The following is a 45745-nucleotide window of genomic DNA, read 5'->3' on the forward strand; positions in this document are numbered from 1 at the left end:
GGCACCCTGGAGGACGCCCGCGCGCGCCCGGTCCTGAACGAGGCCCTGGCCCACCCGGCTCTGGCGGAGGCGGCGGTACGGGCCCTGTCCCGCATCCCGAAACAGCGCTGACAGCGCTGACAGCGCGTCAGGCGCGGAACGCCCCGACGTACAGGATCCGTTGACCTCTCAGGCGCTCACGATCGCGAACGCCTCGATCTCCATCAGGAACTCGGGGCGGACCAGGGAGGCCACCTGGATCGCCGAGGCGGCGGGGAGGCGGTCGTCCGGTATGTGTGCGGCGCGGGCCTCGCGAATCGCGGGCATGTGTGCCATGTCCGTGACGAAGAAGGTGAGTTTGACGACGTCGTCGAAGGTCGCGCCTACCGCCGCCAGGCAGCGGCGGAGGTTGTCGAAGACCTGGCGGGCCTGGGCCCCGGCGTCGCCCTCGCCGACGAGCTTGCCGTTCTCGTCCAGGGCCAGCTGGCCGGCGATCGCGACGAAACGGCCCGTGCCCATGACGACGTGGCTGTACTGGGCGGCGGGGAAGACCCCGTCGGGGGCGGTGATCCTGGTCAGCTCACTCATGCGTCCATGGTGGACCACGGGTCTGACAACGACCGCCCCCGAGCAGGACGTGGACCGGTCAGCCGCGGAAGCCGACCAGGCCGTGCAGTGTCGAGCCGCGGGCGGACGTCGACGCCGCCTTCGCGGTCAGCGGCTTGGGATCGGGCAGCTTCGGGCAGACCGCGTCGATCTCCCGTCCGCTGCGCGGCACCGTACCGCTCGACAGGTAGTTCGCGAGGTACTTGTCCAGGCAGGCGTTCCCGCTCAGCGTGATGCCGTGGTTGCCGCCGCCCTGCTCGACCACGAAGCTCGAGCCGGCCAGCAGCCGGTGGACCGTCAGACCGCCCACGTACGGCGTCGCCGCGTCGTTGGTCGCCTGGAACAGCAGCACCGGGGGCAGCTTGCCGTTGGCGACGTTGACGGGCCGCAGCGAGTCCGTCGGCCAGAACGCGCACGGCGCGTTGTACCAGGCGTTGTTCCAGGCCATGAACGGCGCCCGCTCGTAGACCCGCCAGTTGTCCTTGCGCCACTGGTTCCAGTCCCGCGGCCAGGAGGCGTCACGGCACTGCACCGAGGTGTAGATGCTGTAGCCGTTGTCCCCGGACGCGTCCACGGCGGCGAAGTTCTCGTACGCCTCCACCAGCGGATCGGCGTTCTTGTCGTTCACATAGGCCGCGAACGCCTGCGCCAGGTAGGGCCAGTAGCCGTTGTAGTAGCCGCCGGGAATGAAGGTGTCCTCCAGTTCCGAGGCGCCCACCTTGCCGTCGGCCGGCTTCTTCGCGAGCGCCCTGCGCATCGCGTACCACTTGGCCTCGATCTTCTCCGGGTCGGTGCCCAGCTTGTACGTCGCGTTGTACTTGGCGATCCAGGACATCAGCGCCCGGTGCCGGTCGTTGAAGGCGTAGTCCTGCCCGATGTTGTCCTCGTACCAGACGCCGGTCGGGTCGACGATCGAGTCCAGGACCAGGCGCTTGACGCGCTGCGGGAACAGCTTGGCGTAGACCGCGCCGAGGTAGGTGCCGTACGAGTAGCCGAAGTAGCTGGTCTTCCGGGCGCCCAGCGCCGCGCGGATGGAGTCCATGTCCCGCACGGCCTGGATGGTGTTGATGTACGGCAGCAGGTCCGCGTACTTCTTTCCGCAGGACGCCGCGAAGGACTTGGCGCGCTGCAGGTTGGCCTTCTCCAGGACCGGGGTGCTCGGCACCGAGTCCGGGCGCACCGGGTTGAAGTAGCCGGGCTCGCAGTCGAGGGCGGGCTTGCTCTTGCCCACCCCGCGCGGGTCGAAGCCGATGACGTCGTACTGGGCGGCGACCGCCTTGGGCAGCGAGGTCGCGACGAACCCGGCGAGCGTGAGGCCGCTGCCGCCGGGGCCGCCGGGGTTGACCAGCAGCGGGCCCTGGCTCGTCCTGGCGGTGTGCCGCACGCGGGAGAGGGCGAGCGTGATCTGCCGTCCGTAGGGATCGCGGTGGTCGAGCGGCACCTTGAGGGACGCGCACTGGAGCGTCGGATAGTCGGGGGTGCCGCAGTTCTTCCAGGTGAGCTTCGCCGCCGGAGCGGTGTCGGCGGTTCTGGCCGCGCTGGCGTCGGCGGGGACGGCCGTGACGGTCCCGGCCACGACGACCGCGGCGCCGCACAGCACGGCTGCGCGTTTTCTCATGGGGTCCTCCCAGGACGGAGGGTTTCGGGCCGCGCGTCTCACGGTCCTCGCCGCATCGTCCCGGAAAGCAGTCCCGGAAGAACTCGTTCTGGCAATACTTGACCCGATCGGGTCGGCGGATGCGCTCGAATGCTCTCAGATCAGCGTGAGTTGGGTCGGTTCGGACATCCCCGGTTCGGGCATCTCCGGTGCGGCGGGCTCGGGCGGACGGATCCGCCGCGGCATCCCCGCCCGCGCGGGTCCGATCCCGTACTCCTGGGCCAGCTCGTGCACCTGACGGGTGATCCGGCGCTGGTACCACTTCGGCGCGTAGGCGCCGTCGGCGTACAGGCGCTCGTAGCGGCGCACCAGCTGCGGGTGATGGTGGGTCAGCCAGGCCATGAACCACTCCCGCGCGCCGGGGCGCAAGTGCAGTACCAGGGGCGTGACGGAGGTGGCGCCGGAGGCCGCGATCGCACGCACGGTGGCGCGCAGCTGGGCTGGGTGGTCGCTCAGGAACGGGATCACCGGGGCCATCAGGACACCGCAGCCGATGCCGTGCTCGGCGAGCGTGCGCACGACGTCCAGGCGGCGCTCCGGTGCCGGCGTGCCGGGCTCCACCGTCCGCCACAGCACGGGGTCGGTGAAGCCGACCGAGACGGAGATGCCGACGTCCGTCACCTGGGAGGCCTGCACCAGCAGATCCAGGTCGCGCAGGATCAGCGTGCCCTTCGTCAGGATCGAGAAGGGGTTGGCGTGGTCGCGCAGGGCGGACAGGATGCCCGGCATCAGACGGTAGCGGCCCTCGGCGCGCTGGTAGCAGTCGACGTTGGTGCCCATCGCGATGTGCTCGCCGTGCCAGCGGGGCGAGGCCAGCTGGCGGCGCAGCAGCTCCGGGGCGTTGACCTTGACCACGATCTGCGAGTCGAAGTCCAGGCCCGAGTCGAGGTCCAGGTAGGTGTGCGTCTTGCGGGCGAAGCAGTACACGCACGCGTGCGAGCAGCCGCGATAGGGGTTGATCGTCCACTCGAAGGGCATGCGCGAGGCGCCCGGCACCCGGTTGATGATCGAACGGGCCCGCACCTCGTGGAAGGTGATCCCGCGGAACTCGGGCGTGTCGAAGGTACGGCTGACCACGGCGTCCGCGCCGAACAGCGCGGCGTCGGCCGCCCGGCTGTGGCCGCCGGACTCCACGGTGAGGTTCTCCCAGCGCATGACGCCTCCTCGGTAGCACCTGCCCCAGCAGTGAAACACCTGTTCGATTTCCAGTGCAAGTGCTGTTTTCCGATCGCTTCGCACGCCCGGGAGATCGCTTCGTACACCTCTGCGGCACCCCGATTTGGGGGGCCGTGGGCGGGGGTGGTTGGCTTGCCCCAACCCCGAGAGAGCAAGTCCTGGAGGAAACCGATGGCGCAGGTCGAGGCCACTACGGAGCGGGTCGTCGCGGCGGACGCGGAGAAGGTGTTCGACGCCCTCGCCGACTACCGCGACACGCGCGCGAAGCTGCTGCCCGAGCACTTCAGCGAGTACGAGGTGCGCGAGGGCGGCGACGGTGAGGGCACCCTCGTCCACTGGAAGCTCCAGGCGACCAGCAAGCGGGTGCGCGACTGCCTCCTGGACGTCAGCGAGCCCACCGACGGTCAGCTGGTGGAGAAGGACCGCAACTCCTCCATGGTCACCACCTGGACGGTCACCCCGGCCGGCGAGGGCACGTCCCGCGTGGTCGTCACCTCCGTCTGGAACGGCGCCGGCGGCATCGGCGGCTTCTTCGAGAGGACCTTCGCGCCCAAGGGCCTCGGCCGGATCTACGACGCCGTGCTCGCCCGGCTGGCCACCGAGACCGAGAAGTAAGTCCCGCGGAATCCGCGGGCGTTGACCGCCCTCACCGGTTCGAGTGGATCTCGGTGTGCCAGGCCGGCCTGCCGTAACTCGTCGCGCCTGCCCGTAGTTGTCGCCCCAGGCGGCAATGGTGCGGCAGGCGCGACGAGGGGAGCGGCACGTGGGCGGGACGACTCTGGTGCAGGACGGACCCGACGTGGTTCCCGCCGAGAGCCACGTCCCCGCACCCGTCGCCGGCGTCCACCTCACCCCGCGCCGGGTGCGGCTGGTCTTCCTCGGGCTGATGCCGGCGCTGCTCCTCGCCGCGCCGGAGCAGATGATCGTCGCCACCGCGCTCCCGAAGATCGTCGGCGAGCTGCACGGCCTGGACCGGATGTCCTGGGCGATCACCGCCTATCTGCTGACGGCCACGGTCGGACTGCCGGTCTACGGCAAGCTCGGCGACCTGCTGGGCCGCAAGGGCGTCTTCCAGTTCGCCATCGTCGTCTTCGTGATCGGCGCCGCCCTCGCGGGACGGGCGCGGACGATGGACCAGCTGATCGCCTTCCGCGCCGTCCAGGGCGTCGGCGCGGGCGGGCTCATGACCGGCGTCCAGGCGATCATCGCCGACATCGTGCCGCCCCGGCGGCACGGCCGGTTCATGGGGCTGATCGGCGCGGCTCGCGCGAGGGCGGCTATGTGATCACCGAGCTGGTGGCCGGGGAGTACACGCTCGCCGCGAGCGCCCCCGCCTTCCGCCCGGCGGCGCGCCCCGTCACCGTCCAGGCCGCCCGGGAGACCCGCCAGGACATCGAACTCGCGGGGGGCGCCGTGCTCAGGGGGACCGTGCGCGCGGGCGGTGGAAGGCCGGTCGAGGACGCGCGGGTGACGCTGCTCGACGCGGCGGGCAACGTCGTCGACACCCTCACCACCGGACCCGACGGAACGTTTCGGTTCGTGGATCTGTCCTCCGGCGAGTACACCGTCATCGCCGCGGGTTACCCGCCGGTCGCCACCGTGCTCCAGGTGGCCGGCGGCGGACGGACCGAGCGTGACCTGCAACTGGGGCACGAGGACTGACGGCAGCCCGGCGTGCGCCCGGCGCGCGGAGACGGTCGCGGAAGACCAATTCCCGCGTTGGCGCACATCACCACCAGGCGGAGCCGTACGGTGGAGTAGGCGGCAGATCTTGCGGAGCCGTGGGGAGAGAGGGCCTGGGCCATGGAACATGGCAGCGACCGTGGCACCGAGAGGGACACGCCTCCCAGCCACGGAGCGGGGAACGGCGCGGTGGCGGAGCACGCCCCGGCCGGCCGCATCCCGCTGGCCGTGGTCGTGGTGGACCGCTCCGGACTGGTCTCCCACTGGAGCACGGGCGCACGGCGGCTGTTCGGCGTCCCCAAGGAGGAGGCGATCGGCCGCCCGGCGGTCGATCTGCTGCCCGTGTCCGGAGTGCTGCCCGAGGAGGACGAGGTCCTGTCCTACGGGGCGTACTCGGCCTACGACGGCCTCGGTCCCGGCCTGGAGTCCTCCCTCGACGGCGGGCTGTCCTACCCGGCGGCCGGCCGCGCGCGGCTGACCGTCCCCGAGCGAAGCGAGAGGGGGGCACCCCCGCCCGGAGGGTGGGGGAGTGACCGCGTCGACGTGCTGTGGTGGGCGTACCCCCTGGTGGGGCCGGGGGAGGAGCGGCTGCTGGTGCTGGCCGCCGACACCGCCGGTCTGCGCCCGGATGAGTCCGACGGTACCGACGGGGCCGACGACGACATGGCCTTCGAGCGGATCGCCCCCGCCTTCGCCCTGCACACCGACTTCCCCGGCGCGGAGGAACTGGCCCGCAGGCTGCCCGAGATCCTGCCCAGCATGAGCGTCGACGAAGGCGCCCGCATCGTCGCGCAGGTGCTCGAACTGGGCTACCCCGTCCTGGAGTTCAGCCAGAACGACCGGGTTCCCGTCACCCCCGACTGGGGCGTGCCCCGGCGCGCCGAGCGCAGGGCCCGCCGCGAGCGGGCCGCACAGGCCGCCGCCGAGGGCCTGCCGGTACCGCGGGAACTCACCGACGAGGGCGAGGACCTGGAGTACGCGGCCGTCCGCGAGCACCTGGAGTTCCTCAACGAGGTCAGCGGACGCATCGGCACCTCCCTCGACCTGTCGCACACCATCATCGAGGTCAGCAAGGCCGTCGTCCCCCGCTTCACGGATGTCGCCGGCACCTATCTGCGCGAACAGGTCGTCGCGGGCGAGGGTTTCCCCGAGGGCGTGCCCGACACCACCACCATGTGGCACCGGGTGGCCGTCGAGCACACCGACGAACCCGGCCGCTGGGACGACGTCGTCCCCGTCGGCGAGGCCATGCCCTTCCCCGCGCACACGCCGTTCTTCCAGTGCATGACCACCGGCGAGCCCGTCCTGGTGCCCCGCATCAGCGAGGCGATGGGCCACGCCATCGCCTCCCAGTTCGAGAAGCGCGACATCCGGCCGCTGATCAACAACCGCTCCATGCTGGTCGTCCCGCTGAAGGCGCGCAACGTCGTCCTCGGCTTCATGATCCTGCTGCGCCACCCGGAGCGCGCCGAGTTCAACGACATGGACCGGGTCACCGGCGCCGAACTCGCCGCCCGCGCGGGCCTCGTGCTCGACAACGCGCGCATGTACACCTACCAGGAGAGCGTCGCCGAGACCCTCCAGGACAGCATGCTGCCGCACATCCCGCCGCGCATGGCGGGCTGCGACATCGCCACCCGCTATCTGCCCGGCACGCTCCTCGGGCGCGTCGGCGGCGACTGGTTCGACTCGGTCAAGCTGCCCGGCGCCCGCACCGCCCTGGTCGTCGGCGACGTCATGGGTCACGGGCTCAACTCGGCCGCCATGATGGGCCAGTTGCGCACGGCCGTACAGACCATGGCCGCCCTCGACCTGCCGCCCGCCCAACTGCTGCGCAACCTCGACGACCTCGCCCAGCGCCTCGGCGACTCCTACCTCGCGACCTGTCTCTACGCCGTCTACGACCCGATCGCCGGCGAGCTGCACATCGCCAACGCGGGCCACATCCCGCCCGTGCTGGTCCGCGCCGAGGACGGCCGCAGTGAGCTGCTCGACCTGCCGACCGGCGCGCCCATCGGCGTCGGCGGGGTGCCCTTCGAGGCGGTACGCGTGCGCGTGGAGCCCGGCGACCGGATCGTGATGTGCACCGACGGACTGGTCGAGGTGCGCGGCGAGGACATCGGTGTCGGCCTGGCGACGCTCAGCGAGTCCGCCGCCCACCCGGCCGCCTCCATGGACGACGCCTGCGACGCGATCATCCGCGCCCTCAACACACGCGGCGGGCGCAAGGACGACGTCGCCCTGCTGATGGCGCGGCTCAACGGCATCGACGAGGACGACGTGGCCGAGTGGCGCTTCGCCCTCGACCCGGCCGAGGTGGCACGCGCGCGTGCCGCGGTCCGGGAGCGACTGCACGAGTGGGGGCTGCCGAAACTCGCCGACAACGCCGAGCTGATGGTCAGCGAGCTGGTCACCAACGCCGTACGGCACTCCCACAGCAGGCCCGTCGAGCTGCGGCTGGTGCGGGGCGACACCCTGCTGTGCGAGGTGGACGACGACGACCACGAGCTGCCGACCCTGCTGAGCGCGGGCGCCACCGAAGCGCTCGGGCGCGGACTGCGGGTGGTCACCACCCTGGCCCGGGAGTGGGGCACCAGCCGGACGAAGGACGGCAAGACCGTCTGGTTCGAACTCGGCCTGCCGCGGCGCTGAGTCCCGAGCGCGCGCGAGGGGCGCGCGAGGCGCGCGGGGGCGTACGCATATCGAATGCGGCGTGAAGGTGTGCGCCACGCGCTTGTAGCGCCGATCCGGGCGCGATAGACCGTACTGGCCCGTCACTTGAGGCGGTTCGGCGTCGTACCCTGGGGAGTTCGGCATGAGCGTGACGAGTCGGTACCGGGAGGCCTGGGAGGGCTTCTGGAGAGAGGCCCCCGACGAACAGGGGGCCGTGTTCTGGGACGCGGATCCGGCCGTGACGGCCGGTGTCCATGTGACCCTTTTCGAACCGCACCTGGCCGATCCCGGCCTTGCGCTGGTGGACCTCGGCTGTGGCAACGGCACCCAGACCCGGTTCCTCGCCGGGCGTTTCCCGCGGGTCGTGGGCGCCGACCTGTCCGAGGCCGCCGTCGAGCACGCCCGGCGCGCCGACCCCGCCGGACAGGCGAGCTACCGGGTGCTCGACATTGTCGAGAAGAGCGAGACGCAGGCCCTGCACGCCGAACTCGGCGACGTCAACGTCTACCTGCGGGGCGTCCTCCACCAGGCCGATCCGGACGACCGGCAGTCGATGGCGGACGGCATAGCCACGCTCCTCGGCGAGCGGGGCCGGCTCTTCCTGGTCGAACTCTCCGAGGAGGCCAAGCCCGTTCTGCTGGGTCTCGCACAGGGCCCGTCCGGGCCGCCGCCCAAGCTCGCGCCCATCTTCCGGCACGGCATCGCCCCAGGCGAGGTCGCCGACGACGCCGTGCCCGAGTACCTGCGCGCGGCCGGCCTCACGGTCCTGGCCGCCGGTCAACTCCCGCTGACCACCACGGAGTCGGCCCCGGACGGCACCCGTATCGAACTGCCGTCGAAGTGGCTGGTGGCGGGCCGCACGAGCTGACGGTACGAGAGGCAGGGGCGGGCAGCGAGGTCGGCGCGCCCGCCCCACGCCGCCGTGACCCGCTGACCCAGCGCCGCGAACGGCTTCGTCCAACAGGGCCGCCAGATCGAGGCCGCGGTTCAGGGCGACGTCCGGACAGTCCAGGGCGGCGGTCGCCCGCACCGACTGGGCGAGCGTCGGCCGCCCGTTCCCCGCCCGCCTCGGCCGGCGCCGGGCGGCAGCTGTATTGCTGCTCCGGGTGCCGTGCGCACCGCGGGCACCCACCCGGACCGGATCGCCGCCGCGGCCGGCTTCCACGGCGCGTACCTCGCGACTGGCGGACGCCGGCGGCGGTGCGGGCCTTGGATTGGCGGTCGATCTGTTCGGCGGGGTTGGTGGCGTCCTGGTCGGCGTGGCCGAAGCAGAGGTCCGCGGTGACGCGGTCGGCGAGCAGGTGGGGACTGTCCGGGGCCTCGGTTTCGCCCAGGCCGACACGGCGATGTACGGCGCCGAGGCCACACAGCGGCACTGGGCCGCTGCCGGAGCTGTTCGACCGCGCCCCGTGACCGGGTTCATGGCCTCGCCCGCTCCCGGCGCGTAACGTGGCCCTTCATGAAGATCCTGATCAGCGCCGACATGGAGGGTGCCACGGGAGTGACGTGGCCCGACGACGTGATGCCGGGGGCGTCCCAGTGGGAGCGGTGCCGTTCGCTGTTCACCTCGGACGTCAATGCCGCGGTGCTGGGCTTCTTCGACGGCGGCGCGGACGAGGTGCTCATCAACGAGGCGCACTCGACGATGCGCAACCTGCTGCTCGAACACCTCGACGAGCGGGCCGAGATGCTCACCGGGCGGCACAAGTCGCTGTCCATGGTGGAGGGTGTGCAGCACGGGGACGTCGACGGGATCGCCTTCGTGGGCTACCACGCCGGAGCGGGGATGGAGGGGGTGCTCGCGCACACCTATCTCGCCAACTCCGTCACCGGCGTCTGGCTGAACGACGTCCGGGCCAGCGAGGGGCTGCTGAACGCGCACGTCGTCGCCGAGTACGGCGTGCCGGTCGTCCTCGTCACCGGTGACGACGTGGCCTGCGAGGACGCCCTCGGGTACGCGCCGGAGGCGTTGAAGGTCGCCGTGAAGGACCATGTCTCGCGGTACGCGGCGGTGTGCCGTACCCCGGCCAGGACCGCCGCGGACATCCGGGCCGCCGCCAAGGAGGCCGCACGGCTGGCGGTGCGTCAGGAACCCGTGCAGGCAGGGCCTTTCACGATCGCGGTCGAGTTCGACGCCGAGCATCTCGCGATGGCCGCCACCGTCGTGCCGGGAGTGGACCGGATCGGGGAGCGGAAGGTGGCGTACACCAGCGCGACGATGTATGAGGGCATCCGTACCTTCAAGGCGGTCACCACGATCGTCTCGGCCGCCGTGGAGGAGCAGTATGGCTGACGAACGGGCACTGGACGAGGTCGTGCGGTTCACCTCCGACCTCATCCGCGTCGACACCAGCAACAAGGGCGGCGGGGACTGCCGGGAGCGGCCCGCCGCCGAGTACGCGGCCGAGCAGCTGGCGGGGGCCGGACTGGCGCCGGTGCTGCTGGAGCGGACCAAGGGGCGGACCAACGTCGTCGCCCGTGTCGAGGGGACCGATCCGTCCGCCGACGCGCTGCTCGTGCACGGTCATCTGGACGTCGTACCCGCCCGCGCCGGGGACTGGAGCGTGCATCCCTTCTCGGGGGAGGTCCGCGACGGGGTCGTGTGGGGGCGCGGCGCCGTCGACATGAAGAACATGGACGCGATGATCCTGGCCGTCGTGCGGGACTGGGCGCGAGGCGGCGTGCGGCCCCGGCGGGACATCGTGGTCGCGTTCACCGCCGACGAGGAGGACAGCGCCCGGGACGGCTCCGCCTTTCTCGCCGACAAGCACGCGGGCCTCTTCGAGGGATGCACCGAAGGCGTCGGCGAGTCGGGGGCGTTCACCTTCCACGACGGCGACGGGCGGCAGATCTACCCGATCGCGGCCGGTGAACGGGGCACCGCCTGGCTGAAGCTCACCGCGCGCGGACGCGCCGGACACGGCTCCAAGGTGAACCGGGAGAACGCGGTCACCCGGCTGTCCGCGGCGATCACCCGTATCGGCGCGTACGAGTGGCCGGCGCGGCTGACCCCGACCGTGCGCGCCGCCCTCGACGAACTGGCCGCGCTCCACGGCATCGAGGACGGCCACGAGGACGTCGACCGGCTGCTGGAGAAGCTCGGGCCCGCCGCCGGGCTGGTCGAGTCGACCGTCCGCAACAGCGCCAACCCGACCGTGCTGGACGCCGGTTACAAGGTCAACGTCATCCCGGGCGAGGCCGTCGCCTACGTCGACGGACGGTATCTCTTCGGCGCCGAGGACGAGTTCCGCGCCACCCTCGACCGGCTCACCGGGCCGGACGTCGACTGGGAGTTCCACCATCGGTCGATCGCCCTCCAGGCGCCCCTGGACACGCCCACGTTCGCGAGGATGCGGGCGGCCGTCGAGGAGTTCGCGCCCGAGGGGCACGTGGTGCCGTACTGCATGTCCGGCGGCACCGACGCCAAGGAGTTCTCGCGCCTCGGCATCACCGGCTACGGCTTCACCCCGCTGAAGCTCCCCGAGGGCTACGACTACCAGGCGATGTTCCACGGCGTCGACGAGCGCGTCCCCGTCGAGGCACTGCACTTCGGAGTCCGGGTACTCGACCGGTTCCTGCGGACGGCGTGATCGGACTTGGGGGAGAACGTGCACACCCTGCCCTACGGCTCCTGGCCCTCGCCCATCGACGCGGCCCTCGCCGCCGCGCACGACGGGCGCCCCGATTACGTCGGCTTCGTCGGCGACGAGGCGTGGTGGACCGAGCCGAGACCTGGCGAGGGCGGCCGGCGCACCCTCGTGCGGCGGCGCGTCGACGGCCGGGAGGAGTCCGTCCTGCCCGCACCGTGGAACGTCCGCAGCCGCGTCATCGAGTACGGCGGCCACCCCTGGGCCGGCGCCGTGGTGGACGGCCGGCCCGTCGTGGTGTTCGTGAACTTCGCCGACCAGCGGCTGTATCGCTGCGCACCCGGCGGCGAACCGAGCCCGTTGACCCCCGTCTCCCTCGTCGGCGGCGGACTGCGCTGGGCGGAGCCGCAGTTGCTGCCGGAGCGCGGTGAAGTGTGGGCCGTACTGGAGGAGTTCACCGGCGACGGATCCACCGACGTACGCCGCGTCCTGGCCGCCGTGCCGCTCGACGGGTCGGCCGCGCAGGACCGGGGTGCCGTGCGCGAACTCACCGACGAGCGGCACCGGTTCGTCACCGGGCCCAGGCTGTCCCCCGACGGCCGCAGCGCCGCATGGCTCGCCTGGGACCACCCGCGCATGCCCTGGGACGGCACCGAGCTGATCGTCGCCGGGGTCGGCGAGGACGGCACCCTGCACGGACCGCGGACGGTCGCCGGCGGGCCCGAGGAGTCGATCGCGCAGGTCGACTGGGCGGCCGACGGCTCCCTGCTGTACGCGAGCGATCGCACCGGCTGGTGGAACCTGTACCGCGACGACGTACCCGTGTGCCCGCGCGAGGAGGAGTTCGGCGGGCCGCTGTGGAAGCTCGGCAGCCGCTGGTTCGCGCCGCTGCAGACCGGGCTGATCGCCGTCGTGCACGGCCGGGGCGCAGGAGCGCTCGGGATCCTGGATCCGGAGACCGGCGAGGTGGTGGACGCTGCGGGCCCCTGGACGGAGTTCGCCCCCACGCTCGCGGTGCACGGCGAGCGAAGCGAGATGGGCGTCCCCCCGCCCGAAGGGTGGGGGAGGGTCGTCGGCGTCGGCGCCAGTCCGCGCAGCGGGTACGAGGTGGTCGAGCTGGACGCGGTCACCGGCCGGGCGCGGGTCGTCGGCGCCGGGCACCAGGACGCCGTGGACCCCGCCCACTACCCGGAACCGCAGATCCGCACCTTCACCGGACCCGACGGACGCGACATCCACGCCCACATCTACCCGCCGCACAACCCGGGGTGCGTCCCGCCCGCCGACGAGCTGCCGCCCTACGTCGTGTGGGCGCACGGCGGTCCCACCAGCCGGGCGCCGCTCGTGCTCGACCTGGAGATCGCCTACTTCACCTCCCGGGGCATCGGTGTCGCCGAGGTCGACTACGGCGGCTCGACCGGGCACGGCCGGGAGTACCGGGAGCGGCTGCGCGAGCAGTGGGGCGTGGTCGACGTCGAGGACTGCGCGGCCGTCGCCCTCGCGCTCGCCGACGAGGGCACCGCCGACCGCGACCGGCTCGCCGTCCGCGGCGGGAGCGCCGGTGGCTGGACCGCCGCCTCCTCGCTCGCCCGGACCGACGTCTACGCCTGCGGCACGATCCTCTACCCGGTCCTGGACCTCGCCTCCTGGGGCGACGGGGAGACCCACGACTTCGAGTCGCAGTACCTGGAGTCCCTGATCGGGCCGCGCGCGGAGGTGCCGGGACGGTACACGCAGCGGTCGCCGCTGGAGCACGCCGACCGGATCGCCGTGCCGTTCCTGCTGCTGCAGGGCCTGGACGACGTGATCTGCCCGCCCGCGCAGTGCGAACGGTTCCTGGAGCGGATGCGGGGACGGCGGGTGCCGCACGCCTACATCGCCTTCGCGGGGGAGGGGCACGGATTCCGCCGGGCCGAGACCATGATCCGGGTCCTGGAGTCCGAACTCTCCCTCTATGCCCAGGTCTTCGGGCTCGACCCGAGCGGCGTCCCGACCCTGGAGCTGTCGGAGTGAGCGAAACCGTACGAGAACTCCGGCGCCCGCCCCGGCTCGCCCCCGGTGCCCGCGTCGCCGTAGTGGCACCCGCCGGGCCCGTGCCGGAGGAGCGGGTGCAGGCCGGGCTCGACGTGCTGCGCGGCTGGGACCTCGACCCGGTCGTGGCGCCCCATGTCCTCGACCGGCACGGGCAGTTGGGGTATCTCGCGGGAACGGACGCGGACCGGGCCGCCGATCTGCAGAACGCCTGGTGCGACCCGTCGGTGGACGCGGTGCTGTGCGCGCGGGGCGGGTACGGGGCGCAGCGCACGGCCGACCTGCTGGACTGGGAGGCGATGCGGGCCGCCGGGCCGAAGGTGTTCGTGGGCTTCAGCGACATCACGGCGCTGCACCAGGCGTTCGCCACCCGGCTGGGCCTGGTCACCCTGCACGGGCCGGCCGCCGCGGGCGTCGACTTCGTGAAGAACGCGCGGGCGCAGGAGCACCTCAGGGCTACGCTTCTCGCCCCGGAGACGGTCACGACGATCGCCTCCCGAGGCACCGCCCTGGTCCCGGGCCGGGCCCGGGGGGTGACCCTCGGCGGCTGTCTGAGCCTGCTCGCCTCCGACCTCGGGACGCCCCACGCGCGCGCGGGCGCCCGGGGCGGGCTGCTGATGATCGAGGACGTGGGGGAAGCGCCGTACCGGATCGACCGGATGCTCACCCAGCTGCTGCGCGGCGGCTGGCTCGACGGCGTCCGGGGCGTCGCGCTCGGGTCCTGGACGCGGTGCGGTCTCTACGACGAGGTGCGCGCGGTGCTCGTCGACCGGCTCGGCGGTCTCGGCGTCCCGGTGGCGGAGGAGTTCGGGTTCGGCCACTGCGAAGGGGCGCTGACCCTCCCCTTCGGCGTGGCCGCCGAGCTCGACGCGGACGCGGGCGCGCTGACGCTGGCCGAACCGGCCCTGGGCTGAGCCGTCCACGCCGTAGGCTGGCGGAATGCCACACGCTTCCCGCTACCTCGCCGAAGGCCCCCGCGTGGGGATACGCCACTTCACCTACGAGGACGGCGCCGAGTTCACGGCCCGCGCGCGCGAGAGCAAGGACCTGCACCACCCCTGGCTGTTCCCGCCGGACGGCCCGGACGCGTACGCCGCCTACGCGGGCCGGCTGATCGAGGACCCGACCAAGGCCGGATTCCTGGTCTGCGAGAAGGACGGCGAGCACGGCGACGGCGCGATCGCCGGGTTCATCAACATCAACAACATCGTCCAGGGCGGCTTCCAGTGCGGGGCGCTCGGCTACGGCGCCTTCGCGCACGCCGTCGGACGGGGCCTGATGCGGGAGGGGCTGAACCTCGTCGTCGGGTACGCCTTCGGCCCGATGCGGCTGCACCGGCTGGAGATCAACGCCCAGCCGCTGAACGCCGGGTCGATCGCCCTGGCCCGCAGCTGCGGCTTCCGACTGGAGGGCTTCTCCCCGAAGATGATCTACATTGACGGCGCCTGGCGCGACCACGAGCGCTGGGCGGTCACCGCCGAGATGCGGGCTTGACGTTGATCTTCATCTACGACCCCGACCTGGATCCGGAGGCGACGGCGGGCGCGCTGCTCACCGATGTCGTCGTGTCCGCCTTTGCGGAATCCTGACCGGTACCTCCCCTGGCCAGCTCCCCGGTGAGCGGCTTCCATGGTGATCGTGACGACGATCCGACGTGAGGTACTGACCCTGCCCGCAGCGGAACTGGGCCCGGACAACCCGCTGCCCCCACTGCGGCCGCTCCACGAGGTTCATCGCATCGACGACCGGGACCGCGACGACCTGCCCCGGGACTTGGCCCGGCAGGCCGGATACGGGCCGCTGCGCGGCATCCTGCCGGTCCGGGTCCGGGACGGGTACGGCCGTTCGCGCCGACCCGGCGGGATCGACGCCCTCGTGATCGAGAACGACCGTCTGCGCGCCATCGTCCTGCCCGGCCTCGGCGGCCGGCTCGCCTCCCTGATCCACAAGCCCACCGAGCGCGAACTCCTCTACCGCAACCCGGTGTTCCAGCCCGCGAATTTCGCCCTCAACGGCGCCTGGTTCTCCGGCGGCGTCGAATGGAACATCGGCGCCACCGGCCACACCACGCTCGCCTGCTCCCCCCTGCACGCGGCCCGTGTCCCGGCCCCGGACGGCACCGAGATGCTCCGCCTGTGGGAGTGGGAACGCCTGCGCGACCTGCCCTTCCAGGTCGACCTCTGGCTCCCGGACGGCTCCGACTTCCTGTACGTCGGCGTCCGCGTCCGCAACCCGCACGAGCGGCCCGTGCCCACGTACTGGTGGTCCAACGTCGCGGTGCCGGAGGAGCGCCGGATCCTGGTCCCGGCGGAGGAGGCGTGGCGGTTCGGGTACGAGCGGCGGCTGCGCAGGGTGCCCGCGCCCTCGAACGCCGAGATCCGGCAGCACCCCCACGCGGCCGACTACTTCTACGACCTGCCCGACACGCGGCGCCGCTGGATCGCCGCCCTCGACGAGGACGGGCACGGGCTCGTGCAGACCTCCACCGACGGGCTGCGCGGACGCAAGCTGTTCCTCTGGGGACAGGGCCCCGGCGGACGCCGCTGGCAGCGGTGGCTCACCGAACCCGGCACGGGCGGCTATCTCGAGATCCAGGCCGGACTCGCCCGAACCCAGCTGGAGCACGTACGGCTGGATCCGGAGAGCGAGCTGTCGTGGCTGGAGGCGTACGGCCCGCTGAGCTCCCCGGAGGCGGCCGACGCGGCGGAGGCCCGGCTGGAGGCCGCCCTGCCGCGCGCCGAGGTCGACGCCGCGTACGCCGCCTGGAAGCCGTACGCCGACGCCGAACCCGGCGAGGTCCTCGCCACCGGATCCGGCTGGGGCGCTCTCGAAGTGCTGCGCGCCGACTGGAAGTTGCCCGGCACACCCTTCGACGAGGACACCCTCGGCGAGGCCCAGGCGCCCTGGCTGCACCTGCTGCGCGCCGGGTCCTTCCCCGAGCCGCGGCGGGTGCGGCCGCCCGGCGAGACGCTGGTCGCCCCGCACTGGCGGGACATGCTGGAGACCGCGCCCGCGACCCCGCTCACCGAGTACCACCTGGGCGTCGCGCAGTGGCACGCCGGCGACCGGGCGCAGGCCGTGCGCAGCTGGGAGCGGGCCCTCGAACTCGCCCCGTCGCTCTGGCCGTTGCTGCGCTGCCTCGCCGTCGCCGACCAGGAGGACGGATACCACGAGCGGGCCGCCGACCGGTACGCCGAGGCCTTCGACGACCTGTGCCACGAACGGCGCGACAACGGCGAGTCGTGGACGGCGGCCACCGCGGCGCTGGGCCGCGAGGCCATCGACGCGCTGCTCGCCGTACGCCGTACCGACCAGGCGCGCTCGGTGTGGGAACGGCTGCACCCGGGGACGCGGGAGCGTGGCCGGTTCCGGCTGACCGAGGCGCAGTTGCTGCTCGCGGAGGGGCGCCCCGAGGAGGCGCTGGACGTCTTCCGGGCCGGCTTCGAGGTCGCCGACCTGCGCGAGGGCGCGGAGTCGATCGGCCGTCTGTGGGCGCGGCTGACCGACGAGCCGCTGCCCGCGCACTACGACTTCCGGATGCGGCCGGCGGAGAGCTGAGAATCGGGACCCGGGCCGGGGCTACGCGTTGCGGTCCACGTACTCGTACACCGTGCCGTCCGGGTGCATCGCGATCAGATTGCGGCCCCCCGGGGTCGTCACCGGGCCCGCGACGATGTGGGCGCCGAGCTCCGTCAGCACCCGGTGGGCCTCCTCGACGTCCTTGACGGCGATCGTCGCGGCGACCTTGCGCAGCGCCTCCAGCTCGGACTCGGGCCCGCTCATCAGCAGGAAGCAGCCGACCGCGGCCGCCTGCACCCCACCGCGTTCGAAACGGAGGGCTCTGCTGCCCGCGAGCCGCTCGTAGAACGGCACCGCCCTCTCCAGGTCGTCGACGCAGATCCGCAGCGTGGCTCCCAGAATGTCCATGCCCAAGAGCCTAGTTGGGGCGGCGGGAGGAGGTGATCCGTTCCCCTGATCACCGGCGCCGTCCCCGGCGGCTTCCCGCCTGCGAGGCGTTATGCGTACGTCCGTACGGGTACCCGGTGGCCATGGAAGGCTTGGATCATCTGGAGCATCTGGACAAGCACCTGGTCGACGAGCTGGCGCAGGTGGCACGCGAGACGGTGCGTGACGAACTGCGCGAACAGACTCGCAAGCAGCGCCGTACGGCCATGCTGTACGCCGCCTCCGGAGCCGTCGCCCTGTACGCGGGCGCGGCCGTCGCCCTCGCGGTGGGCCTGGCCCTGGCCATCGGTCTGCCCGACTGGGCCGCCGCATTGATCACCGCGGCCATCCTCGGCATCGTCGCCTACGTCCTGCGCGGCATGGCCCACCCCTCCGGGTCCCGGCCGACGCCGGAGCGCGAGGCCGAGCTGACGGCCGCCGCCCAGGGCGACCGGGCGTTCGGCGCGCCGGTCACCCCGCCGACCGGGGGCGGAGCGCCCGTTCCGCCGATGCCGCCCGTCGCGCCAGGTGGCGCGGCCGGAGCGGCCGGCGCCCCTGTCGTGGGCGAACCCGGCACCGGAACGGGCTCCCCGGCGCCGCGCCAGGACGATATCGACCCCGAGCTGCCGCACCACCGGGCGTGATGCGTGGTGCCTAAGCGCTGGGGACTGCCGGTACCGGGCGGCCGCAGGGCCGTCGTCGTGACCGGGGCCAGCGGCGGTGTGGGCCGGGCCACGGCGGTGGCCTTCGGTGCGAAGGGCGACCGGGTCGCCCTGCTGGCCCGGGGACGCGAGGGCCTGGCCGGGGCCGCCGACGAGGTGCGGCGCGCCGGGGGCGAGGCCCTCGTCCTGCCCGTGGACATGTCCGACGCGAAGGCCGTCGACGACGCGGCCCAGCAGGTCGCCGACACGTTCGGACAGATCGACGTCTGGGTCAACAACGCGTTCACCGGGGTGTTCGCACCGGTTACCGAGATCACGGCGGACGAGTTCCGCCGGGTGACCGAAGTGACGTACCTGGGTTACGTGTTCGGCACCCGGGCCGCGCTGCGGCACATGCTGCCGCGGGACCGGGGCACCATCGTGCAGGTCGGTTCCGCGCTCGCCTACCGCGGGATCCCGCTGCAGTCGGCGTACTGCGGGGCCAAGCACGCCATCCAGGGGTTCAACGAGTCGCTGCGGTGCGAACTGCTGCACAGCGGCACCGGCGTCCGTACCACGATGGTGCAGATGCCCGGGCTCAACACCCCCCAGTTCGACTGGGTGTTGAACCGGATGCCGGGCAAGGCCCGGCCCGTCGCGCCGGTCTACCAGCCGGAGGTGGCGGCGCGGGCGATCCTGCACGCGGCCTCGCACGGACGGCGGCGCGAGTACTGGGTCGGCGGATCCACGGTGGCCACCCTGCTCGCCAACGCGGTGGCGCCCGGGATCCTGGACCGCTATCTGGCGCGGACCGCGTTCGACTCCCAGCAGGAGGAGGGCGAGCACGGCGGGCCGAGCAATCTGTGGGCGCCGGTGGACGGAGCGCACGGGCGGGACTTCGGGACGCACGGGCGCTTCGACGACGAGGCGGTCGACGACAGTCCGCAGGACTGGGTGTCCCGCAACCGGTCCCGGATGGGCGCCGGGCTGGTGGTCGCGGGCCTGGGCGCGGCGGTGACCACCGGACTGCGCCGCCGCGGCCGTCAGGGCTGACCTGCACACGGATCACCGTCAGCCGCACGGATCACCGTCAGCCCACCCGGTAGTCCTCCACCTCCTCGGTGCGCAACGTCAGACCGTGGCCCACCCCGCACAGCGGCCGCACCGTTCCGCCCGTCGGGTCCAGGGCGCCGTCGAAGAACATGTCCTCTATGCGGACGTGGTCGTGGAACCACTCCATGTGCCGGATGTTGGGCAGCGCGGCGGCCGCCGCCGCGTGGGCGTGCGGGGCGCAGTGGGTGGAGACCTCCAGCCCGTGGGCCTGGGCCAGGGCGGCGGCACGCAGGAACTCGGTGATGCCGCCGCAGCGCGTGGCGTCGATCTGCAGACAGTCGACGGCGCCGGCCGCGATCATCCGGGCGAAGTACTGCAGGTCGTAGCCGTACTCGCCCGCCGTCACGTCGACGACCAGCGCGTCCCGGACCAGCCGCAGACCCGTCAGGTCGTCCGAGGACACCGGTTCCTCGAACCAGCCCACCCCGTGCTCGGCGAGCGCGTGGCCGACCCGTACCGCCTGTTTGCGGGTGTAGGCGCCGTTGGCGTCGACGTACAACTCGGCCTCTTCGCCGATGATGTGGCGGGCGGCCTGGACACGGGCCAGGTCGCGCGGGACCGCCCGTCCCCAGCTCTCCCCGATCTTGATCTTGACGCGCGGGATCTGCTGGCCGTGCACCCAGCCGCCGAGCTGCGCCGCGAGATGCGTGTCGTGGTACGTGGTGAACCCGCCGCTGCCGTAGACCGGGACCCGCTCGTGGCAGACACCGAGGACACGGGCGAGGGGGAGTTCCAGCAGGCGGGCCTTGAGGTCCCACAGGGCGATGTCGAGCGCCGAGACGGCGCCCCCCGCGACGCCCTGCCGGCCCGCGTTGCGCACCGAACGGCACATCGCGTCGTGCACGGCGGGGATGTCGAACGGGTCCCGCCCCTCGACCAGCGGGGCGAGGTCGTCGCGCAGGAAGTCACCGACCGCCGGCGGGCCGTACGTCCAGCCCGTGCCGGTCGCGTCGCCCGCGCTCACCTCGGCGATCACCACGGTCGTGGAGTCCCAGGCCAGCGTGCCGTCGGCCTCGGGCGCGTCGGTCGGCACCGTGTAGACGGAGACGACGGGCCGGTGGAGTTTCATCGCCGCTTCCCCCGGGTCAGGACTGCTGGAGCTGCGGCAGCACCTTCGTGCGGTAGAAGTCGAAGAAGCCGCGCAGGTCGGGGCCGATCTGGTTGACGTAGACGCGATCGAAGCCGGCGTCGGCGAACTGCCGCAGTTCGGCGACGTGTTCGTCGACGTCGTCGCCGCACACCCGGTTCTCGCGCACCATGTCCTCGGTGATCAGCTGCTGCGCCTGCTCGAAGTGCCTGGGGGAGGGCAGGACCTGGCTCAGCTCGCCGGGCAGCTGCTCGTTCGCCCACAGCCGGTGCACGGTCCGTACCGCCTCGTCCCTGTCGAGGTCGTAGCAGACCTTGGTGCCGCCGCTGACCGGCTTCCCGCCGCCCCCGCCCTTGCGGTACCGCTCCACCATGGAGGGGTCCGGCATCATCGTGATGTAGCCGTCGCCGACCCGGGACGCCAGCCGGGTGGCGGCCGGTCCGAAGCCGGAGATGTCGATCGGCACGGGCTCGTCGGGGACGGTGTACAGGCGGGCGTTCTCCACCGTGTAGTGCGGGCCGTGGTGGTTGACCTCCTCGCCGGTGAACAGCCGGCGCATCACCTGGATCGCCTCCTCCAGCATCTCCAGGCGCACATGGGCGGGCGGCCAGTGGTCGCCGAGGATGTGCTCGTTGAGCGCCTCGCCCGAGCCGAGGCCCAGCCGGAAGGCGCCGTCGGTCATCACCGCGCTGGTCGCCGCGGCCTGCGCCACCACCGCCGGGTGCATCCGCACGGTCGGGCAGGTCACGGCCGTCTCGACCGGCAGCGACACGGCCTCGGACAGCGCGCCGATCACCGACCAGACGAACGGGCTCTGGCCCTGCTCGTCGTTCCACGGGTGGTAGTGGTCCGAGATCCACAGCGCCTGGAACCCGGCCTGTTCGGCCATCCGCGCCTGCTCGATCAGCTCGGCGGGACCGTACTGCTCGCACGAGAGGAAGTAACCGTACTCGGGCATGGGGATGGTGCCTCCGCGACGTCGGCGGTTGGTGTCCCGGGCCGGGTACCCGGCGGCCGGAGGGGAAACCGGCGCACGTTTGGCGACCCTGACCCAGGGGGACGCGGAAGTTTCCGTACGACGCACGCGACAGCGCCGGAGGCGAACCGTGGCTCGACCCCGCATCGTGATCGTCGGCGCCGGCTTCGCCGGCTACCAGACGGCCCGCACCCTGTCCCGGCAGATGCGGCACAACGCCGACGTCACCCTGCTGAACCCGACCGACTACTTCCTGTATCTGCCCCTGCTGCCCCAGGTCGCCGCCGGGATCCTGGAGCCGCGCCGGGTGACGGTCTCCCTCTCCGGCACCCTGCCGCACGTCCGGCTGGTGCTCGGCGAGGCCGACGGGATCGACCTCGAGGGACGGACCGTGCACTACACGGGACCCGAGGGCGACGGCGGGACCCTGAGCTACGACCGGCTGGTGCTCGCCGCCGGCAGCGTCAACAAGCTGCTGCCGATCCCGGGCGTGGCCGAGCACGCGCACGGCTTCCGCGGGCTGCCCGAGGCGCTGTACCTGCGCGACCACGTCACCCGGCAGGTGGAACTCGCCGCGTCCGAGGGCGACCCGAAGACCTGCGCCGCGCGCTGCACCTTCGTGGTCGTCGGCGCGGGCTACACCGGCACCGAGGTCGCCGCGCAGGGAAAGCTGTTCACCGACGCGCAGGTCCGCAAACACCCCTTGCGCAAGGGGATGCGGCCGCGCTGGCTGCTCCTCGACATCGCGAAGCGGGTGCTGCCGGAACTCGACGAGCGTCTGTCCCGCACCGCCGACTCGGTGCTGCGCGAGCGGGGCGTGGACGTGCGGATGGGCACCTCGGTGAAGGAGGCCACGCACGACGGAGTCCTGCTGACGGACGGGGAGTTCGTGCCGACCCGCTCGCTGGTGTGGTGCGTGGGCGTACGGCCGGATCCGCTCGCCGACTCGCTGGGGCTGCCCATGGAACGCGGCCGGCTCCTCGTCGACCCGCACCTGCAGGTGCCGGGCCGGCCCGAGCTGTTCGCGGCCGGGGACGCGGCGGCCGTGCCCGACCTGGAGAACCCGGGCCAGTACACGCCGATGACCGCGCAGCACGCCTGGCGGCAGGGCAAGGTGGCCGGACGCAACGTGGCCGCGTCCCTCGGCTCCGGCGAGCGGCACGCCTACCGCCACCGCGACCTGGGGTTCGTCGTGGACCTGGGCGGGGTGAAGGCCGCGGCCAATCCGCTCGGCGTCCCTCTGTCCGGGCCGCTCGCCGGTGCGGTCACCCGGGCCTACCACCTCGCCGCGATGCCCGGCAACCGGGTCCGGGTCGCCGCCGACTGGCTCCTGGACGCCGTACTGCCGCGCCAGGCCGTCCAGTTGGGCCTCGTACGCTCCTGGTCGGTCCCGCTGGACACCGCGTCCCCGGAACTGGCCCGGGTGGCCGGCCGCCCGGACCGGCAGCAGGACACCGCGCCCCGCTCCGGCCCGGGCGCGGCAACGGCCGAGGACACCGGCACGACGCACCCTCCCGAGCCCGCCAAGGATCAGCCGCGCGCCCCCGAGCCCGCCAGGGCGAAGATCCGGCCGGGCGGTGAACCGGCCACGAACCAGCCGGGCGGGTCTGAGCCGGCGAAGGGGAACCGGCCGGGCGGTGAGCCGCCCATGAAACCGCCGGGCGGCGACCCCGCCAAGAATCAACCCGGCGGTGAGGCCGCCAAGAATCAATCCGGTCCCGGGCCTGCCGAGGGCCGATTCGGTGGCGCCGGACCCGGACAGGGCCAGGGTCTGCCCGGGGCCGGACCCGTCGCCGACGACCCGTCGGGGTCCGGGCTGGGCGCGGCGCAGGCGGGCGCCCCCGAGCCGGCGAAGAACCAGCCGGGTCATGAGCCCGCCAAGAACCAACCGGGCGGTGAACCGGCCAAGGGTCAGCCGGGCGGTGAACCGGCCAAGGGTCGGCCGGGCGGTGAGCCCGCCGAGGGGCAGCCCGGCGGTGAGCCCGGCAAGAATCAACCCGGTCCCGGGCCTGCCGAGGGGCGATCCGGCAGCGCCGGACCCGGACAGGGCCAGGGTCGGGCCGGGGCAGGACCCGTCGCCGACGACCTGTCGGTGTCCGGGCCGGCCGCGGGTACTCGTGGCCGGGAGCCGGAGCAGGGTCCGGGGCCCGTCAAGCGTTCCGACGCCTCCACGGAAGGAGACTCATGAACACCGACGAACTCGTAGAGCTGGGCCAGCAGTTGCGCGTGGACAGCGTGCGCGCCTCGGCCGCCGCCGGGTCCGGGCATCCGACGTCCTCGATGTCGGCCGCGGACCTGATGGCCGTGCTGATCGCCAACCACTTCCGGTACGACTTCGACCGTCCCGCGCACCCCGCCAACGACCGCTTCGTCCTGTCCAAGGGCCACGCCTCACCCCTGCTGTACTCCGTCTACAAAGCGGTGGGCGCCATCGACGACGACGAACTGCTCAGCTTCCGCAAGCTCGGCAGCCGCCTCGAGGGCCATCCGACCCCGCGCCAACTGCCGTGGGTCGAGACCGCCACCGGCTCGCTCGGCCAGGGCCTGCCCGTCGGTGTCGGCATCGCGCTGGCCGGCAAGCGCCTCGACCGCACCGGCTACCGCGTCTGGGTGCTGTGCGGGGACAGCGAGCTGGCCGAGGGGTCGGTGTGGGAGGCCGCCGAGCAGGCGGCGTACGAGAACCTCGACAACCTCACCGCGATCGTCGACGTGAACCGGTTGGGACAGCGCGGCCCCACCCGGCACGGACACGACCTCGACGCCTACGCCCGCCGCTTCCAGGCGTTCGGCTGGCACACCGTCGAGGTGGACGGCCATGACGTGGACGCGATCGACCGCGCCTACGGCGAGGCTGCCTCGACGTCCGGTCAGCCCACGGCGATCCTCGCCCGCACCCTCAAGGGCAAGGGCGTGGAGTCCGTCCAGGACCGCGAGGGCCTGCACGGCAAGCCGCTGCCGGAGGCCGAGGAGGCGATCGCGGAACTCGGCGGACCGCGTGACATCCGCGTCCGGGTGAACGAACCGCCCGCCGCCCGCGTGCTGCACTCCGTGCCCGCCGGGAGCCTGGAGCTGCCCCGCTGGGACATCGGGGACGAGGTCGCCACCCGCGACGCCTTCGGGCAGGCACTGGTCGCCCTCGGCGCCGGACGCGGCGACGTCGTCGCCCTCGACGGCGAGGTCGGCGACTCCACGCGGGCCGAGCTCTTCGCCAAGGAGTACCCCGACCGCTACTTCGAGTGCTACATCGCCGAGCAGCAGATGGTCGCCGCGGCCGTGGGGCTGGCCTCGCGCGGCTGCGTGCCGTACGCCGCCACGTTCGCGGCCTTCCTGACGCGCGCCCACGACTTCGTGCGGATGGCGTCGATCAGCGGCGCCGGCATCAACCTCGTCGGCTCGCACGCGGGGACCGCGATCGGGCAGGACGGGCCCTCCCAGATGGGCCTGGAGGACCTGGCGATGCTGCGGTCGGTGTACGGCTCGACCGTGCTGTACCCGTGCGACGCCAACCAGACCGCGCAGCTGGTCGCCGCCATGGCCGGCCTCGACGGCGTCCGCTATCTGCGGACCTCGCGCGGCGAGAGCCCGGTGATCTACGGGCCCGACGAGGAGTTCCCGATCGGCGGCAGCAAGGTGCTGCGCTCCTCGGACCAGGACCGGCTGACGATCGTCGCGGCGGGGGTCACCGTGCAGGAGGCGCTGACGGCCGCCGACGCGCTGGAGCGGGACGGCATCCGGGCCCGGGTCGTCGACCTGTACTCGGTCAAGCCGGTCGACCGGCGCACCCTGCGGCAGGCCGCCGAGGACACCGGCTGTCTCGTGACCGTCGAGGACCACCACGAGGAGGGCGGTATCGGCGACGCCGTCCTGGACGCCTTCCTCGACGGGCGGCCCGTGCCGCGCCTGGTGCGCCTCGCGGTGCGCGACATGCCGGGCTCCGCCTCGCCCGAGGAGCAGCTGCACGCCGCCGGCATCGACGCCGAGGCGATCGCGGCCGCCGGGAAACTGCTGGTGGAGGAGGCGGTCGTACGGTGAGCGACGACGGCGTACGGACCGTACGGGCCGGGCGCCGCACGGTGGAGGTGCACCGGCCGGACAAGGTGCTCTTCCCGGGGGACGGCGGGGCGAAGGAGTACACCAAGGGCGACCTGGTCGACTACTACCGCTCCGCCGCGCCGTTCCTGCTGCCGCATCTGCGGGGCCGTCCGCTGATGCTGGAACGGCATCCCGACGGTGTCGAGGGTCCGCGGTTCATGCAGAAGAACACCCCGGAGAACTACCCGGAGTGGATCACACGCGTCGAGCTGGCCAAGGAGGGTGGCACCGTCTGCCACACGGTGTGCGACGACTCCGCCACCCTCGTCTACCTCGCCGACCAGGCCTCGATCACCCTGCACCGCTGGCTGTCCCGGGTGGGCAGCGTGGAGCGGCCCGACCGGATGGTCTTCGACCTGGACCCGGCCGGCGACGACTTCACCGCGGTGCGGGAGGCCGCCTCGCTGCTCGGCGAACTCCTCGACGAGCTGAAGCTCCCCTCGGCGCTGATGACGACCGGCTCGCGCGGACTGCACGTGGTGGTGCCCCTCGACGGACGCCACGACTTCGACGAGGTCCGCGCGTTCGCCCGCGACGCCGCCGACACCCTGGCCGAGGCGCACCCCGACCGGCTCACCACCGCCGCCCGCAAGAAGGACCGCGGCGACCGGCTCTACCTGGACGTGGGCCGCAACGCCTACGCGCAGACCGCCGTCGCCCCGCTCACCGTCCGCGCCCGGCCCGGCGCACCCGTGGCGACCCCCATCGACTGGAGCCAGCTGGACGACCCGGACCTTTCCGCCGGCCGGTGGACCATCGCCGACGCCCTCGAACAGGTCCGCCGCGATCCCTGGGCCGGGATCAACCGCAGGGCGCGGGCGCTGGGACCGGCCCGCCGCAGGTTGGACGCGTTGCGTGGCGCCTGAAGGTTTGGCCACTGATATTGCGGCCACCCGCAGACAAGAGGTGGCCATGTCTGACACAAAAAACTCACAAGAACCCCAGAATTCACAGAAGTCACAGAATTCGGACAAAGGGAATGGCGGGGCGAGCAAGCGGCCAGGCCCCATGGAGGTGCTGCGCAACGCGCGTACGCAGCTCGCGGAGCTGACCGGTATGGCCGCCGAGAGCGTCTCGTCGTTCGAACAGACCGAGGACGGCTGGTGCCTCGAGGTCGAGGTCCTGGAACTTGCCCGAGTACCGGACACGATGAGCCTGATGGCGAGCTATCAGGTCGATCTCGACCCCGACGGCCAGCTGACCGGTTACCGGCGCGTCCGCCGCTACGAACGCGGGCGTGCTGACGCACACAGGTCTGGCGGCCGCTAGGCCGCCGACCCGCTCACACACTCGAAACCACAGACAAGGAGGCGCGGTCGGCATGACCGTTGTCCCGGCACAGCAGACCGGCGGTGGGGGCGGTTCCAGCGGCCTCTACGACGTTCTGGAACTCGTCCTCGACAGGGGTCTGGTCATTGACGCGTTCGTACGAGTCTCTCTGGTCGGCATCGAGATCCTGAAGATCGACGTACGTGTCGTCGTGGCCAGCGTCGACACCTACCTGCGCTTCGCCGAGGCGTGCAACCGGCTCGACCTGGAGTCCGGTCCGCACAAGAACCCCGGCCTGCCCGACCTGGTCGGCGAGATGACCGAGTCCGGCGCGCAGGGCAAGTCCAAGGGCGCCCTCTCGGGGGCCGCCGAGACCATTTCCGGCGCCTTCAAGCAGGCACGTGACGAAGGGGGCCGCGAGCGGGAGACCGAGTCCCGGCCGCGCGCCCGCAAGAGCACCTCCGCGCGCAGGAAGGAGGACGACGAGTGAGCACGTACGTCTACGGCATCACCGCGAGCTCGCACCCCGCGCTGCCGAAGGACCTCGCCGGTGTGGGCGACCCGCCGCGCCCGGTGCGGATCCTCGAGGCGGGTGAGCTGACGGCTGTCGTCAGCGACGCGCCCGAGGGGCTGCGGCCCAAGCGCAGGGACCTGCTCTCCCACCAGACCGTGCTCGCCGAGGCGGGCGCCGCCGGGGTGGTGCTGCCCATGCGCTTCGGGAGCGTCGCCCCCGACGACGACACCGTCACCAGCGTCCTGACCGAGCGCGCCGACCACTACAAGGAGCGGCTGGGCGCCCTGGAGGGCAAGGTCGAGTACAACGTCAAGGCCACCCACCAGGAAGAGGCCGTGCTGCACCTGGTGATGTCCGCGAACCCGGACATCCGCGCCATGACCGAGGCCAACCGCAAGTCCGGCGGCGGCAGTTACGACGACCGCCTGCGCCTCGGCGAGATGGTGGTCGCCGCCGTCAAGGCCCGGGAGAGCGAGGACGCGGCCGCGGTGCGCAGCGCTCTGGAACCCCTCGCCTCGGACGTCAGCGTGGGCCCCGAGTCCACCGGCTGGCTGGTCAACGTCTCCTTCCTGGTGGACCGCGACTCCGCCGACCGGTTCCTGACCGAGGTGGAGAACGTCCGCGGCAGCCATCCGCACATCGAGCTGCGCGTCAACGGCCCGCTGCCGCCGTACAGCTTCGTCGAACCGGGCCCCGCCGAGCACGCGGGCACGGCGGCCGGTCCGGGAGTCGCCCAGGAGTGAGGCCGTGGGACTCATCAAGGAGCTGGTTCTGCTGCCCTTCGCCCCGGTGCGCGGCAGCGGCTGGGTGATCGGGCAGGTCCTGCAGGAGGCGGAGCGCATCTACTACGACCCCGCCGCGATCAGGGCCGAACTCGCGCGGCTGGAGGAGCGGTTGGAGGCCGGCGAGATCGACGAGGAGGAGTTCGACCGACAGGAGGACGAACTCCTGGACCGGCTGGAGATAGGCCTGCGCGGTGGCGCGGGCACTGGCGACGGGACGGCACGATGAACCGAGTGGGAATGGGCCTCGCCCTAGGGGCCGGATATCTTCTGGGACGTACCAAGAAGATGAAACTGGCGTTCGCCGTCGGCACCATGGTGGCCGGCAAGCGGATGCATCTGAGCCCGAAGGCGCTCGCGGACCTGATGTCCCAGCAACTGCAGAACAACCCGCAGTTCAAGGAGATCGGGGACCAGCTGCGCGGGGACCTGCGCGGGGTCGGCAAGGCGGCCTCCGGCGCGATGGTGGAGCGGCAGATCAACTCCCTCGCCGACCGTCTGCACAGCCGTACGGCGCAGGTCCACGACCAGCTCAGCGGCGTGGCCGACAAGGCCGGCGGCCGTGACTCCGGCGAGCAGGACGACGGCGCCGAGCGGGAGGACACTGAGGAGGAGGAGCCGCGCGAGGAGTACGACGGGGACGAGCCGGAGGCCGAGGAGGAGTCCACGGACGCGGAGGCCGAGGACGAGTCCCCGGACGAGGAGGAGGACGAGGCGGAGCCCGCGAAGCGGACCGCCAGGAAGACCGCGAAGAAGACCGCGGCCCCGAAGTCCGCCGCCAAGAAGGCTCCGGCCAAGAAGACGGCGGCCAAGAAGACCGCGAGCAAGAACGCCCCGGCGAAGAAGACCGCCAAGAAGACCGCCGGCCGTGGCGGCTCGGCGGCCAGGGGCGCGGCCCGCGGAGCCAGGACCCGCCTGCCGAAGGGAGACGGTGAGCGATGACCGAGACCCTCGGATCGGCGACCTCCGCCGCGCGCGGGGCGACCGACAAGGCGAACCCGCTGACCGACCTCGCCCACAGCGAGGCCGCCGACCGCCTCAAGGCCGAGCTGCAGGACTACCTGGCCGCGCAGGCCCAGCGGCTGCTGACCGGCGTCGGCCGCAAGCTCGGCGAGACGACCGTCAAGCTGAACGACATAGCCGAGGGCAACAGCCCCGGCTTCGCCAAGCTCGCTCTCGACGGCGGCCGCAAGCTCGCCGAGGGCAAGGGGCCGCTGCGCTCCGCACTGGAGCTCGGCGCCTCTCGCGCCAAGGAGAACGTCGTGGATGCCTTCAAGAACCTCGGTGGGGGCAAGAACAAGCGCAAGCGCGGGGCGGGCAAGAAGCCGACGGTGATCATCGAGTCCGTCGACGTGGGCGTGGACCGGCGCACGGCCTACGACCAGTGGACGCAGTACCAGGACTTCAGCACCTTCGCCAAGGGCGTCAAGAGCGCGAGCCGCTCCGACGACACCCAGTCCGACTGGCAGCTGAAGGTCTTCTGGTCCAACCGCAGCTGGAAGGGGAAGACCACCGAGCAGATACCGGACGACCGGATCGCATGGACCTCGGAGGGCGCCAAGGGCACCACCAAGGGCGTCGTCTCCTTCCACCGCCTCGACGACAAGCTGACCCGGGTGCTGCTGGTCATCGAGTACTACCCCTCGGGGTTCTTCGAGAAGACCGGGAACATCTGGCGCGCCCAGGGCCGCCGGGCCCGGCTCGACCTCAAGAACTACGTCCGCTTCATCACCCTCAAGGGCGAGGCCGAGGACGGCTGGCGCGGCGAGATCCGCGACGGCGAGGTGGTCCGCAGCCACGAGGACGCGGTCGCCGAGGAGGAGCAGGAGGGCGAGGAGTCGTACGAGGGCGACGAGGAGGAGCCCAGGGACGACGAGGCGCGCGAGGAGGACGAGGCAGAGCCCGAGGAGGACGAGGAGCCCCGGGACGAGGAGGAAGAGGAGACCGAGGAGCCCGAGGAGGACGAGGAGGAGGCCGAGGGCGAGTACGAGGAGGAGGAAGAGCCGGAGTACGAGGACGAGGAAGAGCCCGAGTACGAGTACGCCGACGGCGGGAGCCGTCGATGAGCATGGCCGGCCGGATGCCCGAACCCTATGGACAGGGTTCGGGCGCCAACCTTGCCGACATCCTCGAGCGCGTGCTCGACAAGGGCATCGTGATCGCCGGTGACATCCGGATCAACCTGCTCGACATCGAACTCCTCACGATCAAGCTCCGGCTGATCGTCGCCTCGGTGGACAAGGCGAAGGAGATGGGCATCGACTGGTGGGAGACCGACCCCGCCCTCTCCTCCCGGGCTCGCCACAACGAACTCGCCCGGGAGAACGCCGAGTTGAAGGAACGGCTGGAGCGGATGGAACTCGACGGCGCGCGGCGTGCGGACCGGCGCGCCACGGAGGAGGAGGCCCCATGACCGGACTGCGGTACGTCTACGCCGTCTGCCGCCCCTTCGGCGCCCCGCTGCAGGCCCAGTTGAAGGGTGTGGCCGGCGATCCCCCCAGACTGCTGTCCCACCACGGCCTGATCGCCGTGGTGAGTCACGTACCGGAGCGGGACTTCGCCGAGGAGCCGCTCCGCAGGCGTCTGGAGGACCTGGACTGGCTGACCGAGACGGCGAGGGCCCACCAGAGCGTGATCGACGCCCTGACCGTGGTCACCACCCCGCTGCCCCTGCGGCTCGCCACCGTCTTCCGGGACGACAGCGGGGTCCGCGTCATGCTGGAGGGGCGCGAGGAGGACTTCCGGCGCACCCTGGACCGGCTGCAGGGCCGCGTCGAGTGGGGCGTCAAGGTGTACGTCGAGACCGGTCCGGAGACCGGCGCGGAGCCCGCGCCGAAGCCGTCGTCGGGCCGGGACTATCTGCGGCAGCGGCGGACGCGGGCGCGGGCGCACGAGGATCTGTGGCAGCAGACGGAGGAGTTCGCGAACGGTCTGCACAGCACGCTGTCCCGGTATGCCGAGGACTCCCGGCTGCACGCCCCGCAGAATCCCGCACTGTCCGGGGTTTCCGGGCGCAATGTGCTGAACGCCGCCTATCTGGTGCCCCGTGACCACTCCGAGGAATTCGTGGAACTGGTGGACCGGACCAAGGACCAGACAAAGGTGGACAGCCCCGGAATCCGGGTGGAACTCACCGGGCCGTGGGCCGCCTATTCCTTCGCGGGAGAAGAAGCATGACCGTCATCGAACGCCGCGAGATCGCCCTCGTGGACCTGCTCGACCGGCTGCTCGCCGGCGGGGTCGTCATCACGGGGGACATCACGCTGCGCATCGCGGACGTCGATCTGGTGCGCATCGATCTCAACGCGCTGATCAGCTCGGTCAACGAGCAGGTGCCGTCGCCCTGGGGGGAGTTGCTGTGACAGCACGCCGAGGCCGGATGGACCTGGAGCCGGACACCGTCGAGCGCGACCTGGTCAAACTCGTCCTGACCGTCGTGGAGTTGCTGCGCCAGCTCATGGAGCGCCAGGCACTGCGCCGTTTCGACGTGGGTGACCTCACCGAGGACCAGGAGGAACGGATCGGGCTCACGCTGATGCTCCTCGACGACCGCATGACCGAACTGCGCGAGCGGTACGGACTGCGGCCCGAGGACCTCAATCTGGACCTGGGGCCGCTCGGACCGCTGCTGCCGCGGGAATGAGCCCCGGCGGGCGGTCCTACTGCGCCACCTGTACCGGCGAGACCTCTTTTCGGCACAGGATCTCCCCGTGGAGGACGGCGAACCAGCCGTCCTCGTGCTCGCCCCACTCCCGCCAGGGCCGCGACACCGCCCGCAGCTGCTCCACGGTGGCGTGCCCGCCGCTGGTGGCCCGCTCCGCGTACGCGGAGGCCATCGTCCGGTCCGCCCACAGACCGCTCCACCAGGCCCGCTCCTCGGGCGTCGAGTAGGTCCAGGTGCTGGACGTGGCGGTGATGTCGGTCAGGCCCGCCCGCAGCGCCCAGGACCTCAGCCGGCGCCCGGCGTCCGGTTCCCCGCCGTTGGCCCGGGCCACCCGCCGGTACAGGTCCAGCCAGTCGTCCATGCCGGCCGACTCCGGATACCAGGTCATCGCCGCGTAGTCGCCGTCGCGTGCTGCGATGAACCCGCCCGGCCTGGTGACCCGCCGCATCTCGCGCAGGGCCTGCACCGGGTCGCCGACGTGCTGCAGCACCTGATGGGCGTGGACGACGCAGAAGGTGTCGTCGGGGTAGTCCAGGGCGTGGACGTCGGCGACCGCGAAGTCGACGTTGGTCAGGCCGCGTTCGGCGGCCGTGGCCCGGGCCTGGTCCAGGATGCCGGGCGCGTGGTCGACGCCGGTGACATGGCCGTCGGGGACCAGGGCCGCCAGGTCGGCGGTGATGGTGCCGGGGCCGCAGCCGATGTCCAGGATCCGCATGTGCGGCTTGAGGGAGCCGAGCAGGTAGGCCGCGGAGTTGGCGGCGGTCCGCCAGGTGTGCGAGCGCAGCACCGACTCGTGGTGCCCGTGCGTGTAGACGGCGGTCTCCTGCGACTTCGACATGACGAACTCCCCTGTTCGACGGCTTGCCGGTTACGCATCACGGTACGCCCGCATGTCGAAATGTGAGACCTGCGTATTGCGATATGGACTGACGCTGTGTCAGCTGAGAAGAGTGGTGAGTCGCGGCGGTTACCCTGAAGTGCCCGTTTCCCGTTCCGCGGGCGATCGCCGAGCCCGGAGGGTCCCTGAATGCGTCTGCTCCTCATACGTCACGGCCAGACCCCCAGTAATGTCGACAACCTGCTGGACACGGCCGTCCCGGGGCCGGGCCTGACCCCGCTGGGCGAGCGGCAGGCCGCGGCGCTGCCGCGGGCCCTGGCCGACGAGGACATCGAGGCCCTGTACGTCTCCACGCTGGTGCGCACGCAGCTCACCGCCGCGCCGCTGGCCGCCGCACGGGGTCTGGAGCTCCTGGTCCGGGACGGGATCCGGGAGCTGTCCGCCGGGGAGCTGGAGATGCTGCCCGGGGACACGGAGCAGGGGGAGCTGTACATGAAGACGGTGTTCGCCTGGGCCGACGGGGACACGGCTCTGCGGATGCCGGGCGGCGAGACGGGCGCGGAGGCGCTGGCGCGTTACGACGCGGTGGTCGCGGAGGCGGCCGGCAGCGGGGCCCGCACGGTCGCCATGGTCAGCCATGGCGCGGCGATCCGGATGTGGACGGCCGCCCGCGCGGACAACGTCGACGTTCCGTTCGCCGCGGCCCACCCCCTGCGCAACACCGGTGTGGTGATCCTGGAGGGCTCACCCTCCAACGGGTGGAAGGCGTTGTCGTGGGCGGGGGCCGTCGTCGCTCCCAGCGGCGACAGCGGTCCCGCCGGACAGTCCGTGGACGAGGTGCGATAAGGGTTTGCCCCGCCCCGCCGGTCGCCCGCAGAATGCCTCCTCATGGGACATCTGGAAGCCGCGCATCTCGAGTACTACCTCCCCGACGGGAGGGCGCTGCTCGGCGATGTGTCCTTCCGGGTGGGGGAAGGGGCCGTCGTGGCCCTGGTGGGCCCCAACGGCGCGGGCAAGACCACCCTGCTGCGGCTGATCTCCGGCGAGCTGAAGCCGCACGGCGGCACCGTCACCGTCAGCGGCGGGCTCGGCGTGATGCGGCAGTTCGTGGGGTCCGTACGGGACGAGACGACCGTGCGGGACCTGCTGGTGTCGGTGGCGCCGCCCCGGATCCGCGAGGCCGCGCAGGCCGTCGACCGGGCCGAGCACGCCATCATGACCGTCGACGACGAGGCCGCCCAGCTGACCTACGCGCAGGCGCTCGCCGACTGGGCCGAGGCGCGCGGGTACGAGGCCGAGACGCTGTGGGACATGTGCACCACGGCAGCGCTCGGGGTGCCGTACGAGCAGGCGCAGTGGCGGCAGGTGCGCACGCTGTCCGGCGGTGAGCAGAAGCGGCTGGTGCTGGAGGCGCTGCTGCGCGGCACGGACGAGGTGCTGCTGCTCGACGAGCCGGACAACTACTTGGACGTGCCCGGCAAGCGCTGGCTGGAGGAGCGGCTGAAGGAGACCCGCAAGACGGTGCTCTTCGTCTCCCACGACCGTGAGCTCCTCTCGCGGGCCGCCGAGAAGATCGTCTCCGTGGAGCCCGGCCCCGCCGGTGCCGACGCCTGGGTGCACGGCGGCGGCTTCGCCACCTACCACGACGCCCGGCGTGAACGCTTCGCGCGGTTCGAGGAGTTGCGCAGGCGCTGGGACGAGAAGCACGCCCAGCTGAAGAAGCTGGTGCTGAACCTCCGTCAGGCGGCCACCGTCAGCCATGAGCTGGCCTCCCGCTACCAGGCCGCGCAGACCCGGCTCAGGAAGTTCGAGGAGGCGGGACCGCCGCCCGAGCCGCCGCGCGAGCAGGACATCACCATGCGGCTCAAGGGCGGTCGTACCGGCGTAAGGGCCGTGACCTGCAAGCAACTTGAGCTGAGCGGGCTGATGAAGCCCTTCGACCTGGAGGTCTTCTACGGCGAACGGGTCGCCGTCCTCGGCTCCAACGGCTCGGGCAAGTCGCACTTCCTGCGGCTGCTGGCCGGGGAGGACGTGGCGCACTCGGGGGAGTGGAAGCTCGGGGCGCGCGTGGTGCCCGGGCATTTCGCCCAGACCCACGCCCACCCCGAGCTCCAGGGCCGCACCCTGCTGGACATCCTGTGGCAGGAGCACTCCCAGGACCGGGGCGCGGCGATGTCCCGGCTGCGCCGCTACGAGCTCACGGGCCAGGCCGAGCAGGCCTTCGACCGGCTCTCAGGCGGCCAGCAGGCCCGCTTCCAGATCCTGCTCCTCGAGCTGCAGGGCGTGACGGCCCTGCTGCTCGACGAGCCGACCGACAACCTCGACCTGGAGTCCGCCGAGGCGCTCCAGGAGGGCCTGGAGGACTTCGACGGCACGGTGCTCGCGGTCACCCACGACCGCTGGTTCGCGCGCTCGTTCGACCGCTATCTGGTCTTCGGCAGCGACGGACGCGTCCGGGAGACACCGGAAGCGGTGTGGGACGAGCGGAGGGTGGAGCGGGCGCGGTAGGCCGCCGGAGTGTGGAGCGGGCGCGGTGGGCCGCGCTCACTTCCACCTGAGCAGCGCCCCCAGTCCGCCCACCGGGGCCTCCCGCCCCTGCGCCGGGGTCACCGACAGCGCCGGGGCCCCGGTGGCCACCGCCGACCGGATCAGCGCGTCGTCCGCGCGGGCCGGCCACGAGTGCTGTTCGCCCAGGATCTCGAGGTCCGTGCGACGGACGGCGAGCTGGTCCGGGTCCTCGCCGATCCACACCTCGCGGTGCGCGTCGGGGCCGTCCGGGCGGATCAGCAGCTCGTCGATGCGGTGCTCGCGGGCGGCCTCCACCAGTGCGGGCACGCCCTCCACGGCCGCCGCGCGGCCTTCGCCGTCCGGTTCGCGGGCCGCCAGGAACCGCTCCAGCTCCCGCTCGGCCCGCTGCCGTACGTGATCGGCACGCGCCTGCTCGACCTCCTCGTCCAGCAGCCTGCTGCCGGTGCCGTGCGACGCTTCGACGGCCAGGTCCTTCAGATGCGCCGGCAGCCGCTCGTGCACCGACCGCCGCTCCCGGTCGTCACCCACGAGGATCAGCAGGTCGGCCCGGGTCTCTCCCCCACTGCCCAAAGGCGTGGGAGGTGCCCCCACCTGGCAGGCGGCGACGGCCTCGGCGATCTCGGCCGCGTTGTGCTCCCAGGTGTTCTCCACCTTCAGCTGGAAGTGCCGCTCCGACCAGTCCACGGTGCTCGTACGGTGCACCGGCCACTGCCGCCCGGTGACCGAGCCGACGTCCTCGCTCCCCAGCGAGCTGCGCAGCTCCAGGTCGGCGCCCTTGCGGTCGATGTAGGCCACCACGCACACCGGGTCCTCGCCGGCCAGCTCCAGCAGGGGAGCGGCGTGCGGCAGGGGTGCCCACACGGCATGGTCCCGCTGCGGGGGACGGGCCAGCGGAGGATCGAGGACCACTTCGCCGGCCCGGGCGAACACGGCCCGGCCGTTCGGTTCGGAGGAGTGCCGCAGCTCTTCGAGCGCCTCGCGCACCGCCCGGCAGGTGGCCTCGTCGGCGCCCTGCTGGTCCAGGTCCCGGGCGAGCGCCATGGCCGTCAGATGACGTTCGTGGGGCGTGGCCTCCGTGTGCCGGGACGTGTCGACGTACACGGAGGCCCAAGGGCCCGGATGTTCGTAGAGTGGATGCAGAAAGGCGAGATCCATGGCTCCCTCCCGGATGCCGCTTGGGGTTGTTGCTGCCGGGCGGGTACCCGGACCGCATGGACGAACACGACGAGCGGATCACCACCATGACCGGAGTCGACGCCAGCAGGCTGGACGACCAGCAGCTCATGAAGGAGCTGGAGACGATCCACCGCACGCGCCACGACACGCTGCTGTACGGCTCGAGCGACGCGCTGCGGGCCCACAACGACCGTATGGCCGAGCTGGAGGGCGAGTACCTGCGCCGCAACCCCCAGCGCATGGTGGCCGCGGGCCGCACCCGCGAAGGCGCCCGGGAACGCCAGAGCGGGGAGTCGGTGACTCCCCGCTCCTGACGCCCTCACCGCCGGTCAGTGGCGCACCGGTCAGTGGCGCACCGGCGGCCGGTCCCGGTGCCGGTGCGCCGCGATCGCGGCGACGAACGCCCGTGCGAACTCCGCGCCGGCGGGGCCCGGTGACGCGTCCGTCACCACACCCCGGTCGGCGATCACGCCCCGCGAGCCGGTGGACAGCTCGACGCCCTGGGGCTGGAGGACGGACAGCACCTCCACGCCCGAGCCGAGCGCGCCCACCGGCTTGCCGTGCAGATAGGCGCTCCGCACGAAGCGCAGCGCGTCCGGGTCCTCGACCACCGGCGGCGTGCCGTCCGGACCGCCGGGCACCAGCACGGCGTCGTACAGCACCGAGGCGACCGTCGGCAGCGCCCGGTCCACCGCGTACGTCTCCCCGTCGGCGCCCTTGACGGTGCCGTCGGCCGGAGCGAGCGCCTCGACGATCGCGCCCTCGGCGGCCAGCGTCTCCCGCACGGAGGCCACCTGCGCGGCGTCGACGCCATCGGTGACCAGGACCGCGATCTGCCGGGTGCGGATCGAGCCGTCGCCGCGCAGTGCCTGAAGGCTCAGCGCCGGGGACTCCTGCTTGTACGGCGTCTCCTGCGGGGCCGGTTCCGGCACACCGATACCGCGGGCCACGGCAGCCGCCAACTCCCCGTCCACCTTGGCGAGTTGTTCGACCGTACGGGCGCGTACCGTCATCGCCCCGACCTTGCCGAGCTCGAACCGGTAGGCGTCGACGATGTGCTGCTTCTCCCAGTCGGCCATGCTGTGGAAGAACAGCGCGGCCTGGCTGTAGTGGTCCTTGAAACTCTCGCTCCGCTTGCGGATCTTGGCGCCGTCGACCCGCTCCGCGTAGTGCGTGTACGCGTGCCCGTCGACGCCCGCGTGCGCGGGGCAGCCGCCGCCGAGCGAGTTCGGGAAGTAGTTCGTGCCCCGATGGATGGCGCTCTGGTGGTAGCCGTCGCGCTGGTTGGTGCGCACCGGCGCCACGGGCCGGTTGACCGGGATCTGCGTGAAGTTCGGGCCGCCCAGCCGGATCAACTGCGTGTCCAGGTAGGAGAAGTTGCGGGCCTGCAGCAGCGGGTCGTTGGTGAAGTCGATGCCGGGCACGACATTGCCCGTGTGGAAGGCGACCTGCTCGGTCTCGGCGAAGAAATTCTCCGGGTTGCGGTCGAGCACCATCCGGCCGATCGGCCGGACCGGCACCTGCTCCTCCGGAATGATCTTCGTGGCGTCGAGCAGGTCGAAGTCGAAGGCGAACTCGTCCTCCTCCGGCACGAGTTGCACGCCCAGCTCCCACTCCGGGTACTCGCCGGCCTCGATCGCGTCCCACAGGTCGCGTCGGTTGAAGTCCGGGTCACGGCCCTGGCACTCCTGTGCCTCGTCCCACACCAGCGAGTGCACGCCCAGCTTCGGCTTCCAGTGGAACTTCACGAACGTGCCGCGGCCCGCCGCGTCCACGAACCGGAAGGTGTGCACGCCGAAGCCCTGCATCATGCGGTAGCTGCGCGGGATCGCCCGGTCCGACATCAGCCACATGATGGCGTGCAGGGTCTCCGGCTGCAGCGACACGAAGTCCCACAGGGTGTCGTGCGCGGAGGCGCCGGTCGGGATGTCGTTGTGCGGCTCGGGCTTGACCGCGTGCACGAAGTCGGGGAACTTGATGCCGTCCTGGATGAAGAAGACGGGGAAGTTGTTCCCGACGAGGTCGTAATTGCCCTCCGACGTGTAGAACTTGGTCGCGAAGCCGCGCACGTCCCGCACGGTGTCCGCCGAGCCCTTCGGGCCCTGCACGGTGGAGAACCTGACGAAGACCGGCGTCCGCACCGACGGGTCCTGCAGAAAGGCGGCACGGGTGAACTCCGCGCAGGACTCGTACGGTTCGAAGTAGCCGTACGCGCCCGCTCCCCGGGCATGCACCACCCGCTCCGGGATCCGCTCGTGGTCGAAATGGGTGAGCTTCTCGCGGAAGTGGAAGTCCTCCATCAAGGTCGGCCCGCGCTCACCCGCGGCCAGTGAGTCGTCGGTGTGGTCGACCTCCACCCCCTGGTCGGTGGTGAGCGGCCCGGCGGCCGGGTCGTCCGCGTGGAAGGCCTCGCGCTGCTGCTGCTTGCGGTCCTCGCCCGGGGCACCCATCAGCCGGCCCCCTCGGAGAAGACGTGCAGGAAGGCCTCGCAGAACGCCTTGAGATCGTCCGGCTTGCGGCTGGTGATCAGCTTGTTGCCGCCGTTGTCGTCGATCTTCACCTGCTCGTCCACCCAGGTCCCGCCCGCGTTGCGGATGTCGGTCCGCAGGCTCGGCCACGAGGTGAGCGTGCGGCCGCGCACGACGTCCGCCTCGACCAGAGTCCACGGGGCGTGGCAGATCGCCGCGACCGGGCGGCCCTGCTCGAAGAAGTCCCGCACGAACGACACGGCCTTGTCGTCCGTGCGCAGGAAGTCGGGGTTGGCCACGCCGCCGGGCAGCACCAGCGCGCCGAACGAGCCGGCCGAGGCCTCGCCGACGACCTCGTCCACGGGGAAGGTGTCCGCCTTGTCGAGGTGGTTGAAGGCCTGGATCTCACCGGACTTCGTCGACACCAGCACGGGCTCGTGTCCGGCGTCCTTCGCCGCCTGCCACGGATCGGTCAGCTCGATCTGCTCGACGCCCTCGGGGGCGGTCAGGAATGCGATACGCATGATGTTCAACGTCCTTTCCTCGTGCGCCACGTCGCTCGGTCCGAGGCGCGTTTGCGGTTACGGCGGCCCACGCGCACGCAGCGCAGGAGTTCCTCGCCGTACGGCAGCACCACACAGGTGCCGACGGCCGCGGCGATGCCGGCGAGGTAGCCGCGGGACAGGGGCCGGCGGCGGGGCACCAGCCTCCAGGCGTCGGGGTCGCCGCCGCCCCCGCGCAGCAAGCACGTCACCTGGTCGGCGTGCAGGCACATCAGGGCGGCCAGCGCGCCGAAGGGCAGCGACTCCAGGAAACTGTGGATGTGCTGCTCGACCGGCTTGACCTCGCGGTCGCTGTCGACAGCCGTCCGCACGTCCCACAGCGCGGTCGCCTCGTGCACCGCGGCGCCGCCCAACTGCACCGACAGGAGCAGCGGGTTGACCTCGTAGCGCAGGGTCAGCGCGATGGGGACGCCGATCTCGGCCATCATCAGCGAATGGATCAGCGATTCCTTGGTGCCCGCCGTGTCCTCGATGCGGGTGCGGCGATGCATCACCCAGTCGGCGAGACCGGGTGCGAACCAGCCGGGCAGCAGTCCGTAGAGGAGATACCGGGTGGTGACGTCGGCGACGTCGACCGTGCGGGGGCCGGCGGCGATGTCCGCGGTCCGGCCGCGGGTCATACGGTGCCCCCGTCGTCGGGTTCGGCCCGGCTGATCTCGGCCAGCGCCGAGTCCGGGTCCTCGGCCTCGGCCAGGTCGCCGAGGGTGACCACACCGACCGGCAGACCGTTCTCGACGACCGGCAGCCGGCGTACGGCATGCGTGCGCATCAGCGCGACGGCCGCCTCCACCGGGTCGTCGGGAGCGACCATCACCGGATCCGGGGTGCACACGGACCGGGCGCTCACCGTCAGCGGGTCGACGCCCTCCGCGACCGCCCGCACCGTGATGTCACGGTCGGTGAGCACGCCGACGATCCGCTGACCGTCGGCGACGACCACGTCGCCGATGTCCTGCGCGCGCATCAGCTGCGCCGCCTCGACGAGTGACGCGTCCGGGCGGACGGCGACCACGCCCGGCGTCATGACCTCCCTGACGAAATCAGCCATCACAGTGGGCCTTCCTCCGCTTCCCGGCCGCCGGAACCCCGCGACCGTCATCGGCACGTCTATCGCTCTCGCCCGGCCTCGACGACCGCCTCGGCCAGCTGCTGGACCGTCGTGTAGCGCGCCGACCGGGGCAGGTCGTCCACCCGCTCGGTCAGGGCGTCGGGCGCGTGCGCCTGGCGCAGGGCGGCGGTCAGTTCCCGGGGGCCCGCGGGGAACACGTGGCGGTTCAGATGGCGCGCCAGTTCGGTGCGGACCCTGGCCAGGGACGCGGTGTTCGCGACGGGGCCGCCCGCGACCTCCGGGTCGTCGTCGGCGGTGGGCTCGGGATCGTGCCATTCCTCCGTCCGCGTGGGGCGTCCGGACCGGAGCAGCCCCTGGAGCTCGTGCTTCATCTCCTCGTCGCGGTGGACGCTCAGGCGGTCACTTCCTCGCTGCATGAGTGGTCCCTCCAGATCTTCGCGAGTGGGCACCGCGTACCCGAGGACCGGAGGCCGACACGGGGTTTGCGCGGCGAACCCCGGGAGACCCGGAGCTGACCCCCCACGCCCCGGAGAGGGAGGACGGCCATGCCACTGCTCGCCGTGATCATCCCGCTCCTCATGCTCGGCGTGGTGCTGGCACTGGGCCGTTACGAGGAGCTGGTGCTGCCGACGAAGAAGACCGACCGGAGCGAGGACGCCCCGGCCGGCCCCCTGGGCGCGACGCTGCCGCTCAGGATGCTGCCGAGCCGGGACCCGGCCCGGGCGGTCGCCGCGGAGAAGCATCCGCCCGCGCCCTCGGCCCGGCGGCCTAGCTCTTGTCCCGGCCCGGCAGGAACTCCTGCATCTTGGCCTTGAAGCCCCGCTTGACCATGGACGCGCGGTCCGCGTCGCCCTTCAGGATCGAGGCGGCCGTCGCCTCCATCTGCTCCCACGTGGCGTGCGGCGGGATCGGCGGCACGGCCGGGTCGGTCAGGAACTCCAGCACCGCGGGACGGTCCGCCTCCAGGCCGGCCCGCCAGGCCGCCTCGACATCCTCCGGTTTCTCGACCCGGATCCCGGTCAGTCCCAGCGAGCGGGCGAACGCGGCGTACTGCACGTCCGGGATCTGTTGCGAGGGCAGGAACGACGGGGCGCCCTCCATGGCCCGCATCTCCCACGTCACCTGATTGAGGTCCTGGTTGTTCCACACGGCCACGATCAGCCGCGGGTCCTCCCACAGATCCCGGTACTTGGCGGCCGTGATCAGCTCCGCCAGGCCGTTCATCTGCATCGCGCCGTCCCCGACCAGCGCGATCGCCGGACGGTCCGGATGGGCGAACTTCGCGCCGATCGCGTACGGCACCCCGGGACCCATCGTCGCGAGCGTGCCGGACAGGGAGCCGCGCATGGTGCCCCGCATCGTCAGGTGCCGCGCGTACCAGTTCGCCGTCGAACCCGAGTCGGACGAGACGATCGCGTCGTCCGGCAGCAGCGGATCGAGCGCGTGCGCCACGTACTCGGGGTTGATCGGGTCCGCCGAGAGCTGCGCCCGGCGGTCCATCACATCGCGCCAGCGCGTGACGTTGGCGCACACAGTGTCGTACCACTCGCGCCCGCGACCCTCGTCGATCAGCGGGATCAGCCGCTCCAGGGTCGCCTTCGCGTCGCCGACGAGGTTCACCTCGTACGGATAGCGCATCCCGACCATGCTCGGGTCGATGTCGATCTGCACCCCACGCGCCTTGCCGAACTTCGGCAGGAACTGCGTGTACGGGAAGGACGATCCGATGGTGAGCAGCGTGTCGCAGTCCCGCATCAGCTCGTACGACGCACGGGTGCCCAGCAGGCCGATCGAGCCGGTGACGTACGGGAGTTCGTCACTGAGGACGTCCTTGCCGAGCAGCGCCTTCGCCACCCCCGCGCCGAGCAGTTCGGCGATCCGCTCGACCTCGGCGCGCGCGCCCGCGGCGCCCTGGCCGACCAGAATGGCCACCTTGTCACCGGAGTTGAGGATCTCCGCCGCCCGGCGCACCGACTCCTCGGAGGGAATCGCCGTCCAGGAACTGCGGTCCAGGCTGGAGGGCACCATCTTGAACTCGTGCGTGGGAGCGGAGTAGTCGAGCTCCTGCACGTCACCGGGGACGATGATCGCGGTGGGGGAGCGGCGCGCGTACGCGGTGCGGATCGCGCGGTCGATGACGTTCGGCAGCTGCTCGGGGACCGTCACCGTCTCGATGAAGTCCGAGGCGACGTCCTTGAACAGCGTGTGCAGGTCGACCTCCTGCTGGTAGGAGCCGCCCATCGCCGTGCGATGTGTCTGTCCCACGATCGCCAGCACCGGGACATGGTCCAGCTTGGCGTCGTACAGGCCGTTCAGGAGGTGGATGGCGCCGGGCCCCGAGGTCGCCGCGCACACCCCGAGACGGCCGCTGAACTTGGCATAGCCGACCGCCTCGAACGCGGCCATCTCCTCGTGCCGGGCCTGGACGAACCGGGGCTTGTTCTCGGCCCTCCCCCACGCGGCGAGCAGGCCGTTGATGCCGTCGCCGGGATATCCGAAGACGTGGTCCACCCCCCACTCGCGCAGCCTCTGCAGGATGTGGTCGGAGACCTTGGTGCTCATGTGGGAACCTCCCGGGCCGTGACGTGAACGGGCAGCGGTCGTCCGCTGACGAGTCACCCCGCGGGCTGGGGGAAAACATGCGCGGTGTTTGCGGCAGGGGGCGGGGGGCAGGCGCAGTTGCAGTGCTTCGGACCGGAGGCACGTCCGTGGGAGCGGCGACGCGCCGCCCCCGGCCGCGTCCGCTCCCGACCTCGCGGCCGTACTCCACGGTGACCGTCCAACCCAGAGCAATCTCTGAGGAGTTGCGACGCATCATGCCCACCCGAGTGAGCGCGAAGCACCACCCGCACGACGACGCACCCGACACCGCCGAGGACTTCCGCAGGCTCGCCTCGCTGCCCCCCGGCCCACAGCGCGACACCCTGCGCGAACGGGTGGTCGAGGCCTGGCTGCCGATGGCCGAACGGCTCGCGGGCCGCTTCCGCAGCCGCGGCGAGAGCTACGAGGACCTGCGTCAGGTCGCGGCCCTCGGTCTGGTCAAGGCCGTGGACCGGTACGACCCCGCGCGCGGCAACGCGTTCGAGAGCTACGCCGTGCCCACCATCACCGGCGAGATCAAGCGGCACTTCCGCGACCACATGTGGACCCTGCACGTGCCGCGCCGGGTGCAGGACCTGCGCAATCGCGTCCGGCTCGCGACCCAGGACCTCTCCCAGACCGTCTCCGGGCGCAGGCCCACCGTGGCGGAGCTCGCCGAGCACGCCGAGATGAGCGAGGAGGACGTGCGGGCCGGCCTGGAGGCGCTGGAGAGCTTCACGGCCCTCTCGCTCGACGCCGAGCTGCCCGGCAGCGAGGCCGGCTACTCCCTGAGCGACGCGCTCGGCTCGGCCGACCCGGCGCTGGAGACGGTGGTGGACCGCGAGGCCGTCGCCCCCCAACTGGCCGCTCTGCCCGAACGCGAGCGGGCCATCCTCTACATGCGTTTCTTCGGCGACATGACCCAGAGCCGCATCGCCGAGCAGCTCGGCATCTCGCAGATGCACGTGTCCCGGCTGATCAGCCGGTGCTGCGACCGCGTCCGCGAACAGGTCATGCGCGAGTCCGCCTGAGGGGGAGCGTCCTTCGGGGCCGGCGGCCGCCGATGTCACCCGGTCGGACCCCGGTGTCCCGCGAATGGGGTCCGGCCGCGCGCGGCGTGGCGTGCGGCGGGCTGTGATGGCTGCGAGGCATGGCCACCGTGCCCCGCCCGCAGTCGTCGCTCGAAGGAGCCCACCCCATGCGCAGCACCGCCCGTGTCCTGTCCGCCGCGGCCCTGGCCAGTGCGGTGGTCGGCTTCGCCGCCTCGGCCGCCCTCGCGGACCCGGCCGCGGAGGTCAGCCCGACCACCGGCTCCCCGGGCGGCAGCGTCACCGTCTCGGTGACCTGCGAGTCCACCGGCGGCCCCGCCCCCGCGACCCTGGAAGCGACCTCGCAGGCCTTCGAGGGCGGCACCGTCCAGCTGCAGCGGGTCCCGGACGAGGACGGGGCGACCGCCCCCGCTCGCGCCGCCTATCGCGGCACCGCCCGTCTCGCCGCCGCCGACACCCTCACGGCCGACGGCCCCGGCGCGGCGACCCAGGACTCCCCCTGGACGGTCGACGGCACCTGCCCGGCGGTCCCCGGCGGACGGGGCAAGGCGTGGAGCGCCTCGTTCCATGTGAACCGCGGCGACGGCGCAGGCGGTGGGGGCGACACCCGGCCCGGCAGCGACGGCGCCGGCGGTGGGGGCGACACCCCGCCCGGCAGCGACGGTGCAGGCATCATCCCGCCGGGCGACGACGAAGGAGCCGTCACTCCGCCCGGCGAAGACGGCCAAGCCGTCACTCCGCCCGGCGACGTCCAGGGCGTCACGCGGCCCGGCGACGTCCAGGGCGTCACGCGGCCCGGCGAGGACGGCCAGGGCGTCACGCGGCCCGGCGAGGACGGCCAGGGCGTCACCCGGCCCGGCAAGGACAGCGACCCGTGCCGCGAGCAGTCCGCCGACTCCGCCGATTCCTGCGACCCCGCTGTCATCCAGCGCGGCGTAAGGGCCGGTGAGGGCGGCTCCTTCACCGACTCCGTGCCCGCCCTGGTCGCCGGTGGGATCCTGATCGCGGGCGCGCTGGGCGCCGCCGCGTACCGGCTGTGGCGCCGGGACACCCTGACCGGCCGCTGACCCCGGCCGCCGCATGTGACGGGCGCAACCCGGTCCGGCCGCCATGGACGGGCGGCTCGCTGGGTACTCCGAGCCCAGGGCCGCGCCCGGCGTCGGCCCAGCAGTCCACAACGGAGGTAGGGATGCCGCGGACCGCCCCGGAAGGCCACGGCCCCGTCCGTTTCGGGCCGCCCCTTCCCGAGGACGGCCTGCCCGTACTGCCCGAACTCGCCGCCGTTCTCGCCGCGTCGGCCGCCCGCGGCGACAGCGAGCCCGTCGGCGGCGGCCCCGCGCTCATCGAGGCCGCCTGCGGCTACTGGGGGCGCCGCGGACTCGCCGCCGCCCCCGACCGCGTGGCCGCCGGCCCCGGCGCCCCGGCCCTGCTGCTCGCCCTGACCGCCGCGCTCGGCGGCGACGTCCTGGTGCCCCGGCCCTGCGCGGCCTGGTGGGCGCCGTACGCACGCTTGTTGGGAAGACCCGTCTTCCATGTCGCGACGCCCGCCGAGAGCGGTGGCGTCCCGGACCCGTACGCGCTGCTGGAGACCGTCCGCCGGGTGCGCGACGAGGGCGGTGACCCGCGGCTGCTGGTGCTGTCCGTCGCCGACGACCCCACCGCCACCGTCGCCCCGCCCGAGGCGCTGCACGCGTGCCTGGAGGCCGCCGCGGGCGAGGGGTTGCACCTGGTCAGCGACGAGACCTGGCGCGACACCCTGCACGCCCCGCACGACACCGTGCTGCTCAGCCCCGCGGAGATGCTTCCCGACCGGGTCACCGTCGTCACCGACCTGGCCGGCGCGCTGCTGCCGCCCGGCTGGCCGGCCGCCGTGGCCCGCTTCCCGTCGGGCGAGGCCGGCAACGGCCTGCACGCGCGCGTGCTCGACGTGCTGACCGCCCTCGGCGCCCGCGTCGCCGGCCCGGTCGCCGCCCCGGCCGTGTACGCGCTGGGCGAGCC

At 72.4% G+C, this 45745-nt stretch carries 45 protein-coding genes and 3 pseudogenes (1 of these 48 only partly in view); 33 read left to right on the forward strand and 15 right to left on the reverse strand.

Features of this window, described 5'->3' with window-relative positions:
• On the forward strand, positions 1 to 111 hold the 3' portion of the coding sequence (locus ABZ453_RS21115) for an adenylosuccinate lyase (protein WP_359016464.1). It extends 465 nt beyond the left edge of the window; the window shows 111 of its 576 coding nt (coding positions 466-576); its start codon lies off the left edge, out of view; its stop codon occupies positions 109 to 111.
• 57 nt (positions 112 to 168) lie between these two features.
• On the opposite strand, the gene ABZ453_RS21120 is transcribed toward ABZ453_RS21115, so the two are convergent.
• The 3 genes from ABZ453_RS21120 to ABZ453_RS21130 form a co-directional block, all read right to left on the reverse strand.
• On the reverse strand, positions 169 to 567 hold the full coding sequence (locus ABZ453_RS21120) for a RidA family protein (protein ID WP_359016466.1): 399 nt from the start codon (positions 565 to 567) through the stop codon (positions 169 to 171).
• Between the two features lie 58 nt (positions 568 to 625).
• Complete coding sequence (locus tag ABZ453_RS21125) at positions 626 to 2203, reverse strand: alpha/beta hydrolase (protein ID WP_359016468.1); 1578 nt, start codon at positions 2201 to 2203, stop codon at positions 626 to 628.
• 135 nt (positions 2204 to 2338) lie between these two features.
• Positions 2339 to 3397 carry an Rv2578c family radical SAM protein gene (locus ABZ453_RS21130; RefSeq protein ID WP_356760882.1) on the reverse strand — a complete coding sequence of 353 codons (1059 nt, stop codon included), beginning with the start codon at positions 3395 to 3397 and terminating at the stop codon, positions 2339 to 2341.
• A gap of 192 nt (positions 3398 to 3589) precedes the next feature.
• Here ABZ453_RS21130 and ABZ453_RS21135 point away from each other — a divergent pair, with 192 nt between their 5' ends.
• From ABZ453_RS21135 to ABZ453_RS21155, 5 genes and pseudogenes are all read left to right on the forward strand, one after another.
• Complete coding sequence (locus ABZ453_RS21135) at positions 3590 to 4033, forward strand: SRPBCC family protein (RefSeq protein WP_359016471.1); 444 nt, start codon at positions 3590 to 3592, stop codon at positions 4031 to 4033.
• 148 nt (positions 4034 to 4181) lie between these two features.
• Positions 4182 to 5080: pseudogene (locus tag ABZ453_RS21140) on the forward strand (MFS transporter).
• Positions 5081 to 5221: 141 nt separating this feature from the next.
• Positions 5222 to 7753 (forward strand): SpoIIE family protein phosphatase, encoded by a 2532-nt coding sequence (locus tag ABZ453_RS21145; protein WP_359016473.1) that lies wholly within the window; start codon positions 5222 to 5224, stop codon positions 7751 to 7753.
• Positions 7754 to 7916: 163 nt separating this feature from the next.
• Positions 7917 to 8642 (forward strand): class I SAM-dependent methyltransferase, encoded by a 726-nt coding sequence (locus tag ABZ453_RS21150; RefSeq protein ID WP_359016475.1) that lies wholly within the window; start codon positions 7917 to 7919, stop codon positions 8640 to 8642.
• Positions 8643 to 8858: 216 nt separating this feature from the next.
• A pseudogene (locus ABZ453_RS21155) lies at positions 8859 to 8957 on the forward strand (dienelactone hydrolase family protein); the annotation flags it as partial.
• A 1-nt stretch (position 8958) separates the two neighbouring features.
• Here ABZ453_RS21155 and ABZ453_RS21160 read toward each other — a convergent pair.
• Positions 8959 to 9099, reverse strand: a pseudogene (locus ABZ453_RS21160) (dienelactone hydrolase family protein); the annotation flags it as partial.
• Between the two features lie 134 nt (positions 9100 to 9233).
• Here ABZ453_RS21160 and ABZ453_RS21165 point away from each other — a divergent pair.
• From ABZ453_RS21165 to ABZ453_RS21190, 6 genes are all read left to right on the forward strand, one after another.
• Positions 9234 to 10067: a M55 family metallopeptidase gene (locus ABZ453_RS21165; RefSeq protein ID WP_133041832.1), complete on the forward strand. Its 834-nt coding sequence runs from the start codon at positions 9234 to 9236 to the stop codon at positions 10065 to 10067.
• Positions 10060 to 11364, forward strand: a complete 1305-nt coding sequence (locus tag ABZ453_RS21170; RefSeq protein WP_359016478.1) for a M20/M25/M40 family metallo-hydrolase — start codon at positions 10060 to 10062, stop codon at positions 11362 to 11364. Before ABZ453_RS21165 ends, ABZ453_RS21170 begins: the two co-directional genes overlap by 8 nt.
• 18 nt (positions 11365 to 11382) lie before the next feature.
• Entirely contained in the window at positions 11383 to 13374 is a 1992-nt protein-coding gene (locus tag ABZ453_RS21175; protein ID WP_359016480.1) for a prolyl oligopeptidase family serine peptidase, read from the forward strand.
• Positions 13371 to 14306 (forward strand): LD-carboxypeptidase, encoded by a 936-nt coding sequence (locus ABZ453_RS21180; protein ID WP_359016482.1) that lies wholly within the window; start codon positions 13371 to 13373, stop codon positions 14304 to 14306. The genes ABZ453_RS21175 and ABZ453_RS21180 overlap by 4 nt, the downstream gene beginning before the upstream one ends.
• 25 nt (positions 14307 to 14331) lie before the next feature.
• Complete coding sequence (locus ABZ453_RS21185; RefSeq protein WP_359016484.1) at positions 14332 to 14886, forward strand: GNAT family protein; 555 nt, start codon at positions 14332 to 14334, stop codon at positions 14884 to 14886.
• A 135-nt stretch (positions 14887 to 15021) separates the two neighbouring features.
• Positions 15022 to 16950 carry a DUF5107 domain-containing protein gene (locus tag ABZ453_RS21190; RefSeq protein WP_359016486.1) on the forward strand — a complete coding sequence of 643 codons (1929 nt, stop codon included), beginning with the start codon at positions 15022 to 15024 and terminating at the stop codon, positions 16948 to 16950.
• 21 nt (positions 16951 to 16971) lie between these two features.
• Here the strand turns inward: ABZ453_RS21190 and ABZ453_RS21195 are convergent, their stop codons facing one another.
• A complete protein-coding gene (locus ABZ453_RS21195) occupies positions 16972 to 17319 on the reverse strand; it encodes a VOC family protein (protein ID WP_359016488.1) in 348 nt (115 codons plus the stop codon).
• A 122-nt stretch (positions 17320 to 17441) separates the two neighbouring features.
• On the opposite strand from ABZ453_RS21195, the gene ABZ453_RS21200 reads away from it, so the two are divergent.
• Positions 17442 to 17981 carry a phage holin family protein gene (locus ABZ453_RS21200; RefSeq protein WP_356760861.1) on the forward strand — a complete coding sequence of 180 codons (540 nt, stop codon included), beginning with the start codon at positions 17442 to 17444 and terminating at the stop codon, positions 17979 to 17981.
• A gap of 24 nt (positions 17982 to 18005) precedes the next feature.
• Positions 18006 to 19031, forward strand: a complete 1026-nt coding sequence (locus tag ABZ453_RS21205) for an SDR family oxidoreductase (protein WP_359016550.1) — start codon at positions 18006 to 18008, stop codon at positions 19029 to 19031.
• 37 nt (positions 19032 to 19068) lie between these two features.
• On the opposite strand, the gene ABZ453_RS21210 is transcribed toward ABZ453_RS21205, so the two are convergent.
• Positions 19069 to 20160, reverse strand: coding sequence for an enolase C-terminal domain-like protein (locus ABZ453_RS21210; RefSeq protein WP_359016491.1), 1092 nt, complete (start codon positions 20158 to 20160; stop codon positions 19069 to 19071).
• Positions 20161 to 20176: 16 nt separating this feature from the next.
• A complete protein-coding gene (locus tag ABZ453_RS21215) occupies positions 20177 to 21136 on the reverse strand; it encodes an LLM class F420-dependent oxidoreductase (RefSeq protein ID WP_359016493.1) in 960 nt (319 codons plus the stop codon).
• 148 nt (positions 21137 to 21284) lie between these two features.
• Here ABZ453_RS21215 and ABZ453_RS21220 point away from each other — a divergent pair, with 148 nt between their 5' ends.
• Genes ABZ453_RS21220 through ABZ453_RS21280 form a run of 13 tightly spaced genes read left to right on the forward strand, consistent with a single transcriptional unit; the run spans position 21285 to position 31454 of the window.
• Positions 21285 to 23342 carry an FAD-dependent oxidoreductase gene (locus ABZ453_RS21220; RefSeq protein WP_359016495.1) on the forward strand — a complete coding sequence of 686 codons (2058 nt, stop codon included), beginning with the start codon at positions 21285 to 21287 and terminating at the stop codon, positions 23340 to 23342.
• Positions 23339 to 25186 carry a transketolase gene (locus ABZ453_RS21225; protein ID WP_359016497.1) on the forward strand — a complete coding sequence of 616 codons (1848 nt, stop codon included), beginning with the start codon at positions 23339 to 23341 and terminating at the stop codon, positions 25184 to 25186. The genes ABZ453_RS21220 and ABZ453_RS21225 overlap by 4 nt, the downstream gene beginning before the upstream one ends.
• Positions 25183 to 26112: a non-homologous end-joining DNA ligase gene (gene ligD / locus ABZ453_RS21230; RefSeq protein ID WP_359016499.1), complete on the forward strand. Its 930-nt coding sequence runs from the start codon at positions 25183 to 25185 to the stop codon at positions 26110 to 26112. Before ABZ453_RS21225 ends, ligD begins: the two co-directional genes overlap by 4 nt.
• Before the next feature lie 46 nt (positions 26113 to 26158).
• Positions 26159 to 26515 (forward strand): gas vesicle protein, encoded by a 357-nt coding sequence (locus ABZ453_RS21235; protein ID WP_359016501.1) that lies wholly within the window; start codon positions 26159 to 26161, stop codon positions 26513 to 26515.
• A 52-nt stretch (positions 26516 to 26567) separates the two neighbouring features.
• Positions 26568 to 27005: a gas vesicle structural protein GvpA gene (locus ABZ453_RS21240; RefSeq protein WP_359016503.1), complete on the forward strand. Its 438-nt coding sequence runs from the start codon at positions 26568 to 26570 to the stop codon at positions 27003 to 27005.
• On the forward strand, positions 27002 to 27772 hold the full coding sequence (locus ABZ453_RS21245) for a GvpL/GvpF family gas vesicle protein (protein ID WP_359016505.1): 771 nt from the start codon (positions 27002 to 27004) through the stop codon (positions 27770 to 27772). Before ABZ453_RS21240 ends, ABZ453_RS21245 begins: the two co-directional genes overlap by 4 nt.
• A gap of 4 nt (positions 27773 to 27776) precedes the next feature.
• The gene (locus ABZ453_RS21250; protein ID WP_359016507.1) at positions 27777 to 28040 is read left to right on the forward strand and encodes a gas vesicle protein GvpG; all 264 of its coding nucleotides are present in this window, start codon (positions 27777 to 27779) and stop codon (positions 28038 to 28040) included.
• Positions 28037 to 28753, forward strand: coding sequence for a DNA primase (locus ABZ453_RS21255; protein WP_359016509.1), 717 nt, complete (start codon positions 28037 to 28039; stop codon positions 28751 to 28753). Before ABZ453_RS21250 ends, ABZ453_RS21255 begins: the two co-directional genes overlap by 4 nt.
• The gene (locus tag ABZ453_RS21260) at positions 28750 to 29877 is read left to right on the forward strand and encodes an SRPBCC family protein (RefSeq protein WP_359016511.1); all 1128 of its coding nucleotides are present in this window, start codon (positions 28750 to 28752) and stop codon (positions 29875 to 29877) included. Before ABZ453_RS21255 ends, ABZ453_RS21260 begins: the two co-directional genes overlap by 4 nt.
• Positions 29874 to 30224 (forward strand): gas vesicle protein, encoded by a 351-nt coding sequence (locus tag ABZ453_RS21265; RefSeq protein WP_359016513.1) that lies wholly within the window; start codon positions 29874 to 29876, stop codon positions 30222 to 30224. The genes ABZ453_RS21260 and ABZ453_RS21265 overlap by 4 nt, the downstream gene beginning before the upstream one ends.
• Complete coding sequence (locus ABZ453_RS21270; protein ID WP_359016515.1) at positions 30221 to 30988, forward strand: GvpL/GvpF family gas vesicle protein; 768 nt, start codon at positions 30221 to 30223, stop codon at positions 30986 to 30988. The genes ABZ453_RS21265 and ABZ453_RS21270 overlap by 4 nt, the downstream gene beginning before the upstream one ends.
• Positions 30985 to 31173 (forward strand): gas vesicle protein, encoded by a 189-nt coding sequence (locus ABZ453_RS21275; RefSeq protein WP_133041853.1) that lies wholly within the window; start codon positions 30985 to 30987, stop codon positions 31171 to 31173. The genes ABZ453_RS21270 and ABZ453_RS21275 overlap by 4 nt, the downstream gene beginning before the upstream one ends.
• Positions 31170 to 31454 (forward strand): gas vesicle protein K, encoded by a 285-nt coding sequence (locus tag ABZ453_RS21280; RefSeq protein WP_165954739.1) that lies wholly within the window; start codon positions 31170 to 31172, stop codon positions 31452 to 31454. The genes ABZ453_RS21275 and ABZ453_RS21280 overlap by 4 nt, the downstream gene beginning before the upstream one ends.
• A 16-nt stretch (positions 31455 to 31470) precedes the next feature.
• On the opposite strand, the gene ABZ453_RS21285 is transcribed toward ABZ453_RS21280, so the two are convergent.
• Positions 31471 to 32313: a class I SAM-dependent methyltransferase gene (locus tag ABZ453_RS21285; RefSeq protein WP_359016518.1), complete on the reverse strand. Its 843-nt coding sequence runs from the start codon at positions 32311 to 32313 to the stop codon at positions 31471 to 31473.
• Between the two features lie 189 nt (positions 32314 to 32502).
• Here ABZ453_RS21285 and ABZ453_RS21290 point away from each other — a divergent pair, with 189 nt between their 5' ends.
• A complete protein-coding gene (locus ABZ453_RS21290; protein ID WP_359016520.1) occupies positions 32503 to 33159 on the forward strand; it encodes a histidine phosphatase family protein in 657 nt (218 codons plus the stop codon).
• A gap of 42 nt (positions 33160 to 33201) precedes the next feature.
• Positions 33202 to 34821, forward strand: coding sequence for an ATP-binding cassette domain-containing protein (locus tag ABZ453_RS21295; RefSeq protein ID WP_359016522.1), 1620 nt, complete (start codon positions 33202 to 33204; stop codon positions 34819 to 34821).
• Positions 34822 to 34857: 36 nt separating this feature from the next.
• Here the strand turns inward: ABZ453_RS21295 and ABZ453_RS21300 are convergent, their stop codons facing one another.
• Positions 34858 to 35997: a Vms1/Ankzf1 family peptidyl-tRNA hydrolase gene (locus tag ABZ453_RS21300; protein ID WP_359016524.1), complete on the reverse strand. Its 1140-nt coding sequence runs from the start codon at positions 35995 to 35997 to the stop codon at positions 34858 to 34860.
• A 56-nt stretch (positions 35998 to 36053) separates the two neighbouring features.
• Here ABZ453_RS21300 and ABZ453_RS21305 point away from each other — a divergent pair, with 56 nt between their 5' ends.
• Complete coding sequence (locus ABZ453_RS21305) at positions 36054 to 36332, forward strand: DUF6158 family protein (protein WP_133041858.1); 279 nt, start codon at positions 36054 to 36056, stop codon at positions 36330 to 36332.
• A gap of 30 nt (positions 36333 to 36362) precedes the next feature.
• On the opposite strand, the gene ABZ453_RS21310 is transcribed toward ABZ453_RS21305, so the two are convergent.
• From ABZ453_RS21310 to ABZ453_RS21335, 6 genes are all read right to left on the reverse strand, one after another.
• Positions 36363 to 38468 (reverse strand): catalase, encoded by a 2106-nt coding sequence (locus ABZ453_RS21310; RefSeq protein WP_359016527.1) that lies wholly within the window; start codon positions 38466 to 38468, stop codon positions 36363 to 36365.
• Positions 38468 to 39010 carry a type 1 glutamine amidotransferase domain-containing protein gene (locus tag ABZ453_RS21315; protein WP_359016529.1) on the reverse strand — a complete coding sequence of 181 codons (543 nt, stop codon included), beginning with the start codon at positions 39008 to 39010 and terminating at the stop codon, positions 38468 to 38470. The genes ABZ453_RS21310 and ABZ453_RS21315 overlap by 1 nt, the downstream gene beginning before the upstream one ends.
• 5 nt (positions 39011 to 39015) lie before the next feature.
• Positions 39016 to 39669, reverse strand: coding sequence for a diguanylate cyclase (locus ABZ453_RS21320; protein WP_359016531.1), 654 nt, complete (start codon positions 39667 to 39669; stop codon positions 39016 to 39018).
• Positions 39666 to 40097, reverse strand: a complete 432-nt coding sequence (locus ABZ453_RS21325) for a CBS domain-containing protein (protein ID WP_133041862.1) — start codon at positions 40095 to 40097, stop codon at positions 39666 to 39668. Before ABZ453_RS21325 ends, ABZ453_RS21320 begins: the two co-directional genes overlap by 4 nt.
• 59 nt (positions 40098 to 40156) lie before the next feature.
• Positions 40157 to 40534 (reverse strand): DUF2795 domain-containing protein, encoded by a 378-nt coding sequence (locus ABZ453_RS21330; protein WP_359016533.1) that lies wholly within the window; start codon positions 40532 to 40534, stop codon positions 40157 to 40159.
• A gap of 352 nt (positions 40535 to 40886) precedes the next feature.
• Complete coding sequence (locus tag ABZ453_RS21335; protein WP_359016535.1) at positions 40887 to 42680, reverse strand: thiamine pyrophosphate-requiring protein; 1794 nt, start codon at positions 42678 to 42680, stop codon at positions 40887 to 40889.
• Between the two features lie 254 nt (positions 42681 to 42934).
• On the opposite strand from ABZ453_RS21335, the gene ABZ453_RS21340 reads away from it, so the two are divergent.
• The 3 genes from ABZ453_RS21340 to ABZ453_RS21350 form a co-directional block, all read left to right on the forward strand.
• Positions 42935 to 43729 (forward strand): RNA polymerase sigma factor SigF, encoded by a 795-nt coding sequence (locus tag ABZ453_RS21340; RefSeq protein ID WP_359016537.1) that lies wholly within the window; start codon positions 42935 to 42937, stop codon positions 43727 to 43729.
• A gap of 167 nt (positions 43730 to 43896) precedes the next feature.
• Positions 43897 to 44814, forward strand: a complete 918-nt coding sequence (locus tag ABZ453_RS21345; protein WP_359016538.1) for a hypothetical protein — start codon at positions 43897 to 43899, stop codon at positions 44812 to 44814.
• Between the two features lie 122 nt (positions 44815 to 44936).
• Positions 44937 to 45745 (forward strand): aminotransferase class I/II-fold pyridoxal phosphate-dependent enzyme (locus ABZ453_RS21350; RefSeq protein ID WP_359016540.1); only part of this gene is annotated, 809 nt, incomplete at its 3' end.

Source organism: Streptomyces sp. NPDC005799 (assembly GCF_040630525.1).
In the GTDB taxonomy this organism is placed as follows: Bacteria; Actinomycetota; Actinomycetes; order Streptomycetales; family Streptomycetaceae; genus Streptomyces; species Streptomyces griseorubiginosus_B.

Excerpts from the sequence above, each read along its gene's own strand:
- ABZ453_RS21120 (WP_359016466.1), bottom strand. The coding sequence starts at position 567 with ATGAGTGAGCTGACCAGGATCACCGCCCCCGACGGGGTCTTCCCCGCC.
- ABZ453_RS21125 (WP_359016468.1), bottom strand. The coding sequence starts at position 2,203 with ATGAGAAAACGCGCAGCCGTGCTGTGCGGCGCCGCGGTCGTCGTGGCC.
- ABZ453_RS21130 (WP_356760882.1), bottom strand. The coding sequence starts at position 3,397 with ATGCGCTGGGAGAACCTCACCGTGGAGTCCGGCGGCCACAGCCGGGCG.
- ABZ453_RS21135 (WP_359016471.1), top strand. The coding sequence starts at position 3,590 with ATGGCGCAGGTCGAGGCCACTACGGAGCGGGTCGTCGCGGCGGACGCG.
- ABZ453_RS21145 (WP_359016473.1), top strand. The coding sequence starts at position 5,222 with ATGGAACATGGCAGCGACCGTGGCACCGAGAGGGACACGCCTCCCAGC.
- ABZ453_RS21150 (WP_359016475.1), top strand. The coding sequence starts at position 7,917 with ATGAGCGTGACGAGTCGGTACCGGGAGGCCTGGGAGGGCTTCTGGAGA.
- ABZ453_RS21165 (WP_133041832.1), top strand. The coding sequence starts at position 9,234 with ATGAAGATCCTGATCAGCGCCGACATGGAGGGTGCCACGGGAGTGACG.
- ABZ453_RS21170 (WP_359016478.1), top strand. The coding sequence starts at position 10,060 with ATGGCTGACGAACGGGCACTGGACGAGGTCGTGCGGTTCACCTCCGAC.
- ABZ453_RS21185 (WP_359016484.1), top strand. The coding sequence starts at position 14,332 with ATGCCACACGCTTCCCGCTACCTCGCCGAAGGCCCCCGCGTGGGGATA.
- ABZ453_RS21190 (WP_359016486.1), top strand. The coding sequence starts at position 15,022 with ATGGTGATCGTGACGACGATCCGACGTGAGGTACTGACCCTGCCCGCA.
- ABZ453_RS21195 (WP_359016488.1), bottom strand. The coding sequence starts at position 17,319 with ATGGACATTCTGGGAGCCACGCTGCGGATCTGCGTCGACGACCTGGAG.
- ABZ453_RS21200 (WP_356760861.1), top strand. The coding sequence starts at position 17,442 with ATGGAAGGCTTGGATCATCTGGAGCATCTGGACAAGCACCTGGTCGAC.
- ABZ453_RS21210 (WP_359016491.1), bottom strand. The coding sequence starts at position 20,160 with ATGAAACTCCACCGGCCCGTCGTCTCCGTCTACACGGTGCCGACCGAC.
- ABZ453_RS21215 (WP_359016493.1), bottom strand. The coding sequence starts at position 21,136 with ATGCCCGAGTACGGTTACTTCCTCTCGTGCGAGCAGTACGGTCCCGCC.
- ABZ453_RS21225 (WP_359016497.1), top strand. The coding sequence starts at position 23,339 with ATGAACACCGACGAACTCGTAGAGCTGGGCCAGCAGTTGCGCGTGGAC.
- ABZ453_RS21235 (WP_359016501.1), top strand. The coding sequence starts at position 26,159 with ATGTCTGACACAAAAAACTCACAAGAACCCCAGAATTCACAGAAGTCA.
- ABZ453_RS21240 (WP_359016503.1), top strand. The coding sequence starts at position 26,568 with ATGACCGTTGTCCCGGCACAGCAGACCGGCGGTGGGGGCGGTTCCAGC.
- ABZ453_RS21255 (WP_359016509.1), top strand. The coding sequence starts at position 28,037 with ATGAACCGAGTGGGAATGGGCCTCGCCCTAGGGGCCGGATATCTTCTG.
- ABZ453_RS21260 (WP_359016511.1), top strand. The coding sequence starts at position 28,750 with ATGACCGAGACCCTCGGATCGGCGACCTCCGCCGCGCGCGGGGCGACC.
- ABZ453_RS21265 (WP_359016513.1), top strand. The coding sequence starts at position 29,874 with ATGAGCATGGCCGGCCGGATGCCCGAACCCTATGGACAGGGTTCGGGC.
- ABZ453_RS21270 (WP_359016515.1), top strand. The coding sequence starts at position 30,221 with ATGACCGGACTGCGGTACGTCTACGCCGTCTGCCGCCCCTTCGGCGCC.
- ABZ453_RS21275 (WP_133041853.1), top strand. The coding sequence starts at position 30,985 with ATGACCGTCATCGAACGCCGCGAGATCGCCCTCGTGGACCTGCTCGAC.
- ABZ453_RS21285 (WP_359016518.1), bottom strand. The coding sequence starts at position 32,313 with ATGTCGAAGTCGCAGGAGACCGCCGTCTACACGCACGGGCACCACGAG.
- ABZ453_RS21290 (WP_359016520.1), top strand. The coding sequence starts at position 32,503 with ATGCGTCTGCTCCTCATACGTCACGGCCAGACCCCCAGTAATGTCGAC.
- ABZ453_RS21295 (WP_359016522.1), top strand. The coding sequence starts at position 33,202 with ATGGGACATCTGGAAGCCGCGCATCTCGAGTACTACCTCCCCGACGGG.
- ABZ453_RS21300 (WP_359016524.1), bottom strand. The coding sequence starts at position 35,997 with ATGGATCTCGCCTTTCTGCATCCACTCTACGAACATCCGGGCCCTTGG.
- ABZ453_RS21305 (WP_133041858.1), top strand. The coding sequence starts at position 36,054 with ATGGACGAACACGACGAGCGGATCACCACCATGACCGGAGTCGACGCC.
- ABZ453_RS21310 (WP_359016527.1), bottom strand. The coding sequence starts at position 38,468 with ATGGGTGCCCCGGGCGAGGACCGCAAGCAGCAGCAGCGCGAGGCCTTC.
- ABZ453_RS21315 (WP_359016529.1), bottom strand. The coding sequence starts at position 39,010 with ATGCGTATCGCATTCCTGACCGCCCCCGAGGGCGTCGAGCAGATCGAG.
- ABZ453_RS21320 (WP_359016531.1), bottom strand. The coding sequence starts at position 39,669 with ATGACCCGCGGCCGGACCGCGGACATCGCCGCCGGCCCCCGCACGGTC.
- ABZ453_RS21325 (WP_133041862.1), bottom strand. The coding sequence starts at position 40,097 with ATGGCTGATTTCGTCAGGGAGGTCATGACGCCGGGCGTGGTCGCCGTC.
- ABZ453_RS21330 (WP_359016533.1), bottom strand. The coding sequence starts at position 40,534 with ATGCAGCGAGGAAGTGACCGCCTGAGCGTCCACCGCGACGAGGAGATG.
- ABZ453_RS21335 (WP_359016535.1), bottom strand. The coding sequence starts at position 42,680 with ATGAGCACCAAGGTCTCCGACCACATCCTGCAGAGGCTGCGCGAGTGG.
- ABZ453_RS21340 (WP_359016537.1), top strand. The coding sequence starts at position 42,935 with ATGCCCACCCGAGTGAGCGCGAAGCACCACCCGCACGACGACGCACCC.
- ABZ453_RS21345 (WP_359016538.1), top strand. The coding sequence starts at position 43,897 with ATGCGCAGCACCGCCCGTGTCCTGTCCGCCGCGGCCCTGGCCAGTGCG.